This window comes from Caulobacter sp. DWP3-1-3b2 (assembly GCF_049896325.1).
Taxonomy (GTDB): Bacteria; Pseudomonadota; Alphaproteobacteria; order Caulobacterales; family Caulobacteraceae; genus Caulobacter.
Genome location: NZ_JAFCUB010000011.1, coordinates 55648 through 111962 on the forward strand (window position 1 = coordinate 55648; position 56315 = coordinate 111962).

The 56315-nt window shown below is 66.9% G+C and carries 36 protein-coding genes and 2 pseudogenes (1 of these 38 running past the window's edge); 15 read left to right on the forward strand and 23 right to left on the reverse strand.

Features of this window, described 5'->3' with window-relative positions; translation table 11 throughout:
• Positions 1-1173: the 3' portion of a tryptophan halogenase family protein gene (locus tag ACP7AG_RS10050; protein ID WP_426012208.1), read on the forward strand. The gene continues 333 nt to the left of window position 1, outside the view; 1173 of the gene's 1506 nt are visible here — the last part of the coding sequence; its start codon lies off the left edge, out of view; its stop codon occupies positions 1171-1173.
• Between the two features lie 151 nt (positions 1174-1324).
• Here ACP7AG_RS10050 and ACP7AG_RS10055 read toward each other — a convergent pair whose 3' ends face one another.
• Positions 1325-3010 carry a glycoside hydrolase family 43 protein gene (locus tag ACP7AG_RS10055; RefSeq protein ID WP_426030728.1) on the reverse strand — a complete coding sequence of 562 codons (1686 nt, stop codon included), beginning with the start codon at positions 3008-3010 and terminating at the stop codon, positions 1325-1327.
• Positions 3011-3356: 346 nt separating this feature from the next.
• On the opposite strand from ACP7AG_RS10055, the gene ACP7AG_RS10060 reads away from it, so the two are divergent.
• Positions 3357-6299: a TonB-dependent receptor gene (locus ACP7AG_RS10060; RefSeq protein WP_426030703.1), complete on the forward strand. Its 2943-nt coding sequence runs from the start codon at positions 3357-3359 to the stop codon at positions 6297-6299.
• A gap of 216 nt (positions 6300-6515) precedes the next feature.
• Here the strand turns inward: ACP7AG_RS10060 and ACP7AG_RS10065 are convergent, their stop codons facing one another.
• The gene (locus tag ACP7AG_RS10065) at positions 6516-8633 is read right to left on the reverse strand and encodes an alpha-glucuronidase family glycosyl hydrolase (protein ID WP_426030729.1); all 2118 of its coding nucleotides are present in this window, start codon (positions 8631-8633) and stop codon (positions 6516-6518) included.
• A 230-nt stretch (positions 8634-8863) separates the two neighbouring features.
• On the opposite strand from ACP7AG_RS10065, the gene manD reads away from it, so the two are divergent.
• Positions 8864-10075 carry a D-mannonate dehydratase ManD gene (gene manD / locus ACP7AG_RS10070; protein ID WP_426012212.1) on the forward strand — a complete coding sequence of 404 codons (1212 nt, stop codon included), beginning with the start codon at positions 8864-8866 and terminating at the stop codon, positions 10073-10075.
• A gap of 125 nt (positions 10076-10200) precedes the next feature.
• Entirely contained in the window at positions 10201-10953 is a 753-nt protein-coding gene (locus tag ACP7AG_RS10075) for a FadR/GntR family transcriptional regulator (protein WP_426030704.1), read from the forward strand.
• Positions 10954-11258: 305 nt separating this feature from the next.
• Here ACP7AG_RS10075 and ACP7AG_RS10080 read toward each other — a convergent pair whose 3' ends face one another.
• The 3 genes from ACP7AG_RS10080 to ACP7AG_RS10090 all read right to left on the reverse strand — a co-directional run bounded on the left by ACP7AG_RS10080 (position 11259) and on the right by ACP7AG_RS10090 (position 18015).
• Positions 11259-14090: a glycosyl hydrolase 115 family protein gene (locus ACP7AG_RS10080; RefSeq protein WP_426030705.1), complete on the reverse strand. Its 2832-nt coding sequence runs from the start codon at positions 14088-14090 to the stop codon at positions 11259-11261.
• 88 nt (positions 14091-14178) lie between these two features.
• Positions 14179-16590: a glycoside hydrolase family 3 N-terminal domain-containing protein gene (locus tag ACP7AG_RS10085; RefSeq protein WP_426030706.1), complete on the reverse strand. Its 2412-nt coding sequence runs from the start codon at positions 16588-16590 to the stop codon at positions 14179-14181.
• A 177-nt stretch (positions 16591-16767) separates the two neighbouring features.
• Complete coding sequence (locus tag ACP7AG_RS10090; RefSeq protein WP_426030707.1) at positions 16768-18015, reverse strand: SGNH/GDSL hydrolase family protein; 1248 nt, start codon at positions 18013-18015, stop codon at positions 16768-16770.
• Between the two features lie 304 nt (positions 18016-18319).
• Here ACP7AG_RS10090 and ACP7AG_RS10095 point away from each other — a divergent pair, with 304 nt between their 5' ends.
• Positions 18320-21490 (forward strand): TonB-dependent receptor, encoded by a 3171-nt coding sequence (locus tag ACP7AG_RS10095; protein ID WP_426030708.1) that lies wholly within the window; start codon positions 18320-18322, stop codon positions 21488-21490.
• Positions 21491-21558: 68 nt separating this feature from the next.
• A complete protein-coding gene (locus ACP7AG_RS10100) occupies positions 21559-22617 on the forward strand; it encodes an alginate lyase family protein (protein ID WP_426030709.1) in 1059 nt (352 codons plus the stop codon).
• A gap of 4 nt (positions 22618-22621) precedes the next feature.
• Here ACP7AG_RS10100 and cobA read toward each other — a convergent pair whose 3' ends face one another.
• From cobA to ACP7AG_RS10135, 7 genes are all read right to left on the reverse strand, one after another.
• Positions 22622-23395 carry a uroporphyrinogen-III C-methyltransferase gene (gene cobA / locus ACP7AG_RS10105; RefSeq protein WP_426030710.1) on the reverse strand — a complete coding sequence of 258 codons (774 nt, stop codon included), beginning with the start codon at positions 23393-23395 and terminating at the stop codon, positions 22622-22624.
• The gene (locus tag ACP7AG_RS10110; RefSeq protein ID WP_426030711.1) at positions 23385-26069 is read right to left on the reverse strand and encodes a molybdopterin-dependent oxidoreductase; all 2685 of its coding nucleotides are present in this window, start codon (positions 26067-26069) and stop codon (positions 23385-23387) included. The genes cobA and ACP7AG_RS10110 overlap by 11 nt, the downstream gene beginning before the upstream one ends.
• The gene (nirD, locus tag ACP7AG_RS10115; RefSeq protein WP_426030712.1) at positions 26069-26428 is read right to left on the reverse strand and encodes a nitrite reductase small subunit NirD; all 360 of its coding nucleotides are present in this window, start codon (positions 26426-26428) and stop codon (positions 26069-26071) included. Before nirD ends, ACP7AG_RS10110 begins: the two co-directional genes overlap by 1 nt.
• Complete coding sequence (nirB, locus tag ACP7AG_RS10120; protein ID WP_426030713.1) at positions 26425-28881, reverse strand: nitrite reductase large subunit NirB; 2457 nt, start codon at positions 28879-28881, stop codon at positions 26425-26427. Before nirB ends, nirD begins: the two co-directional genes overlap by 4 nt.
• A gap of 28 nt (positions 28882-28909) precedes the next feature.
• Positions 28910-30133: a nitrate/nitrite transporter gene (locus ACP7AG_RS10125; RefSeq protein ID WP_426012226.1), complete on the reverse strand. Its 1224-nt coding sequence runs from the start codon at positions 30131-30133 to the stop codon at positions 28910-28912.
• Positions 30134-30403: 270 nt separating this feature from the next.
• Entirely contained in the window at positions 30404-31558 is a 1155-nt protein-coding gene (locus ACP7AG_RS10130) for a CmpA/NrtA family ABC transporter substrate-binding protein (RefSeq protein WP_426012228.1), read from the reverse strand.
• Positions 31555-32133 (reverse strand): ANTAR domain-containing response regulator, encoded by a 579-nt coding sequence (locus tag ACP7AG_RS10135; RefSeq protein WP_426012230.1) that lies wholly within the window; start codon positions 32131-32133, stop codon positions 31555-31557. Before ACP7AG_RS10135 ends, ACP7AG_RS10130 begins: the two co-directional genes overlap by 4 nt.
• A 255-nt stretch (positions 32134-32388) precedes the next feature.
• On the opposite strand from ACP7AG_RS10135, the gene ACP7AG_RS10140 reads away from it, so the two are divergent.
• From ACP7AG_RS10140 to ACP7AG_RS10180, 9 genes are all read left to right on the forward strand, one after another.
• Positions 32389-33696, forward strand: a complete 1308-nt coding sequence (locus ACP7AG_RS10140; protein ID WP_426030714.1) for a glycoside hydrolase family 53 protein — start codon at positions 32389-32391, stop codon at positions 33694-33696.
• Between the two features lie 279 nt (positions 33697-33975).
• A complete protein-coding gene (locus tag ACP7AG_RS10145; protein WP_426030715.1) occupies positions 33976-36600 on the forward strand; it encodes a TonB-dependent receptor in 2625 nt (874 codons plus the stop codon).
• 110 nt (positions 36601-36710) lie between these two features.
• Entirely contained in the window at positions 36711-37625 is a 915-nt protein-coding gene (locus tag ACP7AG_RS10150) for a sugar-binding domain-containing protein (RefSeq protein ID WP_426030716.1), read from the forward strand.
• 30 nt (positions 37626-37655) lie between these two features.
• Positions 37656-39218 carry a glycoside hydrolase family 2 TIM barrel-domain containing protein gene (locus ACP7AG_RS10155; protein WP_426030730.1) on the forward strand — a complete coding sequence of 521 codons (1563 nt, stop codon included), beginning with the start codon at positions 37656-37658 and terminating at the stop codon, positions 39216-39218.
• Positions 39219-39305: 87 nt separating this feature from the next.
• Positions 39306-39770 carry a CopG family ribbon-helix-helix protein gene (locus tag ACP7AG_RS10160; RefSeq protein WP_426030717.1) on the forward strand — a complete coding sequence of 155 codons (465 nt, stop codon included), beginning with the start codon at positions 39306-39308 and terminating at the stop codon, positions 39768-39770.
• Entirely contained in the window at positions 39767-40597 is an 831-nt protein-coding gene (locus ACP7AG_RS10165) for an urea amidolyase associated protein UAAP1 (protein ID WP_426030718.1), read from the forward strand. The genes ACP7AG_RS10160 and ACP7AG_RS10165 overlap by 4 nt, the downstream gene beginning before the upstream one ends.
• Before the next feature lie 5 nt (positions 40598-40602).
• Positions 40603-41229: an urea amidolyase associated protein UAAP2 gene (locus ACP7AG_RS10170; RefSeq protein ID WP_426030719.1), complete on the forward strand. Its 627-nt coding sequence runs from the start codon at positions 40603-40605 to the stop codon at positions 41227-41229.
• An 8-nt stretch (positions 41230-41237) separates the two neighbouring features.
• Positions 41238-44948 carry an urea carboxylase gene (gene uca / locus ACP7AG_RS10175; protein ID WP_426030720.1) on the forward strand — a complete coding sequence of 1237 codons (3711 nt, stop codon included), beginning with the start codon at positions 41238-41240 and terminating at the stop codon, positions 44946-44948.
• Entirely contained in the window at positions 44945-46810 is a 1866-nt protein-coding gene (locus ACP7AG_RS10180; protein ID WP_426030721.1) for an allophanate hydrolase, read from the forward strand. The genes uca and ACP7AG_RS10180 overlap by 4 nt, the downstream gene beginning before the upstream one ends.
• Positions 46811-46948: 138 nt before the next feature.
• Here the strand turns inward: ACP7AG_RS10180 and ACP7AG_RS10185 are convergent, their stop codons facing one another.
• The 11 genes and pseudogenes from ACP7AG_RS10185 to ACP7AG_RS10235 all read right to left on the reverse strand — a co-directional run bounded on the left by ACP7AG_RS10185 (position 46949) and on the right by ACP7AG_RS10235 (position 55297).
• Positions 46949-47710, reverse strand: a complete 762-nt coding sequence (locus ACP7AG_RS10185) for an ABC transporter ATP-binding protein (RefSeq protein WP_426030722.1) — start codon at positions 47708-47710, stop codon at positions 46949-46951.
• A gap of 1 nt (position 47711) precedes the next feature.
• Complete coding sequence (locus ACP7AG_RS10190; RefSeq protein ID WP_426012246.1) at positions 47712-48530, reverse strand: ABC transporter permease; 819 nt, start codon at positions 48528-48530, stop codon at positions 47712-47714.
• A gap of 79 nt (positions 48531-48609) precedes the next feature.
• Complete coding sequence (locus ACP7AG_RS10195; protein ID WP_426030723.1) at positions 48610-49722, reverse strand: putative urea ABC transporter substrate-binding protein; 1113 nt, start codon at positions 49720-49722, stop codon at positions 48610-48612.
• A 378-nt stretch (positions 49723-50100) separates the two neighbouring features.
• Positions 50101-50343 (reverse strand): hypothetical protein, encoded by a 243-nt coding sequence (locus tag ACP7AG_RS10200; protein WP_426030724.1) that lies wholly within the window; start codon positions 50341-50343, stop codon positions 50101-50103.
• Positions 50344-50409: 66 nt separating this feature from the next.
• Positions 50410-51414, reverse strand: a pseudogene (locus ACP7AG_RS10205) (glycosyl hydrolase family 8).
• Between the two features lie 10 nt (positions 51415-51424).
• Positions 51425-51673 carry a cellulose synthase subunit BcsC-related outer membrane protein gene (locus ACP7AG_RS10210; protein ID WP_426030725.1) on the reverse strand — a complete coding sequence of 83 codons (249 nt, stop codon included), beginning with the start codon at positions 51671-51673 and terminating at the stop codon, positions 51425-51427.
• Between the two features lie 67 nt (positions 51674-51740).
• Positions 51741-53612, reverse strand: a pseudogene (locus ACP7AG_RS10215) (tetratricopeptide repeat protein); the annotation flags it as partial.
• Positions 53613-53827: 215 nt separating this feature from the next.
• A complete protein-coding gene (locus ACP7AG_RS10220; RefSeq protein WP_426012251.1) occupies positions 53828-54217 on the reverse strand; it encodes a hypothetical protein in 390 nt (129 codons plus the stop codon).
• A gap of 133 nt (positions 54218-54350) precedes the next feature.
• Entirely contained in the window at positions 54351-54584 is a 234-nt protein-coding gene (locus ACP7AG_RS10225) for a hypothetical protein (RefSeq protein WP_426030726.1), read from the reverse strand.
• Entirely contained in the window at positions 54581-54874 is a 294-nt protein-coding gene (locus tag ACP7AG_RS10230; RefSeq protein ID WP_426030731.1) for a glycosyltransferase, read from the reverse strand. The genes ACP7AG_RS10225 and ACP7AG_RS10230 overlap by 4 nt, the downstream gene beginning before the upstream one ends.
• 24 nt (positions 54875-54898) lie before the next feature.
• Positions 54899-55297, reverse strand: coding sequence for a hypothetical protein (locus tag ACP7AG_RS10235; protein WP_426012253.1), 399 nt, complete (start codon positions 55295-55297; stop codon positions 54899-54901).
• Positions 55298-56315 lie beyond the last annotated feature (1018 nt).

Genomic DNA, 56315 nt, shown 5'->3' on the forward strand with positions numbered 1-56315 from the left:
CACGCCTACTGGCTTCGGCTGAAGGCCTTGGGGGAAGCCGGCGAGCTCACCGAATATTCGCTGCAAGCCTTGGCGGCGGACCAGGGCAAGTTCATGCGGGCCAACGGCCAGCCCAACTCGCCGCTGGGCTCGATCGCTCACGCCTATCACATCGACGCTGGCCTCTACGCCCGGTTCCTGCGGGGATACGCCGAGGAGCGCGGCGTCCGGCGCCAGGAAGGCAAGATCGTCGAGGTTCACCAGCGGGCGGCCGACGGCTTCGTCGAAGCCGTGACCCTGCAGAGCGGTGAGCGGATCAAGGGCGACCTGTTCATCGACTGTTCGGGGTTCCGCGGGCTGTTGATCGAGGAGACCTTGAAGACAGGCTACGAGGACTGGTCAAACTGGCTGCTCAACGACCGCGCCGTGGCCGTGCCCTGCGAACTGGGTGGCTCGCTCGCCCCGGTGACGCGCGCCACCGCACGGCCAGCCGGCTGGCAGTGGCGCATCCCGCTGCAGCATCGACTGGGCAACGGCTATGCCTATTCCAGCCAGCATATCAGCGAAGACGAGGCGACCGCCTATCTGTTGGCCAACCTGGACGGGGCGCCGCTGCGCGATCCCTTTACCCTGAAGTTCAAGGCGGGCCGCCGGCTGAAGAGTTGGAACAAGAACGTCGTCGCAATCGGCCTGTCGGGCGGCTTCATGGAGCCTCTGGAAAGCCAGAGCATCCATCTGATCCAGGTCGGCATCTCGCGCCTTCTGGCCATGTTCCCCGACGAGCGTTTCGAGCAGCCCGACATCGACCGCTACAACCGCGTCATGCAGTTCGAATATGAGAAAATCCGTGACTTTCTCATCCTGCACTTCAACGCCACCCAGCGCAGCGACACGCCGTACTGGGACTATCTGCGGACCATGCCCATTCCCGATTACCTGGCCGACAAGATCGCGGTGTTCAAGAGCTACGGCCGGGTGTTCCGCGAGAACGAGGAACTGTTCAACGACACCAGTTGGTTCGCGGTGATGATTGGCCAGGGCCTGGAGCCGCGCGGTCACGATCCGATGGCCGACATCCTGTCCGACGACGACCTGCGGGCGCGGATGAGCGACATCCGATCGGTGATCGCCAAGTCGGCCGAGGTGATGCCGGAACACTTGCGGTTCATCGCGGACAACTGCGCGGCGGTCTAGAGCATTTCCCGACCTGACTGCGTCAGGCCGTGAGCTCTAATCCATTGTTTTGACGCATTTTTCTTCACGCGAACCGGAATCACTTCGCTCGAAAAATGCTCCAGGTCAAATCCAGGCATCCGGCGACCGGCGGGATGCCTGGGAACGGGGTTCAATTCCCGTAGGCATAGACCCCCATCACCGCCCCGACGAATCCGCCCGCGACCTTGGTGCTGAGGATCGTCCCATCCACACCAGTCTTCAGGACAGTCCAGTGGCCGGGCCTCTGGCTATATGAGAAATCGTAGGCCCCCCCGTGGGCCTCGATCTTCAAATAGACCGGGCCGTCCGCCTTCAAGGTGACCGGGGCGCTGGCCAGCACCACGCCATCAACCGGATCCTTGGGTCCGGCCCGCCGCTCCAGCCGCACCACCGGCTTGCCGTCCTGCAGAGCCAGGCCCAGGAAATAGTAGAAGTCGTCGTTCTGCAGCGCGACCAGACCGGCCTTGTCGCCCGGCCTGGTCGGAACGTAGCGGAGAGCGGTCGAGGCGCTGGCGTTGATGTGCTGCTGGCGACGGCCCCAGAACGAGGGCTGCACGCCGGCTCCCAGCTTCTGGTCGCGGGCGGTCAAGACCAACTGGCCATCCTTCAGGCTCCACCACCGTTCGCGCGGGTTGCGGAGGGTCATCCAGTTCAGCGGCAGGTCCTTGCCGTCAAACGCCTCGTGTACCTTGAAAGCGCCGCTGGTAGGCGGCGTAGACGCTGGCGGGTTCGGCAAGGCCGGTCTGGCGTGGACATAGGGGATGGTCTCGCCTTTCGGCAAGATCATCGGCCAGCCGTCTTTCCAGGTCACGGGCAGCAGGAAGGTCTCGCGGCCGGTGTTGTAGAGATCATCACCGTAAGGCCGCACGGCCAGGAAGGTGGCCCACCAGTCACCGTTCTGGGTCTGAACCAGGTCGGCGTGGCCGGCAGAGGTGATGGGCAGGGCGCGATCCTTGGGCAGTCCGCGCTGGGTCAGGATCGGATTGTGGTCGTAGGGCACATAGGGGCCGGCGACCTTATCGGCCCGCAGCACCACCTGCGAATGACCCTCGGCCGTGCCGCCCTCGGCCGCGGTCAGGTAGTAGCGGCCATCGACCAAGGTGATGTGCGGCCCCTCGATCCAGATCGGCTTGGTCAAGGGATCGACGCCGCCGTCCAGCAGCACGCTGCGCGGACCGACAGTTTTCTGGCTCTTCGCGTCGAATTCCTGGATCCAGATGGCGCGGTGGCCATCATAGAGCGGCGGGCGGTCAGGCGCGTCGTTGTTGACGATCCAGCCTTTGCCGTCGGTGTCGAAGAACAACGAGGCGTCGATTCCGCCGACCTGAGGCAGCCAGACCGGGTCCGACCACGGCCCCTTGGGGTCCTTGGCGGTGACCAGGAAATTGCCGCCACAATCAACGCAGGTGTTGAGGATGTAGAACGTGCCGTTGTGCTCGGTAATAGCCGGAGCGAACACCCCCCGCGACAAGCCCAGGCCGTCGAAGTTCAGTTGGCCCGGCCGATCGATCGCGTTGGCGATCTGGGTCCAGTGGACGAGATCCTTGCTGTGGAAAACCGGTAGGCCCGGAAAATACGAAAAGGTCGAGTTGACCAGGTAATAGTCTTCGCCCACCCGCGTGACGCTGGGATCTGGATAGAAGCCCTTCAGAATCGGGTTGGCGTATTGGCCGGACGCCGGTTTGAAGGCCGCGTCGGCTGGGTCTGAGCCCTCATAGTCGAACCAGTCGAAGCTGGCGGTTCCCGGCGCGGAGGTCTGGAAGGCGCTCGATGCGGCGTTCGCGGCCTCGGCCGCGCCTGCAGCGGCCAGGATCATTGCGGCCGCACGGCCGCACGCTCCTTGACGGAGTCTTTTCATGGCTTGTCTCCCGGCGCTCCAGGGTGGTCTCACCAGCGAGCACACCTCAGATGACAGGGCTCGCGGACCCTCGTCAAGGTAGCGCTAACACCTTCGGCTGGGCGCAAAGCGTGACCTTAAAACATCGTGGTCGGACAACCTTCTCCCAAGAGGTATGACCTCGTTGACACAAGAGGCCTTACCTCGTAACGCTTCACTGTGACCGCTACCATGTCGCCGATCTCGATGGTGTCGTCGAGAAGGCTAAACAAGGCCGCCGTCTAAAATGACAAGTGCGCAGAGCACTGAACCATAGGGGAGAAACATGGCTTCATCCGTCCGCTCGCGCGCCGTCCGGCTCGCCCTCATCGGCGCCACCTGCCTGACTGGCTTCATCGGCGCGCCCGCTCTCGCCCAGCAGACCCCCGCCGCGGCGCCGGCCAACGCCGACACGGTCGAGGAAGTGATCGTCACCGGCTATCGCAAGAGCCTGGCAGACGCCACCAACGCCAAGCGCGACAGCATCGCCTTCACCGACTCGGTGTTTTCCGAAGACATCGGCAAGTTTCCCGACCTCAACATCGCCGAGTCGCTGAACCGCATCCCGGGTATCCAGCTCACGCGTGAAATCAACGGGGACGGCCTGAACATCGCCATCCGGGGCCTTGGTCCCGACTTTACCAAGATCGTGTTGAACGGCGCGCAGGTCGCCGTGGCCTCGTCGGGCCGCACCGACGCCCAGAACCAGAACCGCACCATCGACTTGGACCTGTTTCCGACTGAGCTGTTCACGCGCCTCGACGTCAACAAGACGCCCGTGCCCAGCCAGTTGGAGGGCGGCGTCGCCGGCGTGGTCAACATGCGCAGCTCGCGCCCTCTGGATCGCCCCGGCCAGCATCTGACCTATTCGCTGCAGGGCAGCTATCAAGACAGCGCCGGCAAGTGGAGCCCGCGCGGCGCCCTGATCGGCAGCAAGTCGTGGGAAACGGCCGTCGGCGAGTTCGGCGTGTTGGTCGGTTATGCCGGCGTTCGCTCCAAGAGCCGCACAGACGGCTTCGAGACGATTGGCTGGACCAACGCCAGCACCGGCGGGTCCAGCAACTTCGCCTGCGCCGGCTGCAACAGCACCTTTGGCGGTAACGGCTTCACCTTCGCGCCGACCGTGGCCGTCAACGCCGGGAACGGCTTGACCACCGGCGCGACCGTCAATGACGCCTTCTTGCTGGCCAACAACCCCGGCACGACCCTGCAGCAACTCAGCGATGGCCTGCTGCCGCGGCTGGGCCGCCAGTCCCACAGCGCCGGTCACCGCGACCGCGACTCGCTGTTGGTCTCGCTGCAGTACCAGCCCAATGACAAAGCCGAGTTCTACATCGACACCCTGCTGGGCCGGACCGATCGCGAGTTCAGCCGCATCGACATTGACTGGGTGGTTCGCAACTCGAATTTCATGACGCCAACCAACGTCAAGGTCGACGGCAGTAACATCGTCACCAGCGGCACCTTCTCCAATGCCCAGTTCTTCCTGGAGGCGCGGCCCTATCACGAGACCAACGACTTCGTGAACGTCAATCCGGGCGGCACCTGGCGTTTCAGCGACAACCTCAAGCTGGACGCTCAGTTCAATGTCAGCCGCAGCGTCTTCTTCCGTCAGGCGCCGACCATCCTGATCAATACCCCGCTCAACAGCGGGCTGACGGTGACCTACAACAACACCGGCGGTGACTTTCCCAGCATCAAGACCAACGCCAATCTCAACGACCCCAACCTGGGCTGGACCTTCGCGGGCGGCCGGGTGAACATCCAGAACGAGAAGCGCGTCACCTCCACCAAGGGCACGCACTGGGACCTGACCTGGGGCGACGAACGCAGCTACATCAAGGGCGGCGTCGCCTATGACGAAGCCTCGCGCACCATCACCGCCCTGGACAACAGCGACCGCTGGCAGCAGATCACCTGCGGCGGAGGCGGGACCTACCTGCCGCGTCCCAACACCCAGCCCGCCTGCGCCGGCGGCGCAGGCTCGGCGATCACCAACGCCCAGTTGGCCTCGTACCTGAAGCCTGGCCCCCTCGGCTTTGTCATGGTCGACTACGACAAGTTCAAAGCCGCCACCAATTTCGAGGCCTTGAACGACACCGCAGCGTTCACCACCACGGCCGCCACGGCCGCCAGTTCCGGCAAGATCGAGGAAAAGAACACCGGCGCCTATGTCGAATTCGCCGGCGTCGCCACTGTCATGGACCGCGACCTGCGGATCAATGGCGGCGCGCGCTACGTCTCGACCGACCAGGACATCACCGGCCCGGTTTCGATCCCCTTCCCCAATGTCGCCAACTGCACGCCCAACTGCGTGCCCAACACCCTGACCTTCAAGACCCAGTCGCAACGCTACGACGCCTTCCTGCCGTCGTTCAACGCCGTCTACGCCGTGCGCGAGAACATCAATGTTCGCATGTCCGCGTCGCGCACCCTGACCCGTCCCGACCCCAGCGCCATGCTGCCGGGCACCACGTTCAGCGACCCCTCGGCCCAGGCCGCCAACCAGGGTAATCCGGCGCTTCGCCCCTACACCTCCAACAACTTCGACGTGGGCGGCGAATGGTACACCGGCGGCGCCGGCTATGTGGGCGTGGCCCTTTTCCAGAAGGTGGTCACCGGCTTCACCACCCTGGGCGCCACCACCCAGCCCTTTACCTCGCTCGGCATTCCGTTTGACAGCCTGACCGACCTGCAGAAGACCGCCATCAACAACCGCGGCGGCCCCAGCGCGGCGACGGTGACCGTCAGCCAGCAGGTCAATTCCGGCTCCGACCTGACAATCCGCGGCTACGAGCTGAACTGGGTCCAGCCCCTGGACTTCCTGCTGGACGGCGCTGGCTTCACCGCCAACTATACCCGCGTCAACCAGACGGGCACCGGCGGCGTGGTGGCCCTGGGCGTGTCGCCCTACACCTACAACCTGACGGGTTACTACGAGAACCACGGCCTGACGTTGCGGGTGTCCTACAACTACAACGACGCTCAGATCAGCTCTGGCCCAAACCAAAACAGCGTGCCGACGGCCCGGATCAAAACCGACGCCTACAAGCAGATGGACCTGTCGGCCAGCTACACCCTGCCGGTTCTGGGTGGTGCGCAGATCACCTTCAACGCCATCAACATCACCAGCGAAACCCAGCGGCAGGCGTTCCAGTATCCGAACGCCACCTACACCTTCTATGACCCGGGTCCGACATATCTGATCGGCATCCGGGGTCAGTTCTAGACTTACGCGAACCTCCCTCCCTCGCGTTCCCCAGCGGCGTGTCCCCGGACACGCCGCTTTTTTTAGTCCTCCACCTGTGGGGGAGGTGTCGGCGCAGCCGACGGTGGGGGAGTGATTGTCAGGCGGCAGCTTGTGGGTCGATCGACCCTAAAAACTCCCCCCAACCGATCGCTGCGCGATCGCCTCCCCCACAGGGGAAGGACCATCACCGCCCCCTCAATTCCCTGGCGCATAGGGGAAGTTCAGGCTCTCATAATACTCCAGCGAATGGGCCGGAGCCGCCTCGCCCGCCGGCAGCGGGCGCTTCGAAAACGTCTGGAAATAGGCGATCGAGGCGTCGCGCCACCACTGGGCCTCATGGCGCTGGATGGCCAGGAAGCTGGCGACTTGAGCGTGGCGCTCGGGGTCCACATAGGGCGCCAGCGTCTCCCAGGTCTTGCCCATGCCATCGACATAGGACACGCCGCGCGAATAGTGGGTCACCATGCCGTCCCACAGGCTCACGCCCGACTTCAGGCGGTAGTCCCACGGCACATGGTGGAACCACAGCAGGTCCCTCTCATCGACCGTCTTCAGGTCCGAGAACCGCTGGGCCACCACCGGCGCGTACTGCGCCACGGCTTTGCTGCCGGTCGCCGTGCGGTCAAAGCCGACGCCATCGGGACCGGCCTTGGCGTAGTAGACGCTGGTCCAGTCGGCGCGCGGCCCGCCTGTCACCCACGGACCCGGGCCATAGTGATGGCTGCGGCCCATCTGGTGGTGCAGGCCCAGCGGGGTCATGTAGTCCACCGCGGCCTCGCGCGAGCCCATCATCATCGTCACGACCGGCTCGACAAAGCGCGGGTCGGTCGAGAAGGTCATCTTCGCCCAGTCGGCGGCGATGTCGCGGCTGGAGGCTTCCGGATCCCAGGCCAGGCGGCCGAACACGTACCAATTGGCCTGGTCGAACTGCGAGCCGGTCCAATTGCGGTCGGCGCCGATGTTGGCGACCCCGGCCATCAGCGTCTGCCGATGATCATCCAGCGCGCCGTCCACCACCTTGGCCACGGTCGAGCCCTTGCCCTTCGCATAGGTGTCCGACCGCAGCGTCTCCTCGTAGAGTGGGCCCAGATAGACGAGGTGGGTCGCGAAGCCGAGATATTCCTTGGTGATCTGGAACTCCAGGCCCAGGGCGGTCATGGGCATGGAGCCGAACAGCGGATGGAACGGCTCGCGCGGTTGGAAGTCGATCGCCCCGTTCTTGACCTGGACGATGACATTGTCACGGAATTGGCCGTCGAACGCCCTGAACTCGCTATAGCCCTGCTTGGCGCGGTCGTCGGGCTGCTCGTGGGAATAGACGAAGGCCCGCCACATCACGATCCCGCCGTGAGGCCCCACCGCGTCGGCCAACATGTTGGCGCCATCGACATGGGTGCGGCCATAGTCCTGCGGGCCCGGCTGGCCCTCGGAATTGGCTTTCACCAGGAAGCCGCCGAAGTCGGGAATGGCCTTGTAGATCTCGTCGGCCTTGGTCTTCCAGAAGGCGCGCACGGCCGGGTCCAGTGGGTCCGCGGTCTTCAGGCCGCCGATCTCGATCGGGGCCGAGAAGCGGGCCGACAGATAGACCCTGATCCCATAGGGCCGGAAGACCTCGGCCAGGGCGGCGGCCTTGGCGATATAGGGCGCGGTCAGGCTGTCGGCCTTGGCGTTGACGTTGTTGAGCACCGTGCCATTGACGCCGATCGAGGCGTTGGCGCGGGCATAGTCGACATAGCGGGGGTCCTTGTAGTCCGGCAGCTTCCACCAGTCCCACAGGGAGGCGCCGGCATAACCCCGCTCCACCGTGCCATTCAGGTTGTCCCAATGGTTCAGCAGGCGATGCTGAACCGCTGGCGCGGACGCGATGTCGAGCCTGTCGACCCCCTGACCCGTCTGCACGAGGCGCAGATAGTGGAAAACGCCATAGAGCACGCCGATGTCGCTGTTGGCCGCGATGACCGTGGTCTTGCCGACCGTCCTGATCAGATAGCCTTCCGCGCCCGCACCCTTCAGGGGCAGGTTCAGGGCTGCGACGGCGGGCGTGTCGGACGGCGTGCCCAGCAGGATCGTCGCCCCGGCCTCGCTGGCCGGCGCCGCGCCCGTCAGGCCTGTCAGGCCGCGCTCGAGCTCCGCCCGGGCGACGTTCAGCGTGGGCGTTTCGGTGGTCGCGGCGATCGCGCGCGGCGCTGGGCGCTGGTTTAGCGGGAGCGGGCGATAGCGCAGCCAGAGATCGTGGCCATCCTCGGCTCGCGCGGCGGCCGGCGCCGCGAGGCCAAACGACAGTAAACAGCCGGCCAGGCACAGGTCCCGCATCAACGTCGTGAGCCGCATATTTCCTCCGTGGCGGCCCTGGACCGTCGTTGCAAGACGCGCGACGGGCCTTGAGCCGTGATACCGCTACCTCGTGTTACATCCGGGGAGATCAAAGGTCGAGACACGGTGCAATTATTGGTCAGACCAATGGGTTGACAACCCCCACCTCTCCTTTAGACCGATATCGCTACCATTCGGCTATCGGTAGGCTGAATCAACGAAAGCAACCCATGCCGAAGATTACCGCCGCCAAAGTCATCGTTTGCTCCCCGGGTCGCAACTTCGTCACCCTGAAGGTCGAGACGAGCGACGGCTTGCACGGGATCGGCGACGCGACGCTCAACGGCCGCGAATTGGCGGTGGCGAGCTATCTTGGCGACCATGTCGTTCCGATGCTGATCGGCCGCGAGGCTCACCAGATCGAGGACATCTGGCAGTATCTTTACAAGGGCGCCTACTGGCGTCGGGGTCCGGTGACCATGGCCGCTATCGCCGCGGTCGATACCGCGCTGTGGGACATCAAGGGCAAGATCGCCGGCCTTCCCGTCTACCAATTGCTGGGCGGCGCCTGCCGGACGGGCGTGATGGTCTATGGCCACGCCAATGGCGCGACCATCGAGGAGACCCTCGACAACGCCGCCGTCTATGCCGAGCGGGGCTACAAGGCTATCCGCCTGCAGTCGGGCGTCCCGGGCCTGAAATCGGTCTATGGGGTTTCCAAGGACAAGTTCACCTACGAACCCGCCGACGGCGACCTGCCGACCGAAAGCCTGTGGTCAACCGAGAAGTACCTGCGCAGCGTGCCGGGCCTGTTCGAGGCGGCCCGCGACAGACTCGGCGACGACATCCACCTGCTGCACGACGTGCACCACCGCCTGACTCCGATCGAGGCTGGCCGTCTGGGCAAGGACCTGGAGCCCTATCGGCCGTTCTGGATGGAAGACGCGGTCCCCGCCGAGAACCAGGCCAGTTTCCGGCTGATCCGCCAGCACACCACCACGCCCCTGGCCGTGGGCGAGGTGTTCAACTCGATCTGGGACTGCAAGCAGCTGATCGAGGAACAGCTGATCGACTATATCCGCGCCACCGTTGTCCATGCCGGCGGCATCTCGCATCTGCGGAAGATCGCCAGTTTCGCCGACCTGCATCATGTGCGCACCGGCTGCCATGGCGCGACGGACCTGTCGCCGATCACCATGGCCGCCGCCCTGCACTTCGACCTGTCGATCCCCAATTTCGGCATCCAGGAATATATGCGCCACACCGAGGCGACCGACGCTGTGTTCCCACACGCCTACACCTTTAACGACGGCATGCTGCACCCCGGCGAGGCCGTCGGCCTGGGCGTCGATATCGACGAGGCCGAGGCTGCTAAACATCCCTACAAGCGCGCCTATCTGCCCATCGCCCGCCGCGAGGACGGCTCGATGCATGATTGGTGACGCTGTCACGACGTTCGTCGCGGGCTCGTGCAACCGGTGTCAAAAAATAGCCCGCGCCCGGCAGGTCGGCTATGGTGCCGCGAGTCGAAGGGGCCGGTCGGCCCGCCAGGAACCTGACGAAAGCCATGGCCGAAAACGTCAAGCTCTACCGCAGGATCGCCGATACCATAGCCGAGGCCATCGAGAGCGGCCGGTACAAGCTTGGTGATCGCCTGCCGACCGAGCGTGAACTGGCCGAGCAGTTCGGCGTCAGCCGCCCCACCCTGCGCGAGGCGATGATCGCCCTGGAAATGCTGGGCATGATCGAAGCCCGTCACGGCCTGGGCATCTACGTCACCGGCAGCGTCCGTCCCGCCACCCCGACCAGCAGCGAGCTCGACACGGAGATCGGCGCCTTTGAACTGATCGAGGCCCGCCGCCTGTTCGAGGGCGAGGCCGCCGCCCTGGCCGCCACCGCCATCGACGACGCCCAGATCGCCGAGCTCGAGGCGCTGATGGGACGGATGGCGCGCGAGGAAGAAATCCAGGGCGAGGACGCCGATCGTGAGTTTCACATGGTCATCGCGCGGGCCTCGGGCAACGGCGCGATCATCGCCACCATCGAGAACCTCTGGCTGTGGCGCGATCGCTCGCCCCTGGCCCGCAACATCCTGACCCGCGCCCGGGGCATGGGGCTGGAGCCGCGCATCGTCGAGCACCGCCGGGTGTTCGAGGCGCTCAAGGCCCGCGACCCCGCCGCCGCGCGCCAGGCCATGCGCGACCATCTGGAGCGGGTCATCGAACACCTGCTGCACGCCACCGAGACCGAGGCCGTGCAACGCGCCCAACAGGAAACCAGCGCCCGTCGCAGCGCGATCGCCAAGCGGGTCGCCATCTAGCACGCCTTTGATTCAGATTAAATCGGCATCCAAATATTCCGTCTCCCCGGCGAAGGCCGGGGCCCAGGTGAAACCCACGAGAGGCTCTGGATGAATCTGGGTCCCGGCCTTCGCCGGGAAGACGGGGAATTGGAGCGATGCATCTGTGTAAACCAAACACGCTCCAGAGCATTTTTCGAGCGAAGTGGTTCCGGTTCGCGTGAAGAAAAATGCGTCAAAACAAAAGATTAGAGCTCACGGCCTGACGCAGTCAGGTCGGGAAATGCTCTACCACGCAGATCGCCCCCGCCGTGTGGCCGCGCGGGTCATCGCCGTCGCCCTTCGGCTGGGCCGAGATAGCTTTTCGGCAGGTCGCCACGCGAGATCACCAAGCGCTCGAACACCACGCCGGGATCCACCCGCCAAAGGCGGATACGATGAGCGCCCGCCCTGCCCGCCGTCAGCCGTAACCGCTGCACCCGCGCGTTGTCGGCCACGGCCTTCTCCCAGCCCTTCTGGCCTTCGCCGGTTCGCGTTTCGCCCTCGTGCAGGTTGACGACCACCGGTGGCGCGTCGTCCAGCGACACCGCGTAGCGCAGACCGCCGCCGCCACGGAAATCTAGGCTGGGGGCGGTGAAGACCCACAGGTCAAAGGCGCCCGCCTGGGCTAGGTCGACGACGTAGTCCAGATAAGGCCCCTGCCCCGGCGCGCTGGACGGCGCGGTCGAGGGGTAGGTCGTGACGCCCGACAGGGTGCGGCCCAGGCCCGGTATGGTGGTCCAACTCACGCCGCCCGTCCCGGTCGCTCGCGCATGGTGCTCGGCCTCGATGGCCAGCGGACCGCCGGCTTCGATGAACACGCCCTTGGCGACCTTGCGGGGACTGTTGTCGACCACGGCCGTGACGGTAACCGCCTTGCCGTCGGGGCCAGTGATTGCGATGGCCGCGCGGTGCATGCCGATCGGCGCGGTGTTCCAGTCAACCGACACCTCCAGCCGCGTGTCGCCGTTAGCGGCGGCCGGGCCGGGAGCGAGCTTGAGCCAGGGCTCGGCGGTCTTCACGCTGAAGGCCAGCGGCCCGGCGCCCCGGGCGAACACATCGATCCAGCGGCTGGCGGCGCCGTCGCGGGCCAGGGGCGGCAGGTCCACGCCGGCGTCGACCGCCCCGCCTTGCCCCTCGATCACCACGCCGAACCCCGTCGAGGGCGCGACCGTCATGGTCGCCGGGACGATGTTGGTCGATGGCTGCTGCCACGACGTGTAGCCGATGTGGGTCTGGCTCATCATCTCGCGCCACTTGCCGCCGGCCAGGTCATGGTTCCACTGCTGGACCAGTCGAGCGTCGCGGTCGAACAGGGCCTGGACCTTCGCCGCCTCGTCATTGGCCGCCATCCGCCCCTGCTTCGCGTACAGCGCGTTGCGGCCGGCGGCGATGTAGAGCCGGGTGTGGTTGGCGCTGGCCTGGATCGGGAACCAGACCAGCTGGAAGAAGGCGTCGTCCTGATCCTTGGGCAGCACCTTGCGCAACGCGTCGGCGCGGCGTTCCAGGTCGCCCCACTCCGCTTCGACGCGCTCGGCCTCGCGAAAATTGACCAAGCTGAAGGTCGCGCCGTCGATCAGCTCGGGTTTGCGGCGCGCGTTGAGTTTCGTGTAGCCGGTCAGCAAGGCCGCGATCTCGTCGGCGTGCTCGGGTCCGAACTGCGCTGCGGCCCAGCCGTGCGTATAGGTCGACATCCGGTCGACCGGCATGGCGTCCGGATCCCAGGCCATGTCGAGGAAGAACTCGATCGGCAATTCCATGGGCTTGAGGTCGCCGACATTGACGATCCACAGCCGGTCGGCGCCGTAGTCCTTGGCCAGCTTCATCTGCTCCCAGACGCGCTCGACCTGGTTGGTGTTGAGCCACTTATAGTTCCGGGGGCCGCCCACATAGTCGAAATGATAGTAGACGCCGTAGCCGCCCCGTCGGGTCTTGCCCCGCTCCGGAAGCCGCCGGATGTTGCCCCAGTTGTCATCGGAGAACAGCAGGGTCACGTCGTCTGGCGCGCGCATGCCGGCGTCGTAATAGTCCTGCACCTCCTTGTAGAGGGCCCAGACCTGCGGCGTCTGCGACGGGTCCTTGCGGGTCACCTCGCCGATGATCTTGCGCTGGTCGGCGACGATGGTCTCCAACAGCTTGGTGGCCGTGCCCGCGCTCATCGGCTCGTCGCCGTCGCCGCGCATGCCGACCGTGATCAGGCTCTCGTTGGCGCCCAGCCGCGTGACGCCCGCGCGCCAGAAGTCCTGTAGGCTCTTGGGGTTTTTGGCATAGTCCCAAGGCCCCTGGCCGTAGCGCTCCCACTCGACGTGGGCGCGGCCCATGGGCTCGTGGTGCGACGTGCCCAGCACGACGCCGTATTCGTCGGCCAGCGGCGCGCTCAGCGGGTCGTCGTCATAGATCGCCTTGCCCCACATGGCAGGCCACAGGAAGTTGCCCTTCATCCGCAGGGTCAGCTCATAGACCTTGGCGTAGAAGTCGTGGTTGACCCCGCCGAAGCGCGCCTTGGCCCAGCCCAGCAAGGCCGGGTCCTCGTCGTTGAGGAAGAGGCCGCGATACTTCACGCCCGGCTTCTGTACGCGGCGGTCAGAAGCGACAGGGGCGTCGAGCTTGACGGGGACCGGCACGTCGGCCCACCAGGCCCAGGGCGATACCCCCGCCCGCTCGATCAGGTCATAGGCCCCAAAGATCGTGCCGCGCTTGTCGGCGCCGGCGATGACCAGGGCGCGAGCGACACCAGGGCGCGGGTTCTCGACTACCTGCTGGACGAAAGCCTCCCACTGGCCGGTGACGCCGGTTACGTCGAGCTTGCCCGAAGCAATCAGGGCGTCGATGGCCGGGCTCCTGCCAATGGTGCCAATGATCACCAGCGGCGCGTCCTTGGCGGGCTGGGCGTCGGCTGACAGCTTGCCGAGGTCGGAGCGGACGTCGTTCACCGCGCGCAGCACGCCGGGCCAGTCGGTGACGTCGGTCTCGATCCGGGCCGAGCGGCGGGCGGCGATCAGGGGGAAGGTGGCGGGGCTTGCGGCGGCAGGCGCGGCGGCGTGGACGGGCGTGGCGAGCGCCACGCCGGTCGCCAGGGCGGCGGCCAGGGTCAGAGCGGTGATGGCGGTGCGGATCATGCCGACCTCCCTTTTTATGCCGGCAGAGCTGCGCGCGGGATGGGGACAGGCCCATGTGCCTGTCCCCAATCGTATGGAGCGGACTCGTTTAAGCCGTGACCGTCAGCGTCGCCGGCTTCAACTGGACCGAGTTCGGGCCCGACAGCAGCGTGAACTTCCCCGGCTCGACCACCCGCTTCATCTCCAGGTTCCACAGCGACAGGTCCATCGGCGAGACCTCGAAGGTCACCGTCGTCTTGGCGCCGGGGGCCAGGGTCACCCGCTTGAAGTGCTTGAGCTCCAGCACCGGGCGGGTCACAGAAGCGGCCTCGTCGTGGATGTAGAGCTGCACGACTTCATCACCAGCGACCTTGCCGGTATTGGTGACATCGACCTCGACCTTGACGCTCTGGCCGGGACCGATCGCGGCTTGGGCCGGGCGCGGGGCCGAAATGTCGAAGGTGGTGTACGAGAGCCCGAAGCCGAACGGATACAGCGGCGTCGTCTCGTCGAACAGATAGCCGCGCCGGGCCGTGGGCTTGCGGTTGTAGAAGATCGGCAGTTGACCCACGTCGCGGGCGATGCTGACCGGCAGCTTGCCGCCTGGATTAGCGCGGCCAAACAGAATGTCGGCGGCGGCGTTGCCGGTCTCCTGGCCCAGGTACCAACCCTCGACCAGGGCGTCGGCGCGCTGCGCCAGCAGGTTGACCGACAGCGGACGGCCGTTCAGCAGGAACACCACGGTCGGCTTGCCCAAATCGAAGATCGCCTTGGCCAGGTCGTTCTGCTGGCCGATCAGGTCGAGGCTGTCGCGGTCGCCCAGGTGGTTGTCGGCCCAAGCTTCGCGGCTGGTTTGCTCGTTGTCGCCCAGCACCATGACGATGACGTCGGCCCTTTTCGCCACCTCGACCGCCTCGGCGATGAGTCGCGCGTTGACGGCCGGGTCGGCCAGCTTCACCTCGTCCTGGGCCCAGATGCGGGCCTCGGTCAGGCGCACGGCCTCGGCATAGTCGAGCGTAAAGCCGCTCTTCTTGGCCTCGGCCTGCAGGCCTTCATAGATCGACACCACATGGCGCGGGGTGTCGCTGTAGCCGCCGATCGGGGTGTCCTTGGCGTGCGTGCCCAGCAGGGCCAGGCGCTTGAACTTGGTCGGGTCGAGCGGCAGCAGACCCTTGTCGTTCTTCAACAGCACGACGGCCTTGCGGGCGGTCTCACGGGCCAGGGCGATGGCGTCGGGCGTCGCGGTCTTGGCGTCGGCGGTCTGCTCGTCTGCATAGGGGTTCTCGAAGAGGCCGCCCTCGAACTTGATCGCGAGCACCCGCGCCACCGCCTCATCGACCGATGACTGCGGCACGCGGCCCGACTTCACCAACTCGGGCAGCAGGACATAGGCCTCGCCATCGGGGAGCTCGACATCGACGGTGGCGTTCATTGCCATCACGGCGGTGTCGGCCAGGCTGTCGGTCAGCTTGTGACGGGCGATCAGCTCCTTGATGGCGAAATAGTCGCTCATCGTCACGCCTTTGAAGCCCCACTCCTGGCGCAGAACATCATGCAGCAGCCAGCGATTGACATGCGAGGGAACCCCGTCGATCTCGTTGTACGACGGCATGACCGAACGGACCGGCAGCTCCTTCACCGCCCGTTCGAACGGCGGGAAGAAGTTCTCGCGCAGGGTGCGCTCGGCGATCTGGGCGGGGCCGACATTGGTGCCATTCTCGGGCTGGCCGTGGCCGGTCATGTGCTTGAGGGTGACGAACACCTTGTCCGGCGCCAGCGGCAGGGTCCGGCCCTGGAATCCGCGGATCGCCGCCAGGCCGATCTCGGCGCACAGGTGCGGATCCTCGCCATAGGTCTCCTCGATGCGGCCCCAGCGCGGGTCGCGCGCCACGTCGACCACCGGAGCCAGGGCGATGTTGGAGCCCCGGGCGCGCATCTCGCGAGCAGCCACGGCGAAGCACTTCTCGACGGTTTCGGGGTCAAAGGTCGAGGCCAGGGCGATGGCTTGCGGGAAGCTCGTGGCGTCGCGGGCCACATAGCCGTGCAGGGCCTCGTCGTGCATCAGCATCGGGATGCCCAGGCGCGTCTGCTCCATCGACCACTTCTGGGCGGCGTTGGTGTAGTGCGCGGTTTCCTTGGCGTTGCGGCCGACCGAGCCGTCATCAGCGCCGGCGGCGGCGTCGACCACCGTGGCCGGCTTCAGTCCCTTGCGGTCGGTAGGGCGCGAGATTTGCCCCAGGCCGTTGGGGAAGTTCTTGCTGGCCTCTGCGGGCGAGAAATCGCCTTCGGGCGTCTGGATCCTGGCCTTGGTGAGCCAGATGCCGATCAGCTGGGCCGCCTTCTCTTCCAGCGTCATCCTCGACAGCAGGTCGCGAACGCGCAGTTCGATCGGCTGGGCGGCATCCTTGTAGAGCGGCTTGCCGCCCTTGGCGGGGACGGCCGCGCGCACGGCGGGCGCCGAGGCGGCGGCCAGGGCGGCAAGGCTGACCCCAAGGGTGCGGCGCGTGAAGGTCTGGCTCATGGTCTTGGTTTCCCCGCTTTGATCGGACCGTGATCGGTCTCTCATCCGGCGCGAACGCCTTGGCTGGTTGGCAGTATGGGAGGGCGGACACGCCCGCTCAAGTCATCGGATGTTACCGGTCTCATAAATTGACGGATGATGCCAGACCCATTGGTCAGACATCTTCGTTTGCAGAGGTCATTGGTCGAACAACGACAGCGGAATTGCGTCCGCCATGGTCTTGTAGCCGGCCATCGAGGGGTGCAAGCCATCGTTGTCATAGGCCGCGTTGAGGCGTTCCGGCTTGGCCGGGTCACGCATCAGCAGGTCGAAGTCGATGACGGCGTCGAAATGGCCAGGCGCGCGGATCCAGGCGTTGATCGCCTGGCGGTCGGCCTCGTTGACCGCCGTGGGATGGTAGTAGGCCGAACCGGCATAGGGCAGGATGGTCGCCCCGATAACCTTGATCCCGCGCGCGCGGGCCCGCTCGATCATCTGGCCATAGGCGCCAGTCATGTCGCGCACCAAGGCGGCGTGGGCCTCCGGGGTCGCCGGCGCGTCGCGGGTCAGCACGCCCAGGTCGTTCACCCCTTCCAGCACGATCAGATAGGCGACGCCCGTCTGCGAGAGCACGTCGCGCTCGAAGCGGGCCAGGGCGTTGGGCCCCGAACCGTCCCGCAACACGCGGTTGCCTCCGATCCCCTGGTTGAGAACGCTCAGATGGCGGGTCTTGGCTGATGCCTGCAGTCGGGCGGCGAGATGATCGGGCCAGCGCAGGTTGCTGTTGGGCGCCACGCCGTAGCCGTCGGTGATCGAGTCGCCCAGGATCACGACCGCGCCGCGCGTCTGACCGACCACATCGACGCCCGACAGCGCGAACCAGTGATCGACGGTCTTGGCGCCCGGCAGGTCGGCGTCCGCCACATGCTGACCGGCCAGCACATAGGACGTCGCTCGCGATCCGGGATGGCTGGTCTGCCGCTCTGGCGAGGCTGGCAGGTAGACGGTGATCGCCAAGTCCGACAGGGGTGCGACCGACAGGTCGATCGGGTCGGAAAGATACTCCGCGCCCGCCGGCACCACGACTTCGGTCTGACCAGAGAAGGTCGCGGCATGGTCGGTCGCGACATCGATTCGCGGGCTGCTCACCGAGAGGGGCTTGGCGACATGCACAGAGGTGAACCGAAGAGGCGCCGTGCCGTGGACGTTGGACAACCTGACGCGAACCTGCCGCCCTCCCGCCGTCAAACGAACGATTTGCCGGAGGGTCGCGTCGGAGAGATCTTGCGGCGCCAGCGCGTTCTGTGGCTCCGGAACCTGCTGCGAGGCCGCCCACGACCCCACCCAGTGAGTTTTCGTACTGGGCGGTTGGGCGCCGGCCGCGAACGGACTGACGATGAGCAGGGCAGCCGCGAGCGCGCCAAGTGTCCAACGAGTCTGGATCATGCTTCTCTCCCGCACCGTCATTTTTTCGACGGTAGCGGTACCAGTACTAGGCGACCGCGACGCAGGTTGGAAGTTGGAATGCGTGCAACGTCGACGGAGCCAGGCGTTCATCGACCGGACGCATTTCGTCGCCACGGCCGATTCCGACCGCACGACAGTGATAACCAATCCCTCCACTTTGGCCTTACCAAGTTTCCGGCGAATTGTGAAAAGTGGTAATACCATTTCGTTGACATACGCGGCGACTGGTCGGATAAGTTCGTCAACGGCGCCAAACACAGACGCGCCTCTGGGGAGGCTAAAGATGACATCCAATTTCAATATGCTCGTCCTTCGCGCGACGCTGCTGGCCTCATGCGCCGCCGTCGCCCTGGGTTCGACCGCCCAGGCGCAACAGACGCCCGCCGCGACGCCCGAGGCCGCCGCTCCGGTCGACACCGTTGACGCCCTCGTGGTAACCGGTTTCCGCGCGGCCTACGCCAACGCCATCGCCACCAAGCGCGACACGCTGCAAATCTCGGACGGCATCTCGTCGGACGGCCTGGGGCGCTTCCCCGACCTCAATGTCGGCGAAGCCATCCAGCGCATCCCGGGCATCCAGATCAACCGCGAGGCCGACAGCCGCAACGCCACGATCAGCCTGCGCGGCCTGCCCGGAACCTTCGCGCGCACCACCCTGAACGGCGGCGCCTTCGCCGACCCGGTCCTGAACGGCTCAACCCCGCTGGGCGCCTTCAACTCCGACATCTTCACCGCCATCAATGTCATCAAGTCGCCCATGGCATCGGACCTGGCCGGCGGCCTGTCGGGCAATATCGACCTGCGCATCGCCCCTGCCCTGGGCCGCAAGGACGGCGGCTTCGCCAAGCTTTCCTACGAGTACAACGACCTGGGCAACCTGGGCAGCCCGCTGGCTTCGCTGGGCTACAACAAGCACCTGACCGACGACTTCGCGGTGTTCGGCGTGGTCGCCTGGAAGGACGAAAAGTTCCGCCGCGACTCGATCACCGTCAATTCGTGGGGTAACCGGCTGGGCTCGATCCAGTTGGGTGGCCAACAGGCCGTGGTCAACAACACCGGCGCCTATGTCGCCGGCCAGAACGCCGCCTATGACGCTCTCCAGGCGTCGCTGCCCGCCAGCTACACCTCGCAGTTCCCGAACGGCCTGGCCCCCGTCTACTATCCCAGCCAGACCCGCCAGCTCGTCAAGTTCAACCGCGGCACGACCCTGTCGGCCGCCACGGGCTTCGAGTGGCGCATCAATGAAGATTGGAAGTTCGGCGCCAACGGCTTCATCACCCGGCGCAAGCTGAGCCAGGCCACCAATAACCTGCTCTATATCGACGCCGGCGCGGGCCAGGGCACCAATACCGGCCTGACGGCGACCTCGGCCGTCGCCAGGATCAGCAATCTCGGCGCCCCCTACATCGTGCAGACGCCGAACGGTCCACGCGCCTATGTCAACTCGTTCTCGGCCGCCAACATCAACACCTTCGACTCCATCCGCTCGGAGCCGGCCCTGAACCAGACCTGGGCCATCAACCCGACCGTCGAGTTCAAGAACGACGAATGGCGCGCCACCGCCAATTTGACCGTCTCGCGCGCCAAGGCCCAAGCCAAGCAGATCGAGTTCGACATCGTCCAGAACCCCTACCGCAACCTCGGCGCGGGCGGGCTGAACGGCATCAGCACGTCGGTCGCCCTGGGTGGCACGGACCTGGCCAACTACACGGCTACCCTGGTCACCCCGCACGCCACACACCTGGCGACGACACCCTACAACATTCCGGCGCTCGCCAGCGCCGCCACCCAGGCCGGCGCCCAGATGCCCGGCGCGGCGGCGAACACGCCCGCCGACCGCTTCGGCATCACCGGCACAAACGGCCGGGCCAAGAACGACCTGGATTCGGCCCAACTCGACCTGGAGCGGACTTTCGAGGATGGCCGCTTCCTGACCGGCTTACAGTTTGGCGGCCGCGCCGAGAGCCTGAAGTTCACCTCGTCGGGTTCGCGCAACACTTCGCTGGGCGCCCAGACCCAGAACATCACGCCGGCCATGGCCTCGCAGCTGAGCTACGCCAACGATTTCTTCGGCGGCCAGGCTTCGGGGGCGACGTCCAACTGGATGGGCGTGGACGTCAAGCAGATGCTGTCGATCCTGACCCCGGTGAACACCGCGCCCCGCAACGCCACCACCAATCCCACCGGTTTGCCCGGCCAGTTCGCCTTCGGCGCGCCTGGCGTGTTCCTGACGCCCTATGGCTTCGTGAACAACTACTGGGACGGCAACTACTGGAACAACAACTTCACCAATGAGAACGACGTCTACTCGGCCTATGCAACAGCCAAGTTCAAGACCGAAATGTTCAGCATTCCGGTGCACGGCGCCCTGGGCGTTCGCTATGAATATACCGACAACAAGATTGTCGCGCTGAACTGCACCAACTGCGCCGCCGCCCAGTCGGTCGCGCCCGGTCCGATCAACCACGGACAGACCACCAAGACGACGACACGCAACTATGACTATTGGCTGCCGTCGCTGATCCTGGCGGCGGACCTGCGCGACGACCTGATCCTGCGTTTCGCGGCCTATTCGACCTATGTGCGCCCGCAGCCACGCGACATCGTGCCGACCACCTATGTCCAGAGCCCGGTCGACCTGACTCCGCCGGTCGATCCGGTCTACACGGTGACCATCGGCGCGACGAGCCTGAAGCCCTACACTTCCGACTCTGTGGACCTGTCCCTGGAGTGGTACAACCGACCAGGCGGCCTGATCTCGCTGGCGACCTACCGCAAGAAGGTTGACGGCTATATCGGCCCGATCACCGATCCGGCGCTGCTATGCCCCGCCTCGGGCCAGATCCCAGGTCTGGACGTCAATCTGGGTACGCTGACGATCGACAACTCGGGCGGCACGCCAGTCTGCAGGAGCTCTAACACCTTCACGGGCGCAGGCGGGACGGTCAGGCAAGCCCAGGTCAATATAAGCGGCCAGACCAACCAGAACGCGATGACGGTCACCGGCGTCGAGTTCAATATCCAGCAGAACTTCGATTTCCTGCCCGGCTTCTGGAAGGATTTCGGCGGCGCGTTCAACTACTCCTACACGTCGATCGACGGGAAGGACCAGGCGGGCAAGGCGATCACCCTGCCCAGCGTTTCGAAGAACAATCTCAATCTCATCGGCTATTACGAAGGGCCAAAGTTCGGCGCCCGCCTGGTCTATAACTGGCGCGACAAATACGATCTGGCCGCCGGCAATTCGTTCGTCGGCGACGCCCGCACCGTCAAGGCGCGCAGCCAGCTTGACGCCTCGGCCTCGTACAAGTTCACCGACAACCTGACGCTGTCGGTCGACGCTTTCAACCTGACGGATGCAACCCGTTCGGAATACGAGAGCGATCCGATGCTGCCGCGCCGGATCGACTATGACGGCCGCACCTACCAGATGACCCTGCGGGCCACCTTTTAGCCTGTAGTTCCCCTGTGAGGCTGGGCTCCGCGCCCGGCCTCATGTCTTTGTCCAAAGAGACACGTGACATGAAGACGTTGCTGATGGGCGCGGCCTGCGCCCTGACGCTGCTGGCCTCGCCGGCCCTGGCGGCCGACTACGCTCTTCTGGGTCCGGCCTACGCCAAGGGCGGCGCCGCAGCCCCCGCAGCAGCGGACGTCCTGAGCAAGGCTAAGGCCGCCCTGACCCGTCCGCCCGGCGCGATCCCTCTGCTGCATACCGAGGGCACCCTGCCCGGCAAGGGCATTCGCGAGATCAGCGTGACGGCCAAGGAGGACCAGCCGATCGTGCTGAACCTGGCTTTGGCCTGGCGGCTGACGGGCGACCGGGCCTATCTCGACCAGGCTGGCCGCTATCTGGAGAACTGGGCCGACGTCTATCAGATGTCTTTCAACCCGATCGACGAGACCGGCTTCGACGCCCTGATCATGGCCTATGACCTGACCGAGGCCGACCTGCCCACGATGACCCGCGCCAAGCTCGATGGGTTCTGGCGGCGCATGGCTGTCGGCTATCTCGACGCCATGGATGGCAAGCCGCGCAATTTCGACACCAACTGGCAGAGCCACCGCGTCAAGCTGGCCACGATGGCGGCTTTCCAGGTCGCCGACGCCAAGCTGATCGACCGGGCCCGGGCGGCTTTTCGCGCCCAAGTCACGACCAACCTGCTGGCCGACGGCACAGTGCACGACTTCCACGAGCGCGACGCCATCCACTACGTCACCTACGACCTGGACCCACTGATGATGGCGACGCTGTCGGCTCGCGCCCATGGCGAGGACTGGTTCACCTGGCGCAACGCCGCCGGCGCCAACCTGCCCGGCGCGCTCGACTGGCTGGCGCCCTACGCCAAGGGCGAAAAGATCCATATCGAGTTCGCCAACTCGAAGGTCCAGTTCGACCGCGACCGCGCGGGCGCGGGTCAGAAGGAATATGCGCCGCACCCGTGGGATCCCGTCAATGCGGTCGGCACCTATGCCTTGGCCAGCCTGATGGACCCGCGCTATGCCCCGCTACGCGACGATCTGGTCAAGCGCACGCATCGCCAGCCAGCGGGGTGGATCCAGCTCCAGGACCAATCCCGCTGAAACCTTAGCCCACGGCGCGCGACAGTTCTTCAAGGACATCGCCCGCGCTCCTGGCCTGGGCGGCGACCTCGCCGATGACGATCAGCACCGGACCGCCGCGCGTCTCGCCCAGCGCCGCCGCCAATGTGCCCAGCGTACAAGGATAGAGCCGCGCCTCGACGCCGCCCGCCTGCTCCACGGCCACCGCCGGAGTGTCTGGCGAGCGGCCGGCGGCGATCATCCGTTCACTCAGCGCGCCCGCGACCTCGCCGCCCATATAGATGGCCATCGTGGCTTCCGGATCGGACGCGGCGCTCCAATCGCCGGCCAAGGCGCCGGCCTCCAGTCGCGCCGTCGTGAACACCACCCGTCGCGCCTCGCCGCGATGGGTCAGGGGGAAGCCAAACTGAGCGGCGGCGGCGCAGGCGGCGGTGACCCCCGGCACGACCTCGACCGGGACGCCGTGGCCCTGGAGGAACGCTGACTCCTCGCCCACCCGGCCGAAGATCGACGGATCGCCGCCCTTGAGCCGCACCACCCGCAGGCCCTTGCGGGCCAGGCGCAGCATCAGCCGGTTGATCTCGTCCTGGTGCATGCTGAGCCTGCCGGCCCGCTTGCCGGTCTGGATGCGCACGCAGCCGGGCGGGGCCAGGGCGATCGCGTCATCCGAGATCAAGGCGTCGTAGAGTAGGGCCTGGGCGCTCTCGACGGCGCGAACGGCGCGGACGGTCATCAGGTCCACGGGGCCCGGGCCGGCGCCGACCAGCAGGACGCGGCCGGCTTGAGCATCATGCGACATGGAGGGTCTCCTTGACGGGCGGGATGACGACCGACGCGGCGATCATGCGGGCGATCTCGGGGCGGCAGGAGCCGCAGTTGGTCCCTGCCCCGGTCGCGACGCCGACCGCGTCAGGACTGATGGCCCCCGCGACGATCGCGGCCTGAACGGCCTTGGCGCCGATCTTCAGGCAGGCGCAGACCATCGGTCCCTTGTCGATCGGCGCGCCGGGCGGACGGCCAAACAACAGCGCCGAGCGGGCTTCAGGACTGAGCACCGGTTCAGCGAACAGCTCGGCCAACCAGTCCCGCGCCGGCAGACGACCGGCCAGGGTGATATACAGCACAGCGACCAGCCGCCCATCCTCGACCCAGGCGTCGCGTCGGGCGCCGGTGGCGGCGTCTTCGTAGGTCACGAGTTCGCCGGTCAGGCCTTTGACAAGCGTCTTGCGCAGGGCGGCGCGCTCGGCCTCATCGCCCCGACCGGCGAACTCGTGTTGCTGGCAGGCGTCCTGCGGGATGCGCCGCCAGACGAGGTCCAACCCCGTGGGGGATGCGAGGCTGGACCGCGTGAGAAAAAAGCCCTTCCAGGTCTCGCGATAGGCGCGGATCCGGGCGGGGGTGTGCTTGAACTCCGGCTGTCCCGAGGTCGGGTCGAGATTGGCTGCCACCAGCGGATTGGCGCGGCCGGACGGCGCGAAGGCGTTGGTCCAATGCATCGGCATGAACAGGCTGCCCGGCCGTTGACGGTCGGTGAGCTTGGCAAGGGCCACGGCTTCGCCGCGCACGGTGATGATCCGGGTCAGGGCGCCGTCCTTGAGGCCCGCGGCCTCGGCGTCTGCCGGATGGACCTCGACGAACGGTTCGGGCGCGTGACGGCACAGGTCGGGAGCCAAGCCGGTGCGGGTCATGGTGTGCCACTGGTCGCGGATGCGACCGGTGTTCAGCGAGAGCGGGAAGGCCGCGTCGACGGCGTCCGCTGGGCCGCGCGGCCGGGTCGGGACCATGCGGGCTCGGCCGTCTGGCGTCTGGAACCGGCCGTCGATGAACAGCCGCGCCGTGCCCTGGCCGTCCGCCGTCACGGGCCACTGCAGGGGCGACAGCGCCGCATAGGCCTCCGGCGTCAGGGCGGCCAGGCCCGCCAGGTTCAAGACCCGCCCCTCGTTCTCGTAGGCCGTCATCCGCGCCCACTCGCGAAAGACACTGGCCTGAGACGGCCATCCGAAGCCATCGAAGCTCATGGCGCGTCCGACGTCGGCGACGATCCGCCAGTCGGCGCGGGCCTGGCCGGGCGCCGGAAACAGCGCCCGCTGCCGCGAGATCCGGCGCTCGGAATTGGTCACCGTCCCGTCCTTCTCGCCCCAGGCCAGGGCCGGCAGCTTGACGTCGGCGAAGGCCGTGGTGTCGGTATCGACGCAGTCAGACACCACCACGAACGGGCAGCGCTCCAGCGCCTCGCGCACCCGGGTGGCGTCGGGCATCGAGACGGCCGGGTTGGTGGCCATCACCCAGATCGCCTTTATCTTGCCCGCATGGACCGCCTCGAACATGTCGACGGCCTTCAGGCCCGGAGCGCGGGCGGTGTCGGGCGCCCCCCAGAAGCGGGCGACGCGGTCGCGGTCGGCGGGGGCGAAGTCCATGTGGCCGGCCAGGGTGTTGGCCATGCCGCCGGTCTCGCGCCCGCCCATGGCGTTGGGCTGGCCGGTGATCGAGAACGGGCAGGCCCCTGGCTTGCCGATCCGCCCCGTCGCCAGGTGGACATTGAGGATCGCCAGCCCCTTGGCCGTGCCCTGGGCCGACTGGTTGGCGCCCATGGAAAACAAGCTGACCGTGCGCTCATGGGCGGCGAACAGCTCGTAGAAGGTCAGCAAGTCTTCCACCGGCACGCCGCAGTCGGCGGCCACGGCGGCGGGCGACTGATCCAGCTCGGCCAGGGCCGTCTCGACATCCGCGAAGCCATTGACGTGAGCGGCGATGTAATCGCGGTCGATGGCCCCCCGCCGGATCAGGTCGGCCAGCAGACCGTTCCACAGTCGCACGTCGCTTTGCGGGGCGATGGCCAGGTGCAGGTCTGCGCCTTCGGCGGTGTCGGTGCGGCGCGGGTCGATGACCACGTGCTTCTGGCCTCGCGCCTTGGCCACCTCCATGCGCCGAAACAGCACCGGATGGGTCCAGGCGGCGTTGTGGCCGCTGAACACCACCAGGTCGGCGAGATCCAGGTCCTCATAGCAGCCCGGCACCAGGTCGGCGCCGAACGCCTGCTTGTGGGCCGCCACCGCCGAGGCCATGCAGAGCCGGCTGTTGGTGTCGATATTGCCCGAGCCGATGAAGCCCTTCATCAGCTTGTTGGCGACATAATAGTCCTCGGTCAGCAATTGGCCCGAGACATAGAAGGCCACGCTGTCGGGCCCGTGCTTGGCGATGGTGTCCTTGAAGCGCTTGGCGACCAGGGCCGTGGCGTCGCTCCAGGACGCGACCTTGCCGCCAATGGTCGGCTCAAGGAGCCGGCCCTGCAGCCCCACCGTCGCGCCCAGCGCCGCGCCCTTGGAACAGAGGCGGCCGAGATTGGCGGGATGAGCGGCGTCGCCGGTCACGGACAAGGCTCGGCTCTCACCGACAGCGCCGCTCACGCCGCAACCGACCCCGCAATAGGGGCAGGCGGTCTTGATCGTGAGCGCGCCGCCGCCGTCTGCCATCAGGCCCCCCGTATCGCCGGCGCCGTCGCCAGACTGAGCATCAGACGGCCGTCGCGCACTTCCAGTGGCACCACCGGCGTGCAGCCCTTGCCCTTGTCGGCGCCCATGGGCTCGCCCGAGGCCAGGTCAATCGACCAATTGTGCAGCGGGCAGGCCACGGCGCGGCCGTGGACGATGCCCTGGCTCAGCGGCCCGCCCTTGTGCGGACAGGCGTCCATCAGGGCGAACACCTCGCCATCACCGGTTCGGAAAATGGCGATGTCGCCGCAGGGGCTGGTGACGCGACGGGCCCCGCGACGCGGAATGTCCGTCACCGCGCCGACATCGATCCAGACCGCAGATTTCAGGGGCGCGTTCATGCGGGGGCGAACTCCATCCGGCGGCTCATGGGCGTGAACTCCTCGTTGTGGCGGCCGGCCACGCGTTCGGCCCAGGGGTCCATGCGGGCGAAGCGCTGCGAGAACACGAAGCGGTCGTAGAGCGCCTTGCGGGTTTCGGGATCCGTGACCTTGGCCTGAATGGTCTCCAGGCCAACCCGAGCCATCCACTTGTAGACCCGCTCCAGGTACCAGCCCTCTTCGCGGTACAGCTGCATGGCTGCGGCGATCACCCAGACGGTCTCGTCCTCCGAGGCGACGTGGGTCAGCACCTTGGTGCCCTGGATGTGCAGGCCGGCCGCGCCGCCGATGTGGATTTCGAAGCCGCTATCCACGCAGACCACGCCGAAGTCCTTGCAGGTGGCCTCGGCGCAATTTCGGGGACAGCCCGACACCGCCAGCTTGACCTTGGCCGGGGCCCACGAGCCCCACAGGAACTTCTCCAGGCGGATGCCCAGGCCGGTGGAATCCTGGGTGCCGAACCGGCACCAGTCGCTGCCGACGCAGGTCTTCACCGTGCGCAGGCCCTTGGCATAGGCGTGGCCGCTGACCATGCCGGCGGCGTTGAGGTCGGCCCAGACGGCCGGCAGGTCGTCCTTCTTGACGCCCAGCAGGTCGATCCGTTGGCCGCCGGTGACCTTGACCGCCGGGATCGCGAACTTGTCGGCGACATCGGCGATGGCCCGCAGTTCGTCGGGCGTGGTCATGCCGCCCCACATCCGGGGAACGACCGAATAGGTGCCGTCCTTCTGGATGTTGGCGTGGACCCGTTCGTTGATGTAGCGCGACTGCTTGTCGTCGCGATATTCCGACGGCCAGGCGCAGAGCAGGTAGTAGTTGAGGGCCGGTCGGCACGAGGCGCAGCCGTCGGGCGTGGTCCACTCCATGGCCTGCATCACGGCTGGCATCGACTTCAGGTCGTACTCGACGATGGCCGTGCGGACGTCCGAGTGCGGCTTGTGGGTGCACTTGCACATCGGCTTGGGGCCGGTCTGTTCCTTGAAACCGTCTCCCAGGGTCAGTTTCAGCACCTGCTCGACCAGCGGGGTGCAAGAGCCGCACGAGGCCGAGGCCTTGGTCACCGCCTTCACGTCATCCAGGGTCGTCAATCCCTGGAGGGTGATGGCCGCGACGATCGAACCCTTGCAGACACCGTTGCAGCCGCAGATTTCCTGCGTATCGGGCATGGCCGCAACGGCCGCATTAGGGTCTAGGCCGGACAGCCCTTCCGTGATGGCCTGGCCGAAGATCAGGGTCTCGCGGATGTCCGTGACCGACGTTCCGGCCCGCATCAGGTCGAAGTACCAATTGCCGTCGATGGCGTCGCCGAACAGAACTGAACCGACGAGCTTGCCGTTCTCGATGACGACGCGCTTGTAGACACCGCGTCCTGCGTCGCGGAACACGATGTCCTCGCAGCCTTCGCCACCCGAAAACTTGCCGGCCGAGAACACGTCGACGCCCGAGACCTTCAGGCGGGTCGACAGAACCGAGCCTTGATAGGCCCCCTCCCCGTCGGTCAGCGACCCGGCCAGCGCGCGGCACATCTCCCAGATCGGCGCGACCAGGCCGTAGCAATTGCCGCGATGCTCGGCGCATTCGCCCACGGCGAAAACCGCCGGATCGGAGGTGCGCATGGCGTCATCGACGACCACGCCGCGATTGACGGCCAGGCCCGCCGCCCTGGCCAGGCTGGCGTTGGGCTTGATGCCCACGGCCATGACCAGCAGGTCGCACGGCAGGACGCGGCCATCCTTGAGCTTGAGGCCCACGACCTGGCCGTCCATGCCAAGGATCTCCTCGGAATGAGCGCCCAGCACCGTCTCGACGCCGCGCTCCGCCAGGGCCTCGCGCAGCAAAAAGCCGGCGCTCTCGTCCAGCTGGCGTTCCATCAAGACGTCCATCAGGTGGACGACGGTGGCCGCCATGCCGCGACGGGCCAGGCCGTAGGCGGCCTCCAGGCCCAGCAGACCGCCGCCGATCACCACGGCCCTGGCGCCGGGCTTGCCAGAAGCGGCGATCATGGACTCGACGTCGTCCAGGTCGCGGAAGGTGACCACGCCCGCAAGATCGATGCCGGGCAACGGCAGACGGAACGGGTCAGACCCCGTGGCCAGGATCAGCTTGTCATAGGCGACTTCCAGCCCGCCCTCGGCGGCGACTTTGCGGCCTTCCAGGTCAATCGCCGTGACGGCGCGGCCGGCATGCAGGGCGATGGCGTTATCCGCGTACCAGGCCTCGTCATTGATCACGATGTCGGCGAAGGACTTTTCCCCCGCCAGCACTGGCGACAGCATGATGCGGTTGTAGTTCACCCGCGGCTCGGTCCCGAAGATGGCGATCTCGTAGCGGCCCGGATCGCGCTTGAGGACTTCTTCGACCGCCCGGCAACCGGCCATGCCGTTGCCGATGACGACCAGCTTTTCCTTGGTCATGGTTCTGCTCACTGGGAAGGAAAAGGGATCAGACACGGATCGGACGGGCGTCGGCGCCGTGCAGTGTCGGCCAAACCAAGCGCCAGCGCGCCTTGAGACCGAGCAGGGCGAAGAGCGCGAACACCGCCAGGGCCGCGAAACCGAGGAAGCCGAGCTGATAGGAGCCGGTCAGCTTCTTGGCCATGCCCAGCGTCGAGGCGAGGTAGAAGCCGCCGATGCCGCCGGTCATGCCGATCAGCCCGGTCATCACCCCGATTTCCTTGCGGAACCGCTGCGGCGCCAGCTGGAACACCGCGCCATTGCCGGCGCCCAGGGCCAGCATCGAGAACATCAGCACGGCCAAGGCGATCCAAGCCGAGGGCATCTGGAAGCTGGCGGCCGCCAGGCCGACGGCGGCCAAGGCGAAGACAATGGTCAGGGTTCGCACCCCGCCGAAGCGGTCGGCCAGGGCCCCGCCGACCGGACGGATGAACGAGCCGGCGAACACGCAGGCGGCGGTGAAGAAGCCGGCGATCACCGGGGTCAGCCCATATTCCGAGTTGAAATAGATGGTCAGGGACGAGGCCAGGCCGACGAAGCCGCCAAAGGTCACCGCGTAGAGCAGCATCAGCCACCAGGCGTCCGGAACCTTCAGCACTTCCATATATTCGGGCAGGGTCTTGGGGGCAGGTTGCTCGGGAGCGTCCTTGGCCAGCAGCATGTAGACGACAAAGGCGACGGCGAGCGGGATGGCGGCCAGGCCGATCACGTTCTGCCAGCCAAAGGCCTTGGCCAACAGCGGCGCGAACAGGGCGGCCAGGGCTGTGCCGGAGTTGCCGGCCCCGGCGATGCCCAGGGCCAGCCCCTGATATTCTTGCGGATACCAGCGCGAGGCCAGCGGCAGGGCCACGGCGAACGAAGCGCCGGCCACGCCGAGCACGACGCCCAGGGCCAAGACCTGGTGGTAGTTATGAATGCCCAGCAGCCACGCTGCGACGAGGCCGGTCAGCACGATCAACTGGCTGATCATCCCGGTCTTCTTGGGACCGATCCGATCGACCAGCACGCCGTTGACCAGGCGCAGCACCGCCCCCGCCAGAACCGGGATGGCGACCATCAGGCCCTTCTGGGCGGGGTCGAGATGGAAGTCCTTGGCGATGGCCACGCCCAGCGGGCCCAGGATCACCCAGACCATGAAGCTCAGGTCAAAATACAGGAACGCGGCGAACAGGGTCGGCGCATGGCCGGCCTTCAGGAAATCACGGGAGAGCATGATGCGCCTCGGATGTTGCGTGTCTGCGAGAGCGAGGCGCGAACGCCTCGGGCGGGTGACCGCATCCGAGCGGTCGTCTCTGGCAGCCACGAACTTCGTTGTCCGGAGGCCTGATGCTAGTGGAGTGTCGAGGGCCCGGCGTTGTCACGCGCCATGCCGCGTCGCGGTGTCGATAGGCCTGGATCGCGCGGTTGCTCAGCAAACGGACAGCGTCGATGCTTCAAGCATGAGCAATTCTTTGGGGCGAGCTGCGCCCGAGCGGACGATCGCCTAGGCGCGGGCTCGGCTGATCGCAAACCCGGCGGCATAGCCACGGGCATCACCGGGGTCGAAGCTGACCCCGTCGAACAGCGCCGCCGGAACTGACGCCGCGCCGTCCTCGAACGCCTGAGCCGGGCCCAGGATCGGCCCGAGCGATAAGGCCGCCTCGCGAAACAGGTCCGGGCGATAGACCCGGTCGGCGACGGCTGCGAGATCAAGGTCGTCGGCGACCTGAGCCCAGCGCACCATCTGCGACAGGAACCACAGGGCGTGCTCTCGGCGGGGCAGGCCCGCAGCCCCGCGATGGAAGACGATCTCCTGCCGCAGAGCTCGCGCCACGACCTCGGGCTCGGCGCCGACGTGCTCGGGACGCGACAGCAGCGCCACCAGTTCGGCGTGATTGCCAGGCTCGTCACACCAGGCTGCGGCGCGCAGCAAGGCCCGTAAGGCGGCGCGCAGTTCGCCGGGATGACGCTCGGCCCAGGCCTGCGTAAGGCCGAACACCTTGTCAGGCCCGCCCGGCCAGAACGTCGATGCCTTGATCAGCATCTCGCCGACGCCTTGGCTCATCGCCACCGCGTTCCAGGGCGCGCCGACGCAGAAGCCGTCGATGCCGCCGGACTGGAGATGATCGACCATGCGGGGCGGCGGCGTCACCACCAGTCGAACGTCGCGATCAGGATCGACGCCCGCTTGCGCCAGCCAGTAGCGCAAGGCGTAATTGTGCATCGAATGGGGGAAGACCACCGCGAAAATCAGTGGCGGCGCGCCGTGCTCCTTGCGCTGCTCAACCAAGCGAGCCAGCGGACGGGCGGTGATGATCTCCGCCGCCATGCCCTCAGGATCCAGCGCACGCATGGCGGCGGCCAGGCCGAGCGAGACGGTGATGGCGCTGCCGTTCAGGTTCAGGGCCAGGGGCGCCAGCATCGGCGCCCCCGAGCCGTCGCTGGCCAGTCCCGAGGCCAAGGCCATCGGCGCCAGCATGTGGGCGCCGTCGAGCGCGCCGACCGTCACCTTGTCGCGGATCGTCGCCCACGAGGCTTCACGGCTGAGCGAGACCTCCAGCCCCTCTTGGGCGAACAGGCCTAGACTTTTGGCCACCACCAGCGGCGCGCAATCGGTCAGCGGGATGAAGCCCAGCGTCAGGTCGGCCAGCCCGCTCACGACGCGTCCCCCTTCAGCACGCCGGCGAAGGCCAGCAGGTCGGCGGCCACCGAGCCGATCGGCTTGCCGCGATCCATGGCCAGCTTGCGCAGCAAGCGATAGGCGCCGTCCTCGTCCAGGCCACGCTCCTTCATCAGCAGGCCCTTGGCCCGCTCGACCGTCTTGCGCGACTCAAGATCGGCCTTGGCCTTGGCCAGGTCGCCGCGCAACTGCTGGATCAGGGCGAAACGGCTCATGGCGACGTCGAGGATCGGCCGCACCCGGGCCGGAGACAACCCATCGACGATATAGGCCGCGACGCCGGCCCGAACGGCCTGCTCGGCCAAACCTGGCTCGGATCGGTCGACGAACATCACAACCGCGCGCTGACTGCTGGGGCTGATTTCACGGAGACTGTCGAGCGTGTCGCGATCAGGGCTGTCGGAGGCGATCACCACGACGTCCGGTGCGAAGGCCGCCACTTCCGTCTCGTCATAAGTCGCCGCCTTGCGGACCTCCAAAGGGTCCACGCCCCGCAGTCCTTCAGCGACCAGGGCGGCTCTGGCGGGGTCTGGATCGATCACGAGCACGCGCATGCGGTTGGCGTAGGTTCCTCCCGAGCCCTGCGGGAGCGCATAGCGCGGCGCGCCGAGCCTCTTGCCGATTCAGCCCGCCACTTGCGCACCGACGCCTTTATTAACGGCGCCGAAAGACCCTAAGCCACCAAAACCCCTCTTGATTTATAATATCAATGCGATGAGTGTCCGCCAGTTCCGGCGTGAGCCGCGGTATTGAGGGGGATAGACATGCGACACCCGGGCCACTGTATAACCGTTGCCCTGGCGGCTAGCTTGCTGACCCTTGGCGTCGCGCAATCCGCCGAGCCCCCGATCTATCTGGGCGTCGATATCTCCTACGCCAACGAAATGGACGACTGCGGCGCGGTCTATCGGTCCGGTGGCAAGCCGGTCGATCAATACCAGTTCTTCAAGGCGGCGGGCGCCAACGTGGCGCGGATTCGTATCTGGAACGACCCGGACTGGACCAAGTATTCCAACCTCGCCGACGTCAAGCGCAGCATCCGCCGCGCCAAGCGGGCCGGCCTGCAGGTGCTGCTCGACTTCCACTATTCCGACGACTGGGCCGATGGTGAAAAGCAGCTGGCCCCGAAGGCGTGGGCCAAGCTATCGACGCAGGACCAGGCCAAGGCGTTGTACGCCTTTACCCATGACACCCTGACGGAACTGGACCGCGAAGGCCTGATGCCCGAACTGGTGCAGGTGGGAAACGAGACCAATGGCGAGATCGTCTCCAGCCTGGCCAAGGCCAAGGAGCCGATCCACTGGGACCGCAACGCCCTGCTGTTCAACGCCGGGATCAAGGCCGTGCGCGACGCGGGCGCTGAGAGCAAGATCAAGCCGCGCGTGATGCTGCACATCGCCCAACCCGAGAACGTCGAGCCCTGGTTCGCCGCCGCCGCCAAGGCCGGGGTCAGCGATTTCGACATCATTGGGATCAGCTACTACAGCAAGTGGTCCAAGCGCTCGATGGCGCAACTGGGCCAGACCATCAACCGCCTGCGCAATACCTATGCCGCCGACGTGCTGGTGGTGGAGACCGCCTACCCGTTCACCACCGCCAACGCCGACAGCTCGCCCAATCTGCTGGGCGAAGACTCGCTCATCGCCGGCTATCCGGCCACCCCGGCGGGCCAGAAAAAATACCTGATCGACCTGACCCAGCTGGTTCTGGCGAGCGGCGGCACGGGGGTCTTCTACTGGGAGCCGTCCTGGCTCTCGACCAAGACCTGCGGCACCCGATGGGGCAAGGGCTCCAACTGGGAGAACGCGGCGCTGTTCGACTTCAAGGGCCAGGCCCTGGAGGGCGCCGACTGGCTCAAGACCGCCTATGTCTTTCCCGTCGAGGTGACCTTCAAGACCAAGGCGACCACGGACGCCGCCTTCATCGACGGCGACTTCCTGGGCGGCGTTGGACCCAGGCCCATGACACGCGAGGGCGACGCCTTCGTCTATCGCACCCGCCTGATGCCGGGCGCTGCGGTGACCGTGGCCACGGCGGAGGCGTCAGACCAGGTCGCCGATTCGCCCGCCGTCGCCGCCGCCATCGGGCAAAGCGCCGCCGTCGTTCCGCTGCCCTAACGGCCCACGTTTTCAGCGACTTTCTTGCCGTTCAGCGCGATAGCATCGCCCCAAAACGTTCGAGGCTTGTCATGTGTGATTGATATGATAAATAGAAATTCTCGACTGGAAGAAGACACCGGTCGAGGAGCGCTCGGCAGAAGCGCGGAGAACTTCGGTGCGAATCCCGCACCCAACTGAACCGGCGGACTTTCAGCGCTGGACCGATCCATTCGCATCAGAACGAGAGAGCAGCCGCGTCACGGAACGCGGCGCCGTCGCCACACGGGGGAACCACCGATGTCTCACTACAAGTTGCTCGCCGCTGTCAGCGGCATGGCCATGATGGCCGCCGCCAGCGCCTACGCGCAAACCGCTCCCGCGCCAGCCAACGCCGCTCAGGTCGACGAAATCGTCGTCACCGGCGTTCGCAAGAGCATGCGCGACGCCCTGGCGGTGAAACAGGGCTCGGACAAGGTGGTCGAGGCCATCTCGGCCAAGGACATTGGCGTGCTGCCAGACGTCACCATCGCCGAGTCCATCGCCCGCCTGCCCGGCGTCAACGCCACCCGCGACCGCGGCAATGACAGCCAGGCCGTCGTGCGCGGCCTGGGCGCTCGCCTGGTGCTCGGCACGATCAACAACCGCGAAGTCGCCTCGTCCGAGCCGGACCGCAACGTGCGCTGGGAAATCTATCCGTCGGAGGTCGTCTCGGGCGTGCAGGTCTACAAGTCGCAGTCGGCCGACCTGATCGCCGGCGGCGTGGCCGCCACCATCAACATCGATACGATCGCCCCGCTCGACTACAAGGGCCCCGAATTCGTGCTGCGCGCCGGCCCGGTCTATTATGACGGCGGCAAGGACATCCCGAACTACGGCACCACCGGCTACCGGGCCTCGGGCTCGTGGGTGCACAAATTCAACGACGATCTGGCTATCGTGCTGGGCCTGACCAGCCAGCGGCAGAAGAACGGCTACGGCTCGTTCACGGGCTGGGGCTACAACGACTCGATCGCCCGCCCGCCAGCCGGCGCCAGCGACTACAGCGGCGACCTGAACGGCGACGGCAAGCTGGACGCCACCCCGCGGGGCGCGCAAGAGTCGGCCAGCCGCATCGACCAGAAGCGCACCGGCGTCTCGGGCGGCCTGCAATGGCGGCCGACCGACCAGTTCGAGCTGAAGGGCGACGTCCTCTATTCGAAGATCAAGATTTCCGAACTTCAGGACCAGACCGTCTGGGGCCGCAACAACTGGGGCAACTGGAACAACGGCAACCGGGGCGACTACACCGCGCCCGGCGCGTCCTACACCCTGATCAACAACACCGTGGTCGCCGCTCGCCTGCCCTACAGCTCGGTGACCACCGTGCTGTCGCACTATACCGAGGACAAGGACCTGCTGGTTGGCGGCCTCAACGGCAAATGGACCAACGACCAATGGACCATGGCCGGCGACGTCTCCTATTCCAAGGCCGAACGCACCAATTCCTGGAAGGGCGTGCGGGTCGAGGCTTATCCAGACTGGACCACCTTCGACACCCGGGCTGGCCAGACCCCGACCATCACCACCAGCGCCCCCACCATCAGCCTCGCGCAGTACGCCAACCAGTACGGTTCGCATGACGGGCCCGAGCATCTGAACGATGAACTAAAGGCCGCCGCTCTCGACTTCACCCGCCAACTGGAAGGCGTTCCGTTCAAGAGCGTGCAGTTCGGCGTCCGCGCTTCAGATCGCACCAAGGAACACGGGGCGGCGGGCTATTCGCCCGCTCCGACTGGCGTGACCGTGCCGGCCAATCTGTTCACCGCATATACGATCGGCAAGGGCGCGAACCTCCCGGCCATACTGACCGGCGACATCGACAAGATCGCGGCCATCGCCTACGGCGCCAACGCGTTCAGTCGCGCCGCCGACAAGCCCGCCGAGGACTGGAGCGTCCACGAGAAGGTCTATGAGGGCTATGGCAAGCTGAACTTCGCGGGCGACAGCGTCGGCGGCGCCTGGCTGACCGGCAACATCGGCGCCCGCGTGGTTCGCACCGAATCCGAAAGCACCGGCTTCCGAGCCGACACCACGGGCGCAGTCGCGTCCGTGGTGGTGGGCAGCCGGTACACTGACTTCCTTCCGTCGGCGAACGCCAAGTTCGACTTCGGCGACGGCAAGGTGTTCCGCCTCGGCCTGGCCAAGGTCATCGCCCGCCCGCCACTGGACGAACTGCGCGCCAGCCGCACCCTGACCACTTGGTCGCCCTATACCGGCAGCGCCGGCAACCCCAAGCTCGACCCGTTCGAGGCCGTTCAGCTGGACACCTCGGCTGAATGGTATTTCCGTTCGGAGGCTCTGATCGCCGCGTCCTACTACTACAAGGACGTCAGCTCCTACATCGGCTGGAAGCAGACCCCGGTTGTCTACAACGGCATCACCTACGCCGTCGCCAGCCCGACCAACGGCGGCGGCGGCTATATCCAGGGCCTGGAACTGACCTTCCAGACGCCGTTCTTCTTCCTGCCCGGCCCGCTGGCCAATTTCGGGATCTATTCGAACTACGCTTACGTCGACTCCGACCTGAAGGAGTTCTCGCCAGCCAACAATCCCCTCGACATGACGGGCCTGGCCAAGAACACCGCCACGGTCGACCTGTGGTACGCCCACGGCCCGCTCGAGGCCCGGCTGGGCTACAAGTATCACAGCCCGATGACGGTGATTTACGGCTGGAGCGGCGCGGACCTGCAGACCCTGGAGACCGAGAAGACGCTCGACTTCAGCTCGTCGTACCAGATCAATGACCACATCGGCGTGCGCTTCCAGGTCAACAACCTGACCAACGAGGCCCTGCGTATGTACCGCGACAACGATCCCAACCGGATCGGCCGTTACGACGTCTACGGCCGCCGCTTCCTCGCCGATGTGACGGTGAAGTTCTAGATCTTTGGACTTTTAGCTCTGGGATTCATCACGCCTCCCCGATGATCCTGCGACTGGGGAGGAAGCTTCTCGCTTCCTCCCCTTTTTTTGCCTTTCGCGTGAGAAACCCGATGGTCGATTTCAGCCGACGTGATGCCCTGGTCGCCACCGTGGGCGTGACCACCCTGGCCGCCGCGTCGTCCGCGAACGCCGCCACGCCTTCGACGCCCGCACAGCCCGCCATCGACCTTTCGCCCCGCGAGCGTCGCTCGCTCGACTTCGACTGGCGCTTCAAGCTGGGGCATGCCCAGGATCCGGCCCGCGACTTCGGCTACGGCGCCAACCAGAGAACCTATGCCAAGGCCGGCGCGACCGCCGCCAACTGGCAGGTCAGCCAGCTTTCCGATCCTAAGTTCGACGCCAGCGCCTGGACGCCGGTCACCCTGCCCCACGACTGGGGCGTGGAGTTGCCGTTCGTCGACAACCCCGCGTTCGTCCCGTCCGGCAAGCCCGACGACGAGGACCTTCGCGCCGCCCATGGCTACAAGCCTCTGGGCCGCGAATTTCCCGAGACCAGCGTCGGCTGGTACCGCAAGACCTTCGCCCTGCCCGCCACCGACGCCGGCAAGCGATTGTCGATCGAGTTTGACGGAGCGTTCCGCGATGCCCTGGTCATCGTCAACGGCTACGTGCTGAGCCACGAGGACAGCGGCTACAGTCCTTTCCGTGTCGACGTCACCGACATCGCCAATCTCGGCGGAGACAACAGCCTGGTGGTTCGGGTCGACGCCTCGATCGGGGAGGGCTGGTTCTACGAGGGCGCGGGCCTCTATCGTCACGTCTGGCTGGTCAAGACCGCCGCGGTCCACGTGCCGCAGTGGGGCGTGTTCGTACGCGCCAAGATCGACGGGACCCTGTCGATCGACACAGATCTCATCAACGAGGGCGCCGCGCCTGCCGAGTACGAGCTCGTGCAGAGCGTGGTCGACGCTCAGGGCAAGCCGGTGCTGGCGCTGACCGCCGCTCAGGGTCGCCTGCCGGGCTGAGAGCGCCAGTCGCTGTCGCAGACCGCCCACATCGCCAGCCCGGTTCTGTGGTCGCTGGAGACTCCCCACCTCTACAGCTTGCTGACCGAGGTCAAGGTCGGCGCTGCCGTGGTCGATCGGTTCGTCACGCGGTTTGGCGTCCGCTCCATCACCTTTGACGCCGACAAGGGCTTTCTGCTCAACGGCCAGTCTGTGAAGCTGAAGGGAACCTGCAATCACCAGGACCACGCCGGCGTGGGCGCTGCGATCCCCGACGCCCTGCAGGTCTGGCGGCTGGAACAGTTGAAAAGCATGGGCTGCAACGCCTACCGCGCCGCGCACAATCCGCCGACGCCCGCACTGCTGGACGCCTGCGACCACCTGGGCATGCTTGTCATTGACGAAACGCGCCGGATGTCCAGCGATCCCACGTCGATGGACGAGCTCGAACGGCTGGTCCGCCGCGACCGCAACCACCCCAGCGTCATCCTGTGGTCGATCGGTAATGAGGAGCCTCAGCAGGGCACGGCGCGCGGGGCCAAGGTGGCGACGACCATGAAGCGCCTGGTCAATCGCCTGGATCCGTCCCGCCTGGTCATCGCGGCCATGGACTCGGGGTTTGGCGAAGGCATCAGCGCGGTGATTGACGTCCAGGGCTTCAACTATCGCCACGAGAAGATGGACGACTTCCACGCAAAGTTCCCGCACGTGCCGATCATCAGCACCGAGAGCGCCAGCACCGTCGCCACGCGCGGCCAATACGCCCGCGATGACGCCAAGCTCTATGTACCCGCATACGACACCGAGCACCCGTGGTGGGCCACCACCGCCGAACTGTGGTGGAGCCACGCGGCCGACCGCCCGTGGATGGCCGGCGGCTTTATCTGGACCGGGTTTGACTATCGCGGCGAGCCGACGCCTTTCAACAGGTGGCCGAGCATCAGCTCGCATTTCGGCGCGCTCGACACCTGCGGCTTCCCAAAGGACAATTACTACTACTACCGCGCCTGGTGGCGGCCCGAGCCGCTGCTGCACCTGCTGCCGCACTGGAACTGGGAAGGCCGCGAGGGCCAGCCGATCGCCTTCTGGGCCCACAGCAATTGCTACAAGGTCGAGCTGTTTCTCAACGGCGAGAGCCAGGGCGTTCGCGACGTCGTCCCCAATCATCACGTCGAGTGGTCGGTCCTCTACGCGCCTGGCGTGATCGAGGCCCATGGCTACAAGGCCGGCAAGGTCATCCTGCGCGAACGCCGCGAAACGGCTGGCCCGGCCGCCGCCCTGCGCTTTACGACCGACCGCTCGCGCCTGACCGCCGACGGCCAGGACGTGGCGATCCTCAAGGTCGAGGTGCTCGACGCCAAGGGGCGTCCCGTGCCTCGCGCCGACGACTCGGTCACCTTCACGGTGACAGGCCCCGGCCAGGTGATTGGGGTTGGCAACGGCAATCCCGCCAGCCACGAGCCGGACGTCGCCAGCCAGCGCAAGGCCTTCAACGGCTTGTGCCAAGCGATCGTCCGCACGCAACGCGAACCGGGGCAGCTTCGCGTCGTCGCCAGCGCGCCTGGCCTCAAGCCGGCCTCGGTGGTGATCGGCGTCAGCGCCCGCAACGCCTAGCGCAATTTTCGGGCAGGGCGCGGCAAGCTCGTGAAAGTTTGATATTACGTATTGCGATTTACGTAATACTCGATCTAGCTGGAGGGCATGGATATGCCCTCCTCCACCCTGGCGCGCCTGAGCGTCAGCTTGCCGGCCGAACTGCTGGACCAACTGGACGCCATGGTCGCCGAGCGCGACCTGCCCAGTCGTTCGCAGATGATCGCCGAGCTGATCCGCCATGAGTTGGCCGAGCACAGCGGCGCGCGCTCCGACGCCGTGCTGGCCGGGACAATCACCTTGATCTACCGCGCCGAGAGCGGTCGCGTGCGACACGCCCTAGCCCAGACCCAGCTGGGCTATGTAAAAGAGGTGATCTCGGCCCAGAACGTCTTCCTCGAGGACGATCAGGCCATGGAGGTGCTGCTGGTCCAGGGGCCGTTCGAGCGCCTGCAGCAACTGTGCGACGACCTGCGCAAGGTGCGCGGCGTGCAACAGATCAAGCTGGTCACCACCACCGCTCTGCTACCGCCGCTGCACGCCCATGGCGACCACGACGGAGTGGCCGGATGAGCGACCTGAACACCGCCGATCCCTACGCCGCCCAGGCCCATGCCCGCGCCCAGGCCGGAACCCGCGCCGAAGCGATGCCGACGGTGCCAGCCAAGGCGGCGACCGACCTGCCGGACGGCGTGGCGTCGGCCGAGGTGGTCTGGGACGAGACCATCGCCCCCGGCGGCTACGCCGGTCGGCAGATCGCCCGCGGAACCCGACTGCGCCTGACCGACCTGGCCGGCGACGCCAGCGCGTCCCTGCTGCTGTTCAACGCCGAGCGTCCGGTCGAGCGACTCAATATCGCCGACACCCTGAAGGTCCAGTGGAACGGCTACCTCGGCCAAGGCCGGTTGTTGCTGTCCGACATGGGCCGGGTGCTGGCCAGCCTGGTGGAGGACACCGCCGAAACGCACGACGCCTTCTGCGGGGCTTCGAACCAGGCGACCAACGCGCGGAAGTATGGCGACGGCTTCAATCACGGCGCCCATCCCAACGCCCGCGACCGCTTGTCGCTGGGCGTCGCCAAGTTCGGCCTGGGGCGCAAGGACATCCATCCCTGCCTGAACCTGTTCAAGGCCGTGCGCATCGCCCAGGGCGGCGACACGCTGATCGACATCGGCCCCTACCCGCCCGGCCGGTTCGTCACCCTGCGCGCCGAGATGGACTTGATCGTCGTGGTCGCCAACTGCCCGCACGTGCTTGATCCGCGTCCAGACTATGTCGTCACACCGCTGCGGGCCACCGCCTGGCGCGGGCCCATCACCCCTGAATCCGACAGGATCCGAAACGCGACGCCGGAGGGCCTGAGGGCCTTTCTCAACGTCGAAGACTATTTCAGCCGGTGAGCGCCATGACCCTCTCTGCCCCGTCCCTGGGAAACATCGTCCACGACGAAGTCGTCGCCGCCCGCGCCCCGTGGCTGCACACGATCACGGCCGGCCAGACCCTGCGGATCGTCGATCTTGAGGGCAATCAGGCCGTCGATTTCCTGGCCTATAGCGCCGCCGACGACGCCGAACGCTACAGCGCCCAGGACACCGTCGCCGCCCAGGGCAACGTCTTCCTGCGCGAGGGCTCGGTGCTGCTGTCCAACGAGGGCGCGGCGATGATGACCATTACCGCAACGGCCGTAGCCTATCACGACACTATCGGCGGGGCCTGTTCCTGCGAGAGCAATACCCTGCGCTACGGCCACCACACCAAGGCCCAGCACGCCTGCGTCGAGAACTTCCTGATCGCCAACGCCCGCCACGGCCGCGGCAAGCGCGACATGGTCAGCAACGTCAACTGGTTCATGAACGTGCCCGTCGAGGCCGACGGGGCCCTGGGCATCGTCGACGGCATCTCGGCCCCCGGACTCTATGTCGATCTGCGGGCCGAGATGGACGTGGTGGTGGTGGTCTCCAACTGCCCGCAGATCAACAACCCCTGCAACGGCTTCAATCCGACGCCCGTGCGCATGATCGTTTCGGAATAGCCGCGCCCATGCTCGACAAGATTCCTTTCCACAAGGTCCTGATCGCAAACCGGGGCGCCATCGCCTGCCGGATCATCCGCACCCTGAAAGCCATGGGCGTGAAGTCCGTAGCGGTGTTCAGCGACGCCGACGCCGGCTCGCTGCATGTCAGTCTCGCGGACGAGGCCGTGCGGATCGGTCCGGCCCCGGCCGCCGAGAGCTACCTGCGGGGCGACCTGATCCTCGCGGCGGCCAAGGCAGCGGGCGCCCAGGCCATTCACCCGGGCTACGGCTTCCTCAGCGAGAACGCCGACTTCGCCCAGGCTTGTGAGGCGGCGGGCGTCGCCTTCATCGGCCCTACGCCCGCCAACATCCGCGCCTTCGGCCTCAAGCACACGGCCCGCGACCTGGCCCAGGCCCACGGCGTGCCGCTGGCGCCCGGCACCGACCTGCTGGTCGATCCAGCCGCCGCCCTGGAAGCCGCCGAGCGCATCGGCTTCCCCGTAATCCTGAAGGCCACGGCCGGCGGCGGCGGCATCGGCATGCGGGTCTGCGAGACGGCCGAGGCGGTGGCCGAGGCCTTCGCCGCCGTCCAGCGCCTGGCGACCGGCAATTTCAGCGATGGCGGAGTGTTTCTCGAACGCTATGTCCGCCAGGCTCGCCACGTCGAGGTCCAGGTGTTCGGCGACGGGGCAGGCAAGGTCATGGCCCTCGGCGAGCGCGACTGCTCGCTGCAGCGGCGCAACCAGAAGGTCGTCGAGGAAACCCCCGCTCCCGGCCTGCCCGCCGCCACCCGCGCCGCCCTGCTGGACGCCGCCGTGCGCCTGGCCTCGGCGGCGGACTATCGCTCTGCCGGCACGGTGGAGTTTCTGTACGACGCCGAACGCGACGACTTCTTCTTTCTGGAGGTCAACACCCGGCTACAGGTCGAGCATGGAGTCACCGAGCAGGTGACGGGCGTCGACCTTGTCGAGTGGATGGTGCGCGGCGCGACCGGCGACTTCAGCTTCCTCGACGGCCCGCCGCCCGAGCCGAAGGGCGCGTCGATCCAGGTCCGGCTCTATGCGGAGGACCCGGCCCAGGACTATCGCCCCAGCTCCGGCGTGCTGACGGAAGTGTCGTTCCCGGACGGGGTCCGCTCCGACGGCTGGGTGGTGGACGGAACCGAGGTCAGCGCCTTCTACGACCCGCTGCTGGCCAAGCTGATCGTCACGGCAGAAGACCGCCCCGCTGCCGTGGCGGCCTTGCAGTCGGCGCTGGACGAGACGCGCCTGGCCGGCATCGAGACCAATCTGCACTGGCTGCGCACCGTCGTCCGCTCCGAAGCTTTCGTCAGCGGCGAGGTCTCGACCCGTGCCCTCGAGGGCATAGTCTGGGCGCCCGGCACCATTCAGGTGCTCAGCGGCGGGCCGGCCACCACCGTCCAGGACTGGCCTGGCCGCCAGGGCTACTGGGACGTGGGCGTCCCGCCGTCCGGCCCGATGGACGCCCTCGCCTTCCGGCTGGGCAACCGGCTGCTGGGCAATGGCGAACTCGCCGCCGGGTTGGAGATCACCGCCCTCGGCCCGACCCTGAAGTTCAACCGCCCGGCGGTCCTCTGCCTGACGGGCGCCGCGTTCGACGCCAAGCTCGATGGCGAACCGGCCCCAGCCTACGCGTCCTTCGCTGTGGCGCCGGGCCAGACCCTGAAGATCGGCCGCGTGGTCGGCGCTGGCCTGCGCGGTTACCTGCTGTTCCAGGGCGGGTTGGACGTGCCGACCTATCTGGGCAGTCGCTCGACTTTCACCCTGGGTGGCTTCGGCGGCCATGCCGGCCGAAGCCTGACGGCCGGCGACGTCCTGCGCTTGGCTGACGGGGACACGCCCATGGGCGTGTCCCCGACCTCATCCCTGCCATCGTCCCTGCGCCCCGTCCCGACCAAGGCCTGGACCATCCGCGTCCTGCCCGGCCCGCACGGCGCGCCGGACTTCTTCACGCCGGCCGACGTGGCGATGATCGGCGGCACGGACTGGAAGGTCCACTACAACTCCAACCGCACCGGCGTGAGGTTGATCGGACCCAAGCCGCAATGGGCGAGGCGCGACGGCGGCGAAGCCGGGCTGCATCCATCCAACATCCATGACAACGCCTATGCCATCGGAGCCATCGACTTCACCGGCGACATGCCGATCATTTTGGGGCCCGATGGGCCGTCGCTGGGCGGGTTCGTCTGTCCGTTCGTGATCATCCAGGCGGACCTGTGGAAGGCTGGACAGCTTGCGCCAGGCGATACGGTGCGGTTCGAGGTGGTGAATGATGCGGCGGCGGCCTTGGCTTTGGCCGAGCAGGAGACCTTGCTCGAAACGCTCAACGACTCCCGCCACCAGCCCTGCGGGCCACCTCACCCACAAGGGGAGGCGCTGAACGAAAGTCCTCCCCCCGTGGGGAAGGTGTCGGCGCAGCCGACGGAGGGGGGAGATCCTGTCCTTCGGGAGCTGCCCGAACAAGGCCACCGGCCCCGCGTCCTCTACCGCCGCCAGGGCGACCAACATCTGTTGATCGAGTACGGCCCCATCGTGCTGGACCTGGAGCTGCGGCTGCGCATCCACGCCCTGCTGCTGGAACTCCAGAGCCTAGCCCTGCCCGGCGTCATCGACCTGACCCCCGGCATCCGCTCGTTGCAGGTCCACTATGACAGCCGCCGCATGACACAGGCCGACCTGCTGGCCGCCCTGGTCGCGGTCGAGGAGCGGCTGGGGGGGCTGGATGACTTCGAGATCCCCTCACGCGTGGTCCACCTGCCTCTGAGCTGGAACGACCCGGCCATCGGACAGACCATCGACAAGTACATGCAGGCCGTCCGGGACGACGCGCCCTGGTGCCCCGACAACATCGAGTTCATCCGCCGCGTCAATGGCTTGGCCAGCATTGACGATGTCCAGCGCATCGTTTTCGACGCCCGCTACCTGGTGATGGGCTTGGGCGACGTCTATTTGGGCGCGCCGGTCGCCACCCCGGTCGATCCGCGCCATCGCCTGGTGACCACCAAGTACAACCCGGCCCGCACCTGGACCCCGCCCAATGTCGTCGGGATCGGCGGGGCCTATATGTGCATCTACGGCATGGAGGGTCCTGGCGGCTATCAACTGTTCGGGCGCACCATCCAGGTTTGGAACACCTGGCGGCAGACCGAAGCCTTCACCGACGGCAAGCCGTGGCTGCTGCGGTTCTTCGACCAGATCCGTTTCTTCCCGGTCAGCGCCGAGGAGTTGGCCGAGTGGCGTCGCGACTTCCCGCTGGGCCGTCGCCAGATCCGCATCGAGGAAGAGACCTTCCGCCTGTCCGACTACCGCAAGATGCTGGCCGAGAACGCCGACAGCATCGCCAGCTTTCAGGCCACGCGTCAGGCCGCCTTCGACGCCGAGCGCGCCGACTGGGAGACCAGTGGCGAGTTCGCGCGGGTCGAGGCCCTTTCCGGTGTGGCTGACGACGCCGGCGACGCGGTGGCCGTCACGGCGCCGGACGGCAGCGACCTGGTCGAGGCCCCACTCGGCGGTAATGTCTGGAAGGTGCTGGTCGCGCCCGGGCAGCGGGTCGAGGCCGGAGCGGTGATCGCCGTGATCGAGGCGATGAAGGCCGAGGTGGACGTCAACAGTCCCACGGCCGGCGTCGTCACCGCCGTCTATGCTCAGCCCGCCCAGGCCATCGCCGCCGGCGCACCAATCGTCGCCATCGCGCCCGATCTGGAAGCGGCGGCATGAGCGACTTTCAGCGTCTGTCCGTCGTCGCGATCGCTGACGCGGTCAAAGCCGGAGCCAGCGCGATCGCGATCGCCCAAGCGGCGCTCGACTCGGTCGCCGCCTATGACTTGATTCAGCCGCAAGTCTGGATCCTGCGCCTGCCGACAGAAACCGTTCTAGCCCAGGCTCGCGCCGTCGAGGCCCGGATCGCCGCAGGCGAGAGTTTGCCCCTGGCCGGCGTTCCCTTCGCTGTGAAGGACAATATCGACGTCGGCGGCTTGCCGACCAGCGCCGCCTGCCCGGCCTTCGCCTACGCGCCGGACCGCTCGGCGACCGTGGTCGAGCGGCTGGTCGCGGCCGGCGCCGTGCTGATCGGCAAGACCAACCTCGACCAGTTCGCCACTGGCCTGGTCGGGGCCCGCAGCCCCTACGGCGCGCCGCTGTGTGTGTTCAACCAAGACTATGTCAGCGGCGGCTCGAGCTCCGGTTCGGCCGTCGCCGTCGCGGCCGGCTTGGTCGCTTTCTCGCTCGGCACCGACACCGCCGGGTCGGGCCGCGTGCCGGCCGCCTTCAATCACCTGATCGGGCTCAAGCCCAGCAAAGGCCGTTGGAGCACGCGGGGCGTCGTTCCGGCCTGCCGGTCGCTGGACTGCGTCAGCGTGTTCACCGCCGACCTGGCGGGCGCGGCGTTGGTCGACGAGGTGCTGACGGCGTTCGACGTCGGGGATGACTATTCTCGGCGGGCGCCGGAAGGCCCGCTTGGTCGCTCCGCGACAGCTCCCCCAGGGGGAGAGCATCTGGCGGGCGCACAGCCTAGATCCTCCCCCTCTGGGGGAGGTGGCCCGGAGGGCCGGAGGGGGTTCGCCTTCGGCGTTCCTAAGCAAGACCAGCGCCTCTTCATGGGCGACGAGCAGTCCGCCGCCCACTACGCCGCCGCGATCGCCCGCTTCACCGCCGCCGGCGGCGCGCCCATCGAGATCGACATCGCCCCGCTGCTGGACTGCGCCAAGCTGCTCTACAGCGGCCCCTGGGTCGCCGAACGCACCGCCGCCGTCGGGGGCCTGCTGCGCGACAAGCCCGGCGCGATCCATCCGACGGTGCGGACCATCGTCCAGGGCGGGCTCTCGGTCAGCGGCGTCGAGACCTTCAACGGCCTTTACGCCCTGGAAGCCTATCGCCGCGCCGCCGAGCCGATCTGGGACGCGGTCGAGGTGCTCCTGCTACCCACCGCCCCGACCGTCTACCGCCTGAAGGAAGTGCTGGCCGAGCCGATCGCGCTGAACGCCAATCTCGGCCTCTACACCAATTTCGTGAACCTGCTCGACATGAGCGCCCTGGCCGTCCCCGCCGGCTTCCGTGAGAACGGGACGGGCTTTGGCGTCACCCTGATCGGACCGGCCTTCGCCGACCGCGCGCTGCTGGCCCTGGCCGAGCGCTACCTGGAGACCTTCCCCATGGCCGACACGCCCCCGCTCGACCTGACCCTGCGCAAGCCCGGCGTGAAGCTGGCCGTGGTCGGCGCCCACCTGGCCGGCATGCCCCTGCACTGGCAGCTGACCTCGCGCGAGGCCCGGCTGGTCTCGGCCACCAGGACTGCGCAGGCCTACAGGCTCTACGCCATGGCCGAGACGACGCCGCCGAAGCCGGCCCTGATCCATGTCGGGGACGGAGGGTCATCGATCCTGGTAGAGGTCTATGAACTGGATTTTGAGGCTTTCGGGTCCTTCGTCGCCGAGGTCCCGGCGCCCCTGGCCATCGGGACAGTGACCCTGGAGGACGGGACCTCGGTCAAGGGTTTCGTGGCGGAGCCGCGGGCGCTGAATGGCGCGACCGACATTACCGAACTGGGCGGCTGGCGAGCCTATATCGCTTCGCTGGCCTAAGTCCTCCCCCCGTGGGGGAGGCGATCGCGCAGCGATCGGTGGGGGGAGTTTTAGGGTCGACTTGGTCCAACCCCGGCGATCGTCCTATCCCTCCCCCCTCCGTCGGCTTCGCCGACACCTCCCCGACAGGGGGAGGATTTACTTCCCCAATCCCGCCAGCGCCTCAGGCCCCACCGCACCCGGCTTGTCCAACGGGAAGTCATAGACCGCCGTCGAGCCGTAGCGGTGCGGGGCCTGAGGATCGCGCCGCCGCTTGTCGAAGGCCAGGACGCGGGTGCCCAGCTTGAAGGCTTCCTTGATGTCGTGGGTGACCATCATGATCGTCAGGCCGTGCTCGCGCCAAAGGCCGGTGATCAACTCATGCATGTCCAGGCGCACGCCTGGGTCCAGGGCGCCGAACGGCTCATCGAGCAGCAGGATGCGCGGTCTCTTGATCAGGGCCTGGGCGATGGCGAGGCGCTGCTGCATGCCGCCCGAGAGCTGGGCGGGATAGACGTCGCCACTGTCGCCAAGACCAACGGCGGCCAGCATGGCGTCGGCCTGCTCCTGGGCGGCGCGACGCTTGGCCCCCGACAGGCGGCCAAGGAGCGGCGAGCCAGCGCAGTCGAGGCCGAACACGACATTGTCCCGGGCGCTCAGGTGGGGAAACACCGAATATTTCTGAAACACCACGCCGCGATCCGGTCCCGGTTCGGCGCGCAGCTTGCGGCCGTCAAGGTCGATCGCGCCCTTGGTCGGCGCCTCCTGGCCCAGGGCCAGGCGCAGGAAGGTGCTCTTGCCCGCGCCGGACGGACCGACGATGGAAACGAAGCTGCCCTCCCCGATCGACAGGTCGACATTTTCGAGCACGACCTTGTCGCCGTACTCCACCCAGACATTGCGGAAGGTCAGCAGGGCCATCTCAGCGGCTCCGCGCCGGATGCGCCCACGGATAGACCCGGCGGCTGGCGGTGCGCAGCGCCCAGTCCATCAGCACCGCCAGAATCGAGATCCAGACGACGTAGGGCAGGATGATGTCCATGGAGAGATAGCGGCGGACCAGGAAGATCCGGTAACCCAGGCCCACATCGGCGGCGATGGCTTCGGCGGAGATCAGATAGACCCAGGCCGGGCATAGCGACAGGCGCAGGCTGTCGATCAGCCGCGGCATGGCCTGGGGCAGCGCCACGCGCAGGGCCAGTTGCCAGGTGCTGGCGCCCAGGGTCTGGGCCTTGACCAGCTGTTCTTCCGGTATGGCGGCGACCTGGGCGGCGAGGTCGCGGACCATGACCGGGGTAATGCCGATGACGATCAGGGCGATCTTCGCGGTCTCGCCCAGGCCAAAGACGATGAACAGGATCGGCAGAACGGCGATCGGGGGCACCACGGCGATGGCCGCCACCAGCGGCCCGAACTTGGCGCGCAACAGGGGCAGCAGCCCCAGGCCGAGGCCCAGCACCAGGGCCGTACCGGTCGATAGCGTCAGGGCGATCCCGATCCGGCGCAGACTGGCCACGGTGTCGACCACCAACGGAGCGTCCCCGGTCAGGGGATCGACCTTCGCCATCAACTGCACCGCCTCGACCATGGCGGTCGGGGTGGGCAGCAGCTTGTCGCGTGGGTTCTCGGCATGGCGGGCCTGGGAGGCCATCAGATAGACCAGCGCCACCGCCAGTAGCGGCACGAGGCCCAACAGGACGCCGAGGCCGCGTCCTGGTCTGACGTTCAACAATCGGCGCATGGGGCGGGGTTGGGTCCTTGGCTGTCTCGAAAAAGGGGCGTCCTAACTTCCGTCTTCCCGGGGAGACGGATTGAAAGGTCTATAGCTTGCCGTCGGCGGCCTGCTGAACATAGGTCGGATCGAAGCGCAGCTTCACATTGGCCGGGTCGCCCAGGGTCTTGCCGCCCGGGAAGCTGATGCCAATGTCGTCCACCGACTTCGCGCCCTGGCCAAAAAGCCCCATGTTGAAGCTGAACTTGCGGACGCGGTCGTTGGCGGTGATCAAGTCTGGGCTGACCGTTGCGGCCAGGGCGGCCTGGGGCGTGGCGTAGAGGTAGGTGGTCTTCAGCTGGTTCTCGAAGCCGGCCAGGTCGGAGCCCGACAGCTTGGCCATCGCCTCGCGCGCCGCCTTGCCTTCAGGGGTCTGGGCGACGGTCAGGGCCGTGACTTCGTACCAGATGCCGGTCAGCGCCTTACCCAGGTTGGGATTGGCCTTCAAGGCCTCGGTGCTGACCATCAGGCCGTCGAGGATCTCGCCGGGAATCTTGGAGCTGTCGAACACCTCGGTGGCGCCCGGCATCTTCTTTACTTCCGACAGCTGCGGGTTCCAGGTCACCAGGGCCTTGGTGTCGGCCGCGCCATAGGCGCCGACGATGTCGGCGTCGGAGGTGTTGACCGTCTTGACGTCGGCCATTTTCAGCCCGGCCTTCTCCAGGGCGCGGGCCAGCAGGTAATGCGAGACCGACAGCTCGACCAGGTTGACGGGTCGATCCTTGATCTGGGCCAGGGTCGTTCCGTTCTTCAGGATCACCCCGTCATTGCCGTTGGAATAGTCGCCGATCATCAGGACGGTGGTGTCCTTGCCGGCGGCGGCGGGCACGGTCAGGGCGTCCATGTTGGTGGCGGTGACGCCGTCCAGCTTGCCGGCCGAGAACTGGTTCAGCGACTCGACATAGTCGTTGATCTGCACCAACTCGATCTGCACGCCGTACTTGTCGGCCCACTTCTTCACGATGCCCGACTGCTGAGCGTAGGCCCAGGGCATCCAGCCGGCATAGATGGTCCAGCCGATCTTGTAGTCGGTCTTGGCGGCGGTCGCGACGGGTGTCGCTGGGGTCGCGGTCTTCTCGGCCGGCTTTCCGCACGAGGCCAGGGCCAGGCAGGATACCGCCAGGGCGGCGATGAAACGCTTGCGGGTGAACAGGGTGCTCATGAGCGGTCTCCCTCGAATTTCGCTGGAAACCAGGGTTCCGCATATTACGAGTTCGCGCAATCGTAATACTGAAGGGAAGCAGCGCCGGTCGCTGCGGCCATGGGACTTGCCGCAAAAGCGGGCCATCCGGCGACGCGGCGCCGTTTCCCGCGCCGTTTCCGCCTTCAAATACGAGGATTTGCCTGCCGACGTCCCAACAAGGAATGCGGAAACCTGTTCCGATAGCCGCGCTTAGTTCCTGAGCGACGGTCGTGGCTAGAGCATTTTTCGAGCGAAGTGGTTCCGGTTCTCGTGAAGAAAAATGCGTCAAAACAAACGATTAGAGCTCACGGCCTGACGCAGTCAGGTCGGGAAATGCTCTGGAGAGCGAGAGAAGCGCTAACGCTTGCTCATCCGGTTGAAAATCCCGGCCAACGGCGTGCCGCGGGGAGCGACCAGCGCCGCTTCGACATTATAGGCGCGAAACAGGCCGACATGGGCCTGCCGCGCATCTTCGTTGGCCGCACGATCCGGTGTCGGAAAAGACGGGCTTTCGACCGCGAGCGCAGGCTCGGCGATCTGCACCGCGTCCCATTTCTGGTCCTCGAAGACCTGATAGGGCAGGTCGGCCTGATTGATCATCGAAAAGAGACGATTGATGTCACGGGGCATGACACGACTCCGCCGCGCGATCGCGCGGCCCAGGGGTTAAGGGCGCCGCTCCTCCGTCTCCCGATCCGCCAGATCGGCGAGCAGGGTCAAGGCCGAGGCGTAGTAGGCGTGATCCGGTGTCGCCCCCGCGATGGTCCGGACCTTCGTGTCATTCAGGGCCAGGGCGGCGATGGCGGCACCCCCGCTTGATATAGTAAATTCGGCGACTTGGCCGCTCGACAAATTGACCCAGGCCGGCGGACGCTTGCCGGCCAGCAACGCCTGGCGCCAAAAGGTTTTCTCGCTCGCCGCCAGGGCGTCCTCGCCACCCCAAACAAGGTAAAGCGGCACCCTGATCGCCTCGAATTCGAACAGCGGGGGCTTGTCCGGGGCTGGAAAAATCTGTCCATCGACGCCGACCAGCAGCCAGTCGGGTGGCAGGTTGTGCGAACCGAAGCGTCCGTCACGCGCCAGAATCAAGCCGCTTGCGATCAGGCTGCGCCAGGGCGCGCCGCCGCCGTCGGCCTCGGCAAAGTCCTGCAAGGCCGGCAGCACGAAGTAGGATGGGTTGGTCGTCACCCCGCCGGCGCCGCGAAAACCTTCCTCGCCGGGCAGGAGCACCGTACGGCCACCGATCTCGACGGCCAGCCGGTCGGCCACCGCGCCACGCAGCCGGGCCGAGGCGGCCAGGTATTCTGGTTCGCGCCAGCGACGGCCGGCCCGCAGCAGCGCCCAGGCGACAAAGATATCCCCGTCGGCGGCGTTGTTCTCGTCGGCCACCGCCGGGGTCGCCCGCGGATCATATCACCAGGCCAGCAGCGGGGCCTTCTCGCGCGCGAGGTGGGCCTGGGTCCAACCCCAGGCCCGGTCGAAGGTCTGGCGGTCGCCGTGCGCCTCGGCCAGCAGCATGATCCAGCCCTGGCCCTCGCTGTGGCTGACGCCGCCGTTCTCGGGATCCACGACGCGGCCGTCTTGCAAGACATAGGCGGCCTTGAACGCCGCCCAGCCATCCGAGGGCCGCGCGCAGGCGCCCGCCCCGCCGCCCAAGGCAATCGCCATCATCCGCACCAGCCTAAGCCCGGTGTTCGAACACCAGGGGCCGAGCGCGCGGATCGCGGCAAATGGTCGTCGCGCCAGGGCTGCCCTGGTCGTTAAGCCAGGCGCCGTAGGTCCCGGCCGGGACCTCCGCCATGAGCGGTGGCCAAGCCTGGCCGGCATCGTACGACAGGCTGACCCCGCCCCCGCTGCGCATGACTCGGCCATAGCGCTCGCCGGTCACCGGGTCGCGGGCTCCGGTATAGGCGATGACGCTGTCGGTCACCGGGCGGCGCTCGACCCACAGCTTGGCCTGACCAGAGGGTCCAAGACGCGGCGACCAAGCGGCGCCCCCCCGCCGCGTCGACCTTGCCAAAGCCAAGGGGCGAGGTCCCGATGTCGGCGGCGAAATCGCCGGCCTTGACCCCCAGGTTCACCGCAGCGCCCGAGGCGCTCTGGGTCCCGGCGCTTCGATAGACCGGCGCATAGGCCCCGACGATGGCGCGAGCATTGGTGATCTGATTGGCGCCGAACCGCTGCTCGGCGCTGCCGCCCGGCGTGCCGGCGTCGATGCTGACCGGCGAGATGGAGGCCGTGAACCGCGCGCCGCCCAGCGAGGTGGCGGCCGAGGCCGTGGCCGATAGCTCGTCAAGCTTGCCGAGACCCGCCTCGCCCGAACGGGTGCGAAACTTGGCGGAGCCGGAAACCTCGGCGGCCGTTCTGGCGGTCAGTTCGGCGATCTGCCGGTCGATGTCGCTGACCACGGGGTCGCTGGCCGCCGGGGCCAGGGCGAATGGGTTGCCTTCGCTCTGCGCGGCATAGAGGGGCGGCGCATAGGTCGTCGCGGGCGGCGGCGCGGCGGCCTCCCCGCCCCGGCCGTTGCGGCCCGTGAACGGAAAGGCGACGCCGGCCTGGCGCAGACGGTCGGCCCGCTCGGCGCCGAGCGTGGCGGTCAGGTCGGCGACACCCTGCATCCCCTGTTGCGTCGAGCCGGCCCGTGCTGCGGCCTGGCGGATCAGGGCGGCGGCCTCGGCGTCACGACCAGCGCGGGCCAGGACCGTGACCATGCCGTCATAGCTGGCGGGCGGCTCGGTGACGCCAGCCATCAGGGCTTCCCGGGCCAGGGCCAGCGCCGTCTGCTCGTCGCCCATCTCGTAAAGCGCCACGGCCACCCGGCCGCTGGTCTCGACCGGCAGGTCGGAACGCGTCGCCACGGAGCGCAGATATCCAGCGCCGCCGCCGCGCTGAGCCTGCTGGATGGCCGCGTCGATCTCCAGCCGCGACCGCAGCGCGGCCACCGCCGGGGTGACCTGGGTGGGCGATACGCGGTTGATCAGCATCAGGGCGTCCGCGGGACGACCTTGTTGGTCCGCGAACAGGGCGGCGGCCTGGATGTGTTCGGGATTGGCGCTCGAGGCCACGGGCGCCATCAATCCCTGGGCGGCGGCGGCCTCGCCCTGTCCGGCCAGAAAGCGCGCGAAGTCCAGACGAACCCAGGGATCGCCGGGCGCGGCGGCCAAGGCGGCCTCGAACGCGGTGTTGGCCCCCGATAGGTCGCCGTTGGCCCATAACCGGTTGGCGCGGTCGTGGTCCAGGCGACCGCGCACGGCGCTCTGGCCGCTGGCGTCGAGTTGGAAAGCAGGCGACTGGTCGGCCGGGGCCTCGGCTTCGCCAGACCGGTTCTGGTCGAGCAGAGCCTGGACCAAGCCCTGCTGCGCCTCAACCTGACCCGGCGCGACGGCCAGGATCTGGCGATAGACGGTCTCGGCCTGCGCCGCCTCGCCCTGGCGGCGCAGGGCTTCGGCCAGCAAACCCTGGGCCATGGCGCGCTCGGGATAGGCCGGACCGGTGAGCGGCCGCAGCGCCCGCCCGGCCTCGACGGCGCGGCCCTGGTTCAGGGCGGCCTGGCCCTGTTGCAGGCCGGCATAGAATCTGGCGCTGGTCAGGGCTTCCCTCCAGCGGCTTGCCGAGCCCGGGCTCGCGCGAGCGGCGCGTTCGAGCAGGCCGGCGGCTTCCGCGAAGCGCTGACCGCGCAGGCGCACCAAGCCCAGGCCGCCCAGCGCGTCGGCGTCATTGGACCGGCGGGTGATCGCGGCCAAGAAACGCGCCTCGGCCACCGCCAGATCATTGCGCTGGAGCGCCGCGAAGCCCTCGGCTCGCCCCTTGGCGCTGGGATCAACGGCCGGCTTGGCGTTGGCCGAGACCGGGCGATTGGCGTCGGCCAATTTGCGACCGATGTCGGCGTCGCCGGGATGGGCGGCGAGATAGTCGCTGAATAGGCCAGCGTTGCGTGGGGCGACATCGGTACAGATCAGGGCTTGGCGCCAGGCGGCCGCGGCCTTGGCGGCGGTCGCCCCCCGCTGATCGACAGCTTCGACAGCAGCGCCACGCCTTCGCGGCGGGCGCCTTCACGATAGGTCAGGGCCTGGCCCAAGGCCAGTTACACATTGGTGTCGCCAGGCTTGCGCGCGGCCAGCGACCGCAGGCCCTCCTGGGCCTGGGCAAGGCCGCCCGGCGCGCCCGCCAGGGTCTGAAAATATTCCAGCGCCGCGGAATTCGGCGGGATCGAGCCCCCAAACGTCTGGCGGTAGGCGGCCGCCGCCGCTGCGGTCTCACCACGCTGGGCCAGGGCGCGCGCCTGGCTCAAACCGCTGGCCTGGCCCTTCGCAATGGGGGCGTTCGGGTTGCTGAGCGCGGCAAGACCCTGGCGGGCCGCCGCATTGCCAGGCTCGGCGGCCAGGACCCGGCGATAGGGGTCGGCCGCCAGATCCTTGCGACCTTTCTGGCTCGCTGAGGCAGGGTCAGCCCCTTGCCGAGCAGCGGATGTCAATCCGGAAGATTTGGGTCCATGCCCCGCGCCCAGCGGATGCGCTGACCGATGTGCAGGGCCAGGCGTTCGGTCGCCAGCCCCGCCGACAAGCGGATTTCCAGGAAGGCGGTGTTCCAGCACCGTCACTGCTGTTTCAGGGCGGTATGGGCGCGAGGGCCGAGCGCCGGAGCACCGCGCAGGAGCCGCAGAAAAAGGCGGCGTTCCACAGGTCGTTGCCAGGCTGGACGACGCCGTAGAACAGGTCGCCTTCGCCGGGAATGTCGCGCACCGTCTGCAGGTTCCGCTGCACCGGATCGGGCGAATAGAAGTGGTGGGGTGTCTGCAGCAAGGCCAGGCGAGCATCCTCCTGGAACCAGCCGACAGTCATCTGCAGGAAGGCGCGCGTGGGGATGGGTCGCAGTCGAAGATGCAGACCAGCTCCGCAGCGGTCTGCTCCAGGGCATGGTTCAGATTGCCGGCCTTGGCGCCCTTGTTGTCTAGACGCGTGATGTAGATCGCCCCGGCCATTTCGGCGAAGGCCTTGAACGCGGGTCGCTTGCCGTCGTCCAGCAGATAGACCTGATAACGATCGCGCGGATAGTCCATGCCGATCGCCGCCAGGACGGTATCCTGCACGATCTCCAGGCTTTCGTTATAGGTCGGGATGAAGACGTCGATCCTTGGTCACATGGCGGGCGGGCCTTACAGGGGCCGGACCGGGCGCTGTAGAGGCCAGGCGGTCTGCAAATAGCCCGGCAGCATGATCATCCAGGCGTAGATTTCGGCCATGTAAAGGCCGATGCCGAAGAACGTCTCGGCCGGCGTGCGGAAATGCAGGGTCTCGGTCGTGCGCCACCAGACGTATCGCGTGCTGACGATCACCGAGACGAGGGACAGAGCGATGGTCAGATGCCGCGATTGCGAGGCGCGATTGGCCACGATGACGATGATGATCGTGGTCAGGGCGAACAGCGCCTGGGCCTGGGCCTGGAAGCTAAGCGGAATGACGATGGCGACGCCAGCTACGCAGAGCACGCCGGCGATGGCGACCAGCCAGGCGGAGCGGGTGGCGAGGCGCTCGATCGTTGAGCCTTCGGTCATCACTCTCTATCCGGCGCAGCGCCCGAACGAGGCGGCACTCGGAGGATAGAGTTAGGGGTCAGCATCCAGCACACCTTCCAGGCTACACGCCGTAACACCCCTACCAGCGTGCACTTGATAGTTACAAGCCTAACTCACTTAGCAAAAACGTGAAGTCTAATTTTTTAGCAATATAGTAATTAACAAAATCAATGATGAGGCTTAGCTAAGCCACGGCGTTTTTACGATTTTCGCTGCGCGAACGTCAAGCGGCAAGCCTACTCAACGCCTCGCATAGACAATTTTGTTGTTCATGCAAGCAATGCTGAAGGCAGGCGCCTCAGAATACGTCCGCAAGGAAAATTGGCGGTAATTTCGTATGGTTACGCCAGACCAGCCATGATTGATCGGCGCAGTCACCCACCTGGAATTGCAGGGAGAACGAGGATTGGTTCGCTTGGTCAACATTGTTCAATCTTGGCGAATCAACACCGACGTGAAGCCAGCCGCCCTTCGCCAACCCGCATGTCTTGTTGCACGACTTGTCCATCCCGGCTTGGTGGGCCTCCTCGAACGGAGGAACCATCCGGCACGCGGCAGGTGGCGCGCCATGTTGGACACGCGTGCGAACTACTCTTTCGAGATTCCGATCAAACGGCCACGCCGACGCAACACGACGGAACGTTCTCTTAAAGTCTCGCGGTTTGTTTTCGCGGACGAGGATGGAGACGTCGATCGCCAGTGCGCCAGCGATGTCCTAGATGCGCCGTTGTACTAACCCACTAGGACGGGATGGGCGTTCGTTCGGGGAAGATGAGCAGCGGGGTTCTCCTGTCTGAAGAGGAGCGTGGGTCGGCCACGTCCTCCTCAAGACAGGAGACGAGTGATGCCCGAAGACGCGATCCACCCGCTGCGTCGCAGGATGGTCGAAGACATGACCATCCGCAACTTCGATCCGCGCACCCAGCAGGCCTATATCCGCTCGGTTTGGTCTTGCTGCCGCTACTGCGGCAGGACCCCCGGCGAGCTGACGTTCGAG

Coding starts and splice junctions, on each gene's coding strand:
- uca (WP_426030720.1), top strand. CDS start 41,238: ATGCTCGACAAGATTCCTTTCCACAAGGTCCTGATCGCAAACCGGGGC.
- ACP7AG_RS10190 (WP_426012246.1), bottom strand. CDS start 48,530: ATGCGCCGATTGTTGAACGTCAGACCAGGACGCGGCCTCGGCGTCCTG.
- ACP7AG_RS10160 (WP_426030717.1), top strand. CDS start 39,306: ATGGATATGCCCTCCTCCACCCTGGCGCGCCTGAGCGTCAGCTTGCCG.
- ACP7AG_RS10150 (WP_426030716.1), top strand. CDS start 36,711: ATGGTCGATTTCAGCCGACGTGATGCCCTGGTCGCCACCGTGGGCGTG.
- ACP7AG_RS10055 (WP_426030728.1), bottom strand. CDS start 3,010: ATGATCCTGGCCGCTGCAGGCGCGGCCGAGGCCGCGAACGCCGCATCG.
- ACP7AG_RS10135 (WP_426012230.1), bottom strand. CDS start 32,133: ATGCGCGTGCTCGTGATCGATCCAGACCCCGCCAGAGCCGCCCTGGTC.
- ACP7AG_RS10060 (WP_426030703.1), top strand. CDS start 3,357: ATGGCTTCATCCGTCCGCTCGCGCGCCGTCCGGCTCGCCCTCATCGGC.
- ACP7AG_RS10225 (WP_426030726.1), bottom strand. CDS start 54,584: ATGACTGTCGGCTGGTTCCAGGAGGATGCTCGCCTGGCCTTGCTGCAG.
- ACP7AG_RS10235 (WP_426012253.1), bottom strand. CDS start 55,297: ATGACCGAAGGCTCAACGATCGAGCGCCTCGCCACCCGCTCCGCCTGG.
- ACP7AG_RS10100 (WP_426030709.1), top strand. CDS start 21,559: ATGAAGACGTTGCTGATGGGCGCGGCCTGCGCCCTGACGCTGCTGGCC.
- cobA (WP_426030710.1), bottom strand. CDS start 23,395: ATGTCGCATGATGCTCAAGCCGGCCGCGTCCTGCTGGTCGGCGCCGGC.
- ACP7AG_RS10110 (WP_426030711.1), bottom strand. CDS start 26,069: ATGGCAGACGGCGGCGGCGCGCTCACGATCAAGACCGCCTGCCCCTAT.
- ACP7AG_RS10095 (WP_426030708.1), top strand. CDS start 18,320: ATGACATCCAATTTCAATATGCTCGTCCTTCGCGCGACGCTGCTGGCC.
- ACP7AG_RS10075 (WP_426030704.1), top strand. CDS start 10,201: ATGGCCGAAAACGTCAAGCTCTACCGCAGGATCGCCGATACCATAGCC.
- manD (WP_426012212.1), top strand. CDS start 8,864: ATGCCGAAGATTACCGCCGCCAAAGTCATCGTTTGCTCCCCGGGTCGC.
- ACP7AG_RS10200 (WP_426030724.1), bottom strand. CDS start 50,343: ATGATCAATCAGGCCGACCTGCCCTATCAGGTCTTCGAGGACCAGAAA.
- ACP7AG_RS10145 (WP_426030715.1), top strand. CDS start 33,976: ATGTCTCACTACAAGTTGCTCGCCGCTGTCAGCGGCATGGCCATGATG.
- ACP7AG_RS10125 (WP_426012226.1), bottom strand. CDS start 30,133: ATGCTCTCCCGTGATTTCCTGAAGGCCGGCCATGCGCCGACCCTGTTC.
- ACP7AG_RS10085 (WP_426030706.1), bottom strand. CDS start 16,590: ATGAGCCAGACCTTCACGCGCCGCACCCTTGGGGTCAGCCTTGCCGCC.
- nirD (WP_426030712.1), bottom strand. CDS start 26,428: ATGAACGCGCCCCTGAAATCTGCGGTCTGGATCGATGTCGGCGCGGTG.
- ACP7AG_RS10165 (WP_426030718.1), top strand. CDS start 39,767: ATGAGCGACCTGAACACCGCCGATCCCTACGCCGCCCAGGCCCATGCC.
- ACP7AG_RS10090 (WP_426030707.1), bottom strand. CDS start 18,015: ATGATCCAGACTCGTTGGACACTTGGCGCGCTCGCGGCTGCCCTGCTC.
- ACP7AG_RS10195 (WP_426030723.1), bottom strand. CDS start 49,722: ATGAGCACCCTGTTCACCCGCAAGCGTTTCATCGCCGCCCTGGCGGTA.
- ACP7AG_RS10080 (WP_426030705.1), bottom strand. CDS start 14,090: ATGATCCGCACCGCCATCACCGCTCTGACCCTGGCCGCCGCCCTGGCG.
- ACP7AG_RS10065 (WP_426030729.1), bottom strand. CDS start 8,633: ATGCGGGACCTGTGCCTGGCCGGCTGTTTACTGTCGTTTGGCCTCGCG.
- nirB (WP_426030713.1), bottom strand. CDS start 28,881: ATGACCAAGGAAAAGCTGGTCGTCATCGGCAACGGCATGGCCGGTTGC.
- ACP7AG_RS10170 (WP_426030719.1), top strand. CDS start 40,603: ATGACCCTCTCTGCCCCGTCCCTGGGAAACATCGTCCACGACGAAGTC.
- ACP7AG_RS10185 (WP_426030722.1), bottom strand. CDS start 47,710: ATGGCCCTGCTGACCTTCCGCAATGTCTGGGTGGAGTACGGCGACAAG.
- ACP7AG_RS10180 (WP_426030721.1), top strand. CDS start 44,945: ATGAGCGACTTTCAGCGTCTGTCCGTCGTCGCGATCGCTGACGCGGTC.